Below are 52554 nucleotides of genomic sequence, written 5' to 3' on the forward strand. Positions count from 1 at the left end.
CGCTCAGGCCCAGCGCCAGCACGGCGCCGACCATGCCGCCGCCGTTGATTACCACATCATAATGGGTCATAACGCTGAGCTGTCGTGATTAATGCAAGGTGGGGCGTTTAGGGGCAGCCTGACCCTTGCCGAACTCTTCAAACGCCAGGGTGGCGCCCAGCTTCAGGTGTTCATACAGCACCACGAAGGCGGTTTCGCTTTCTTCGTCTTCCTGATCGAAGTCGCTGGCAACCTGGGTGATGCTGCTGATGTCCTGGATCATTTCCTGCAGTTCGGGTGAGGCCTTGTTCAGCTCCACTTGCACCACACCGAACCCGGCCAGAAAGGCGCCGGCCCACTCCATCATTGCATCCAGCCGCTCATCCAGCGGCTCGTCATCTTCTGGCATCAGCAGTTCGAATCGGCTCTGGCTGACCAGCTCGTCATAGACTCGGCTAAACAGCAGGTTGACCGCTTTTTTCAGCTCTGAGGGCAAACCAAAATCGTCGTTCAGCAAGGCATTGAAATGCTCCTGCCAGCGGGCGTCGTCCTTGGCCATGCCGCCGCAGATAAGACCGCAAATAACGCCATGTACTTCGGCGGCGGTCACCACCATATTGTGGTGTTCCAGCAAGGTGGTGAAGGCGTCGTAGTTGAGACGGGCGTTGTCGTTCATCATTTACTCTATTGGCAAAAAGGTGGCGGATATGGGGCAGATCCTAGCATTCTGACCACGCTCAGGCCAGCAACCCCTTGAAACTTCTGGTGCGCCGCTATATAGTCGCCAGAATTTCATAGCCTATTGCAATCAGCTATCTGAGGATCACATGACCACAGCGGCAATCGACATCGTTATTCTCGGGCGCCCTTACAAGGTGGCCTGTCCTGTTGGGCAGGAAGCGGCATTGCAACGGGCATCCGATATGCTCAATGAGCGGATCCACAAGTTCAAGCAGGGCGGTAAAGCAGGCTCCAATGAGCAAATCGCCATTATGCTGGCCCTGAACGTGTGCCATGAGCTTGAGCTTGAAAAAGACAAGAACTACCAATATGCTGATGCCATGGACAAACGCATCAAGATGCTTCAGCATACGATTGAAGACGCCCTGGCCAGCAAAGTAGGCTAGGTATAGGAGCGTTTAGATAAAAGTTTAGCTTTCCCTGGGGTGTCCGTCAGTCGGGTGGCGTCCCTGAGCCGATAATCACAGCACAGGAAAGCCGTGTTATTTACTATTGAGCATGCTCGGCCCGACCGAGAAGCCTGCGGTAGATACCGGATTTCCGCCTTGAACCAACGGGTTCAAGGACTAACACCTGCAACGGCACCCTGGGGATCCCCCTCTGTTATATAAGTTACATGACCTTGTGTCGCCTCGGCGCAGCGTCCTCCCTATCCGATATGCAAAATCCTGTTACAATCTTCACGAATAATTTTCGTGACAGGTAGCCATTGAATGACTGAACAACCCAAGAACCCGCTGCACGGCATCACCCTCAAGGATCTGCTGACCGAACTGGTCGAGCGTTATGGCTGGGAAGAGCTGGCCCGTCGGGTCAATATCAACTGTTTCAAGAAAGACCCCAGCATCAAATCCAGCCTGACCTTTCTACGCCGCACCCCTTGGGCACGTGCCGAAGTGGAAGAATTGTATGTTCGGCTGAAAAGCAGTCCCTGGAATCACTGAACAGCCGAGAGGAGTGAGGTGACTTCAATCCCATTAAGCCCCAGATCACCTTGTCGGATTTGAATCCAGAGGCAACACAGCCGCCTCCCACTACACGCTACGAGTACATCCATGTAAGCTCGGAAATGCCATCTGACCGCCATGGAAGGCGGGAATGCCGGAACGGCAGGAGCATTTTCCGGCCATGGCATTTCACGGTCGCGGGAGCCGTTCTCTGTTGCCTCTTTTTTGAACACCGAGTGGCCCGCATCTCACACTTCACGATGGATTTAATGAGCAGGAAGCAATATATGAGCGAAAGACATCATATAAGACAGCAGATACGACTGGCTCGTCGCCAGCTGACGACGGCAGAACAACAAGCGGCGTCCGAGGTGATCATCCAGCATGTGGCCGATGCCTCTCACCTGGCCCGAGCCGATAAGGTGGCGCTCTATCTCGCCAACGACGGCGAGCTGGATCCCCAGCCCCTGATCGACTGGTATTGGTCTCAGGGCACCCGGGTGTACCTGCCGGTGCTGCACCACTTCAGCCCCGGTCATCTGCTGTTTCTTCGCTACGATCCCGATACTGCGATGACGGCCAACCGCTTCGGTATTCCCGAGCCCAGGCTCGATATTCGCCTGTTGCTGCCAAAGCAGGAGCTGGACATCATCTATACCCCGCTGGTCGCCTTCGACTCCACTGGCAATCGCATCGGCATGGGCGGTGGTTTTTACGACCGCACCCTGGCCGCCTGGCGCCATGGTCTGGGACCGCGCCCTGTGGGTCTGGCCCACAATTGCCAGCAACTACCCGCCATTCCCACCGACAGCTGGGATATTCCCCTGCCGGAACTGATCACACCTGATCAACATTGGCGCTGGTAAAAGCCATCGGATTAAAAAATCGATCTTTTTGACTGTTATCTCAATCCCAGACAAAGGGCCCGCTCCGCCGACACGCCGTGAATACATCCATGTAGGCTCCGCCGCGCCATCCTTGGCGCGGAGGGTCGGCGGAGCAGATCCCTTTGTCCTCCCTGATGCCAAGGAGCTGCCTGTTAGCGTCGTCTACAGACAACTCGGTGATCGAGAAGAGACAACAGAGATCGACTACCACGACCGTGAAATGCCATGGACGGCATTTCCGAGCCTCAGGGATGAGTTTATGGCGTGTCGTGGGAGGTGGCTGTGTTGCCTCTGAACCCGGGTTAAAAAATGATCAGACCTTTATTCAAACTGGTATAAAGCCGCATGCAAGGCAAGTGTGCTTTGCTATAATGCGCACCACCTTTGTAGCAGACGGCCACGGGCAGCAGACCGCCGTAAGCAAGACAGCCCTGAGCGAGAGAAAGAAAGTAATGACACAAGATGAGATGAAAAAAGCCGCCGGTTGGGCAGCGCTGGATTACGTGACCCCGGGCACCATCGTCGGTGTGGGCACCGGTTCGACCGTGAACCACTTTATCGACGCCCTGGGCTCGGTGAAGGACAAGATAAAGGGTGCCGTCTCCAGCTCCGAAGCCTCTACCGTACGCCTGAAAGAGCTGGGCATTCCGGTGTTTGACCTCAACGACATCAGCGAGCTCAACGTCTATGTGGATGGCGCCGATGAAATCGACGGCAGCATGGCCATGATCAAGGGCGGCGGTGCGGCCCTGACCCGGGAAAAAATCGTCGCCGCCGTGGCCGATCGTTTCATCTGTATCGTCGATGGCACCAAAACCGTAGAGGTGATGGGCAGCTTCCCGCTGCCGGTAGAAGTGATCCCCATGGCGCGGGAATACGTGGCCCGCGAGCTGATCAAGCTCGGTGGAAAGCCTGTGTATCGGGAAGGTGTTATCACCGACAACGGCAACCATATTCTGGATGTACAGGGCCTGCAGATCACCGAGCCCAAGGCTCTGGAAGCCCGCATCAACGCCATCGTCGGCGTGGTCACCAATGGCCTGTTCGCCGAACGCGGCGCCGATGTGCTACTGATTGGCACCCCGAATGGCGTGGTCCGCAAAGGCGCCTGATCGCGTCTGGCTGCGTCCGCCCGGACGCAGCCGTTTATCAGTCAACCAGTGCCGCCGCCTTGATCAGGGCGTAGCATCCACTCCCCGCTGTCAGTTGCAATTGCCCGACCGAATAGGCGGACAACTGCGCCGGAATCTGCTGGCCTCCGGCAAGCTTCAGCATCAGTAACACCCTCCCCTCGGAATTCGGCGTCAGACTCTGCACCCTCGCCGGCAGCTGGTTGAGTATGGAAATATCGGGTACCGGTGTCAGGGCCACGCTGACGTCACTGGCCAGAATGCGCAACCGCGCCGGGCCGTCCCCGGCGGCATGCGAACCCGCCAGCCACAGCCGGCCGGCATCGCAGTCAAAGGGCCGACGACCATCGGCCAGGGTCTGTTCGAGCCGGCCTTCCAGAATGGCGGCGGCTTCATCATTCCTGAATAAGGGACTTCGGGGCCGGGCCAGGGCCTGCTGCAGGCTGTCGTTGTGGGTAATGCGCCCTCGCTCCATCAGCAGAACCCGGTCGGCCAGCCGCTCCACTTCTTCCGGCGCGTGAGTGACATAAAACACCGGCACCCGGGCCTGAGCCGATAACCGTTCGAGCAGGGGCAGTATTTCTCTTTTCGCTCGGGTATCGAGCGCCGACAGCGGCTCGTCCAGCAGCAGCAGCCGGGGGCTGGTGAGCAGGGCCCGGCCGATGGCTACCCGTTGGCGCTGACCGCCGGACAGCTCGGTCGCCCGCTGCCGCAACAGCGGCCCTAAACCCAGCCAGTCGATGATCTCGTCCCTGTCGTCCCTGCGCTGCGCCACCGGCAGTCGCCGCCAGCCATAATCGAGATTGCCCTGCACCGACAGGTGCGCAAAGAGGCTGGCCTCCTGAAAGACGTAGCCGAGCCGCCTTTTATGGGTTGGCATGAAAAAGCCGTCACTCTGCCAGCATTGGTCGTCGAGCCAAAAGTGGCCGGGACAGCGCTCCAGACCGGCCATGGCCCGCAACAGGGTGGTCTTGCCGCAACCGGAAGGGCCAAACAGGGCGGTGACGCCGGTGGCGGGCAGCTCGACGTCCACCTCCAGCCGGAAGTCTTTTCGTTGTACGGTAAAGGCCGCCTTGATGGTCATGGATGCACCACCGCAAAGCGCCGGTTGAGCGCATACACCAGCAGCAAGATGCTGAACGACAACACCAGCAAGATGCCCGACAGCAGGTGCGCGTCCCCGTATTGCAGGGTTTCGACATGATCATAGATGGCGATGGAAATCACCTGGGTCGCTCCCGGTATATTGCCGCCGATCATTAACACGACGCCAAACTCGCCCAGGGTATGGGCAAAGCCGAGCACCACCGCCGTTAAAAAACCATTACGGGCCAGCGGCAGCACCACGGTAAAAAACCGGTCGAGCGGTGAGGCCCGCAGGGTGGCAGCCACTTCCAGCGGTCGTCGGCCAATGCTGGCGAAGGCGCCCTGCAAGGGCTGCACCACAAAGGGCAGAGAATAAAAGGCCGAGCCGATCACCAGACCGGTAAAACTGAAGGCCAGGGTGCCGCCGCCCAGCGCTTGGGAGGTCATACCGAAGATGCCGTTCGGCCCCAGCGCCAGCAAGAGGTAAAAACCCAGCACCGTCGGCGGCAAGACCAGTGGTAGCGCCACCACCGCCTCCACCAGCGTCTTGAACCGGCAACGACTCTGGCTCAGCCACCAGGCCAGCGGCATGCCAATCAGCAGCAACACCAGCACGGTGACGGCCGCCAGGCGCAGGGTCAGCAGCAGGGCTGCCAGATCATCCGGAGACAGCAACATCCTTCTTCCTTCCGTCAATAAGGATTATCGGGCTGCGACCACGCCATAGCCGTAGGACTCGATCACTCTGGCAGCCGCCGGCGAGCGGAGATAGTCCAGCAGATGCCGGGCAGCTGTGCCCTCTTTCAGCAACACCGCCTGCTGCACTATGGGATCGTACAAGTATTCCGGAACCTGCCAGTAAGAGCCGTCGGCAAAGACGTCGTCTTTGAAAATCTGGGACTTGGCGACAAAACCCAGCTGGGCGTTCCGGCTGTAAACATACTGATAGGCCTGGCCGATGTTTTCGCCCCGTACCATCCTGGGTTGCACCGCCTCCCAACAGCCCAGCGTCTCCAGCACCTGCTGCGCGGCGCGGCCGTAGGGCGCGGTCCTCGGGTTGGCGATGGCGAGAAAATCAAAGTTCTGCGCTTTCAGTACCTGCAACGTTTCATCGACCACATCGGCGGTCGGACTCCACAGCACCAGTTTGCCCAAGGCATAGGTGAAACGGCTGTCGGCGATGGCGACCCCTTCTTCATCCAGCAGGGTCGGACGCTCTTCATCAGCCGCGAGAAAGACATCGAAAGGCGCCCCGTTCTTGATCTGGGCATAGAGCTTGCCGGTGGATCCGGAAGACACCAACACCTTGTGCCCGCTTTGCTCGCCGAAGTTTTTACCCAGCTGTTCCATCACATCTATGAAGTTGGTGGCCACCGCCACCCGAATTTCATCGGCAGCCAGCGGCGCGGAGCATCCCAGCAGAGCAAACAGCAGGGGCAAGTACGGTGTCTTCTTCATATCTTCATCCATCCACTGGCTATATAAAAAGATACATAATGACTGGCACTCTATCGCTGTATAAATAAAAACACAACGCTTCTTGTCTCTAGGTCACCCAGGAGTGACAGAGCCGCCGGGGATAATCATTTGAACACCGGCTCCGGCTTCGCCACAATGGCGCCAGTCGACTTAGAGGACTCCCGATGGAGCTGCAACTACTGCTGAACCTGCACAGCCAGGATAAACTGTTCGTTAATCCCCGGCGCATCCGCCTGCTGGAGCAGATCCGCGCCCAGGGCTCGATCAGCCAGGGCGCCAAAGCAGCCGGTATCAGCTACAAGTCAGCCTGGGATGCGGTCAGGGAGATCAACACACTGGCCGACCATCCAGTTGTCGAGAGCGAAACCGGTGGCAAGGGCGGCGGCGGCGCCCTGCTCACGCCCTATGGCGAAAGGCTGCTCAAGGTTTATCGCCTGCTGGAGCAGATAGAGCGCATGGCGGTAAATGCCCTGCAGGACGAGTCCACCTCCCTCGACAGCCTGTTGTCGGTAGTGGCCCGCTTCTCGCTGCAGACCAGTGCCCGCAACCAGTTTTTTACCCGGGTACTCTCACTGGATCCGACCGACCTCAGTCGCAAGGTTTGTTTACAGATGAACGGCGGCACCCAGCTCTATGCGGACATAACCGAACGCAGCAGCCATCGTCTGGGGCTGGCTCCCGGCAAGGAAGTACTGGCGCTGATCAAGGCACCCTGGGTGCAGCTTGAGCCGGAAAATACGGCGGTGGCCGACGACCGCGATAACCGCTTGCCGGGAATCATTACCGAGATAGTGCCGGGGGAAGAATTCGATGAATATGAACTTAAGCTGGATCAGGGCGAGCCGCTCTGTGCCCTGCTGTCAAAAACGGACAGCCACCGACTGCAATTAAACACCGGCGACCGGGTACAGGCCCGCTTCGCGCCCTCCCAAGTGATTCTGGCAACCCTGGGTTAAAAGGAAAGCTGTCAGCTTTAAGCGATCAGCCTGCTTGTATCGCTCAAAGAGGCAACAGGGTTGCCTCCTCCGACACGCTTCGGTGAAATGACACGAACTGTTTCAGCCTGCTGCGAACATTCACTGGATGTTCGGTCAGGCTGCAACCGTTCGTCACGGCGAGACAAGCTCGCCCCATGTAACGCTCAGCACATGCCATCTGACCGCCAGGGATGGCGGGAATGCCGGAACGGCAGGAGCATTTTTCGGCCATGGCATGTGACGGTCGGCTGAGGCAATCCCTGCAGCCTCTTCCATGATGAGGAGCTGTCGGCAGGTGGTGCCATCAGACGACTCCGCTGCCGGTGGAGGACAAAGGGAATCTGCTCAGACGACCATCTGACCGCCATGGACGGCGGGAATGCCTGGACGGCAGGAGCATTTCCCGGCCGCGCCAGGGATGGCGCGGCTGAGCCCCCAGGGAGGGGTTTACAGCGTGTCGGCAGAGTAGTGCCCTTTGCCCGATTTCCTGCTGCCATCAAAGCTGACGGCTTCCTTTACGCCAGCATGCGTCGGATCACGTAGTGCAGTATGCCGCCGTGCCGGTAATAGGTCAGTTCGTTACCGGTATCGATACGACAGCGCACCTTGATCTCCTGCGCCTTGCCGTCGTCCCCTTCTATCTTCACCACCAGCTCCTTGCCGGGCGTCAGGTCATTCAGACCCTTGATGCTGATCAACTCGTCGCCTTTCAACCCCAGGCTCTCGGCACTGTCGCCGATAAACTCCAGCGGAACCACGCCCATGCCAATCAGGTTGGAGCGGTGAATACGCTCGTAAGACTCGGCAATCACGGCGCGCACCCCCAGCAATAAAGTGCCCTTGGCCGCCCAGTCGCGGCTGGAGCCGGTGCCGTATTCCTTACCGGCCACCACCACCAGCGGCACCCCTTCTTCCTGATAACGCATGGCGGCGTCGTAAATCGACAGCTGCTCGCCACTGGGGTAATGCCGGGTTTCGCCACCCTCCACGTCTTCCAGCATTTGGTTACGAATGCGGATATTGGCAAAGGTGCCGCGCATCATCACCTCGTGGTTGCCGCGGCGAGAGCCGTAGGAGTTGAAGTCTTTACGCTCCACGCCCAGCGACTGCAGGTACTTGCCCGCCGGACTGTCGGCCTTGATACTGCCGGCCGGAGAAATATGGTCGGTGGTAACCGAGTCACCCATAATGGCCAGCAACCGGGCCTGAGCGATGTCTTCCACCGGCTCCGGCTCTTTGGCCATGGTCTGGAAAAACGGCGGATGCTGAATGTAACTGGAGTCTTGCTGCCAGTTGAAGGTGCTGCTGTCTTCCACTTCGATGGCCTGCCAGCGCTCATCACCATCGAATACCGCGGCGTATTCCTTATGGAACATCTCTCTGTTGACCAGCTCCACCGCCTCGGCAATAGCCTGCTGCGAAGGCCAGATATCTTTCAGATAAACCGGCTTGCCGTCTTTGCCGGTACCGAGCGGCTCGCGGGTCAGGTCGACATTCATGCTGCCGGCCAGGGCGTAAGCCACCACCAACGGCGGTGAGGCCAGCCAGTTGGACTTCACGAAGGGGTGAATTCGCCCTTCGAAGTTGCGGTTGCCCGACAGCACCGCCGCCACGGTCAGGTCGTGTTTTTTAATGGCCTGCTCGATGGGATCGGGCAAGGGGCCCGAGTTACCGATACAGGTGGTGCAGCCATAGCCGACCAGATAAAAGCCCAGCTGTTCCAGGTAGGTCATCAGGCCGGCTTTCTCAAGATAGTCGGTCACCACCTTGGAGCCCGGCGCCAGCGAGCTTTTGACCCAGGGCGCCCTCGTCAGGCCCTTCTCGGTCGCCGCCTTGGCCAGCAGCCCGGCGGCCATCAGCACGCTCGGGTTGGAGGTGTTGGTACAGGAGGTGATGGCAGCAATGACCACGGCGCCGTCTTTCAGCTTGTAACGGGTACTGTTCAGCGAAAATTCGGCTTCCAGCGACTGTCTGGCCGCCACCGCCGTTTGCCCGCCCTCGCCTTCCAGACAGTCTTTCTGATCCTGATCTACCCGGAGTTCACAACTCTGGCCGAATATCTCGGGTACCTTCGACAGTTCGACCCTGTCTTGCGGCCGTTTGGGCCCGGCCAGACAGGCTTCCACCTCGCCCATGTCCAGGCTGAGGGTATCGGTAAACATCGGCTCGTCGCCGGCATGTCGCCACAGCCCCTGCGCCTTGCTATAGGCTTCAACCAGTTCCACCTGCTCCTCACTGCGACCGGTGAGGGTCAGGTAGCGCAGGGTTTCTTCGTCTACCGGGAAGAAGCCGCAGGTGGCGCCGTATTCCGGTGCCATGTTGGCGATGGTGGCGCGGTCAGCCAGCGGCAAGGAGGCCAGACCGTCACCGTAGAATTCCACGAACTTGCCGACCACGCCTTTGTTACGCAGCATCTGCACCACCGTCAGCACCAGATCGGTGGCGGTAATGCCTTCTCGCAGCTTGCCGGTGAGCTTGAAGCCCACTACCTCGGGGATCAGCATCGACACCGGCTGGCCCAGCATGGCCGCCTCGGCCTCGATGCCGCCCACGCCCCAGCCGAGGATCCCCAGTGCGTTGATCATAGTGGTATGAGAGTCGGTACCGACCAGGGTATCAGGGCAGATGACCGTAGTGCCGTCCTGCTGTTGTTGCCAGACCGTCTGGCCCAGGTATTCCAGGTTGACCTGGTGACAGATGCCGGTGCCGGGCGGCACCACCCGGAAGTTGTCGAAGGTTTGCTGGCCCCAGCGCAAGAAGGCATAACGCTCACCGTTACGGGCCATCTCCATGTCCACGTTAGTGGCAAAGGCCTGCTCGCTGGCGAAGGCATCCACCATCACGGAGTGGTCGATCACCAGATCCACCGCCGACAGCGGGTTCACCTGCTCGGCCTTGCCGCCCAGCCGCCGTACCGCATCGCGCATGGCGGCCAAATCCACCACCGCCGGCACCCCGGTAAAGTCCTGCATCAGCACCCGTAACGGGCGAAAGGCAATTTCCCTATCAGACGCGCCCCGCTTCAGCCAGTCGGCCATGGCGGCAATATCATCCTTGGTTACTGTGTCGCCATCCAGGTTACGCAGCAGGTTTTCGGTCAGTACTTTCAACGATTTGGGCAGTCGAGCCAGTTCCTGGCTCTGAGGCAGTTTTTGCAGACAGTAATAAAGATAGGATTTCTGACCCAGGGTCAGCGTATCGGTAAAAGACGAAGTCAGACGGTCAGACATCATTCCTCCTTAGCGATGGAAGGGGCCGGTGCAAAGATCACCGGCACAGGCATGACTCTATTTAGACATAGACAGAGCCACAAAGGAAGAACATGCTCAAAAATCACCCAGCCAGACCGTTATTGGCGTAAAAACAGGCCAACACTGCTACGTTAAAGATATATTCGAATATTTTTGGCTTCAGCCCCGGTATTTCTTGTTGGCGCAATGCCGTTGGATAGCGTAGATAGAGGGCCTGAATTGTCTCCCCTGAATACCAACGGATAGAGAGCCGTGCCACACCCATGAAAATTGCCATTCTTTCACGCAATGCATCCCTGTATTCCACCCGCCGCCTGCGCGAAGCCGCCACGGCCCGGGGCCATGAGGTGCGCATCATCGATGCCCTCAAGTGCTACATGAACATCAACGACAACAAGCCCTCTATTCACTATCACGGTGAGGAACTCGAGCACTTCGATGCGATTATTCCGCGCATCGGTGCCAGCGTAACTTTCTACGGCACCGCCGTATTGCGCCAGTTCGAGATGATGAACGGTTATTCGCTGAACCACTCCGCCGCCATCAGCCGCTCCCGCGACAAGTTGCGCTCGCTGCAATTGCTGTCGGGCCAGGGCGTGGGCATGCCGGTAACCGGCTTCGCCTGCAAGCCCGACGATGTACCCGATCTGATCGACATGGTGGGCGGTGCACCGCTGGTCATCAAGCTGCTGGAAGGCACCCAGGGCATAGGGGTGGTACTGGCGGAAACCCGCAAGGCCGCCGAAAGTGTGCTCGAAGCCTTTATGGGCCTCAAGGCCAACATCATGGTACAGGAATTTATCGAAGAGGCCGGCGGCGCCGACATTCGCTGCTTCGTGCTGGGTGACAAGGTCATCGCCGCCATGAAGCGTCAGGCAAAGGAAGGTGAGTTTCGTTCCAACCTGCACCGGGGCGGCGCGGCGCAGCTGATCCGCATCAGCCCGGAAGAACGCAAGACCGCCATCGCGTCTGCCCGGGCCATGGGCCTGAGTGTGGCCGGGGTTGACCTGCTGCGTTCCAAGCGCGGTCCGCTGGTGATGGAGGTCAACTCATCGCCGGGCCTGCAGGGCATCGAGGTTGCGACCGGCAAAGACGTGGCGGACTTGATGATCCAGTACATCGAAAATAACGTCCATAAAAAGACCAAGACCCGGGAGCGAGGCTAATGGTCGTTCCTTTTCACATCGCCGGGGATCAGGTTGCCCCGGGCCAGCGCAAGGTACTGCAGCTGGCGCTGGCCCAGCTTTATACCCAATCGCCGCTGACGGTGCCGCTGGAAGTGGTGCACGGCAAGCATGCCGGCCCAGTGCTGTTGATCTGCGCCGCCATTCACGGCGACGAACTCAACGGCATCGAGATCGTCAATCAGGTATTGAGCCGGGTCAACCCGGCCCGGCTCAAAGGCACCCTGATCGCGGTCCCTGTGGTCAATGTGTTCGGTTTTATTCACAAGTCGCGCTATCTTCCGGACCGGCGGGATCTGAACCGCTGTTTCCCCGGCTCGGAAAAAGGCTCGCTCGGCTCACGGGTGGCGCATTTTTTCGTCGATGAAATCGTCAACAAGTGCTCGCACATCATCGACCTGCACACCGGCGCCATTCACCGCTCCAACCTGCCCCAGATCCGGGCCCAGCTGGACTGCGACATCACCCGTGAGATGTCCGAGAGCTTTGGCGCGCCGGTGATCCTGGACTCCAGCATCCGCGATGGTTCGCTGCGGGCAGTGGCAGAAAGCCGCGACATTCCGGTGATCCTGTACGAAGCCGGCGAGGCCCTGCGCTTCGACCCGGTGGCCATAAAGGCCGGTACCCGCGGCGTATTAAACGTAATGCGCACTCTCGGCATGCTGAAGCCCTCGGTGACTAAAGCCCGGATGAACCCGATGATCGCCAAATCCAGCGCCTGGATCCGTGCCGAGCAAGACGGTCTTTTACATCTCAAGGCCCGACTGGGTGACAGGGTGAGCAAGGGGGAATGCCTGGGTACCATTACCGCGCCGCTGGGAGCGGAGGTCTGTGAAGTGATAGCCCCCAAGGGAGGCATAGTGATTGGCTGTCTGACCATGCCCTTGGTTAACGAAGGGGATGCGGTCTACCATATTGCCAGCTTTGACGAGGTGAAACAGGCCGAGATAAGCGTGGAGCGTTTTGTGGACGAACTCGATATCCATCCGCAGACATTATAAAAAAAAGGGGCCCAGGCCCCTTTTTAATGGCTAATGCTTTAAATCAGTGCAAGATTCGGGCGCGAATGGTGCCCTCGATGCTCTTCAGCTTTTCCAGCGCCTGATCGCTTTGTGCCGTTTCCACTTCTATGACCACATAACCAATCCTGGGCGAGGTCTGCAGATACTGGGCCGCGATGTTGATATCTTCGGCGGCAAAGGCCTGCACTATCTGGCTCAGAATACCCGGCTTGTTGTGGTGAATATGCAACAGGCGGCTGGTATCGGGATGCTCGGGCAGAGACACCTCGGGGAAGTTGACCGCAGACAGGGTAGAGCCGTTATCGGAATATTTGATAAGCTTGCCGGCCACTTCATAACCGATATTTTCCTGGGCTTCCTGGGTGGATCCACCGATATGCGGCGTCAGGATCACGTTATCAAACTCACGCAAGGGTGACACGAACTCTTCGTCGTTGGACTTGGGCTCAACCGGGAACACATCGATGGCGGCTCCGGCAATGTGCTTGCTGGCAAGTGCTGCGGCCAGTGCATCGATATCCACGACGGTTCCGCGAGAGGCGTTGATCAGAATGGCGCCCGGCTTCATCATCGCCAGCTCTTCGGCACCCAGCATGTTCCTGGTCTGCGGGGTTTCCGGCACGTGCAATGACACCACGTCGGACATATTCAGCAGCTCTTGCAGGCTGGCTACCTGATTGGCGTTACCCAGTGACAGCTTGCTTTCGATATCATAATAAGACACCTGCATACCGATACCCTCGGCGATAATGCCAAGCTGAATACCGATATGGCCATAACCGATAATACCCAGGCGTTTACCACGGGCTTCAAAGGAATGATGGGCGGTTTTCTGCCATTCGCCGCGATGGGCCAGCGCATTACGTTCGGGAATACCACGCAGTAACAGCAGCAGTTCACCCAATACCAGTTCGGCCACGCTGCGGGTGTTGGAGAAGGGGGCATTGAATACCGGAATACCGCGAATTTCGGCGGCGCTCAGATTGACCTGATTGGTACCGATACAGAAACAGCCGATGGCGACCAGCTTGTCGGCGACGTCCAGTACCGCTTCTGTCAGTTGGGTCCGCGAGCGCAAACCGACGAAATGAACGTCTTTGATGCGTTCTTTCAGTTCATCTTCCGCCAGCGAGGTTTTCAGGTAGTCGATGTTGCTGTAACCCGCATTTTTGAAAGATTCAACGGTGCCCGGGTGTACCCCTTCCAGTAATAAAATTTTAATTTTTTCTTTATCTAAAGAATGGTTAGCCATTACCTGGTCCTTTATGACTGCTGCGTTAGTATCACCATAAAGTACCAAAAACATCGCCTTTAGGGAATTTATGTAACCAAAGTCACGTTTTTTTAAGTTATAAATTTTTTTTAATCTTCCCGCTGTAAATATGGCGATTCCATTCGCCTCCTCGGTGCCGTTCAGTCCAGATTGAATACCACTTGTACCCGGTCGGTAAACTGGATTTCATTCTGTACATAACTGGCATCCAGCGCTTCTTGCGAGGCCATTTTGTTCATCATGCCAAAATGCCGGGGGGGCACCGTCGACTCCTGAGGCTGATACTCGATGGCATAGACTCCACCCAGCTTGTGCCCGAATTCCCGAGCCAGTTCTTCCGCCAGATCCTTGGCATTGGCTACCGCCGCCAGCCGTGCTTCTCGATGTAATTCGTCTGCATTGCGCCGGCCGTAACTGACCTGCTGAATTGTCTGAATACCCTGTTCCAGTATCTTGTTCAGGGCCTGACTCAACAGATCCAGATCATACAATCGCACGCTGATCTGGCGTTCGGCCTGATAACCGACCAGCTTGGGGCCCTCGCCGTTCTTCGGATAAGTATAATCGGGACGGGTGATCACGTTGCCGCTGTCGATGTCCTTCTTGCCGATCCCAAGGTTCGCCAGGCTGCTGAACAGCGCCGCCACTTTGGTGTCCACTTCTTCTTTCGCCAGCCGGCTTTCCGGCTTGAGCGCGGTCACCGCCACCGACAGGGTCGCCATATCGGGAGCCACCCGTATTTCCGCCTGTCCCTGTGTCACCAGATGGGGATTATCGGGAACGGAGATGGCAAAGGTGGTAGAGCTGAACAGCAGAGGCAACAACGAAAGGCTACCCAGTGAAGAGATACGCATAATAAAGCCTCATGATAAGCAAGCGCCAAGGTCGCCCCGGATGGGGACAACCTGTTTAATCATGATGACTATACACCGCCAGCCAGTTGATCACATCGTCGATCAGCTCACCGTCGAGGTGCGCTGTGTCAGCCGAAGTCGCGACCAGTATCGGCTCCAACTGCTCGCTTTCGTAGAGAATGTCGTCCAGATCCAGCACCACCAGCTCGTCGGTGGCCATCGACTCGGCCGACTCCGGTAATATCAGAACATTCGATGGCAACGGCATTCCTTCTTCCATTCCTGGTGGATAGACAGCCAGAGAGACGCCCATCTCATCCAGAAGAATGATGTCCCCCGGAGCACCCGGCCCGGACAAGAACCACCGCTGCCCTTCGAAGTCGATGGTAAATGCCGCCACCGACTCCCCTTCGCCATCGAAGAGCTCAACCTGCTCCAGTGCATGGCCGCCGAGTGGCCAGGGTATACCGACACCGTCGTCGACCAGAATATCCTGGCCATCCCAACGATAGCTGACCCCCTGCAGTAGAACCGTGGTCACCTTGGCCATATTCACCTCTGTGTCTGTCAAGAAAAGGCGGTCGTCCCGCCCTTATGTCAGCTGTCTACCACCAGAGTCTGTTCAACCAGCATGGCGTTGATGAGGTCCGCACTGCTGGCCGCCCCGTACAGATCCAGCAGATCGACGTTTTCAAAACGGATTTGCTGGCTATCACCGCCACCGCCGCTCGGGGATACCTGCAGTAGGGTATCGCCGTTATCCATGCTAAATGTCAGATAATCGGAAATACTCCCGGATTCCTCACCGACCAGCAATGCCTTGAGATCGAGGATATCGATGCCTTTTGTAAAGTCCTTGATGATATTGACCGAACCGGCATCGGCCTCGGTAAAGCGGAAGGTATCGATCCCACTGCCACCGGTCAGAATGTTATCGCCCAGGCCGCCATTCAACACATCATTGCCTCCCCCGCCATTCAGGGTGTCGTTGCCTGCACCGCCCAGCAATACTTCATCGGCATCGGTGCCTGACAACGTAAAGCCCGATGCTTCCTTTCCGCTTCCCTCTATGGTGATATCGAATGCGGTACTGACCATATCGCCATCGCCATCGGCGGCATCGATACTGAAGCTGAGGTTGACATCATCAGGGAAGATTTCTTCGTATACGGTGATATCCAGCAGACGGTAATCACCTACTGACGACCCAAGCTGCAATTCATCAAAGCCGCTGGCTTCTATCGCCTCGGCAGACCCATGTGTATAGGTCATCGTCGAGCCGGCGACAGGATCCAGAATATTGAAAACCACCTTATCACCTTCGCCGGTACCGGCAGGAGGCGTCCAGGTCCCCGCCGAGACCAACAGCCCTGAACTGAATACCGCCCAGGTCAGTATATCGATGCTAGTGCTTTTGTTACTTAGCTTGTTAAGGGTAAAACTCGTGTTTGAAATATCCGAGCTAAACGCCACCTTCATCACATCGCTGCCATTGATGCGATTATCGTCTATGCCCATGCCGTTGTTGGATGAGTTGATCCCCTTTTCACCAGGACTTGGATGCAGCTCGGTGAAGGTTGCAGTAATACCGTTGATCGAGAGATCCAGGCTGGTGACCGGCCCGCCGGGGGTGAGCCCGGTCAAGGCCTTGGTTACCGCAATGACGGGGTCGGGATTGACCAGCTCGAAGTCATAGTTGCCATCCGGATGCAGGGTCAGAATAAAATAGATGTCCCCGCTGCCATCATTCAAGCTTGCGGTCAGCACCGAGGAACCGTCCGGATTGCTGACGGTTTTGTAAATCAATGCATCGCTGGGGGGCGTGCCAGACAACGTCTGTGAACCCAGTCCATCTGCACCGAAGGCAATGTCAACCATACCACTCAGGGTACCGGCGAAATTACCCATGACACCGTTCTGCACCACATTGACGACGGGTATGTCATCCACGATATTGATATCCAGCGAGGCGATATCGGTGGCGCCCTGAGTGTCACTGATAAACACCTGATAGTGTTCGCTCAGGCTGTCCTTGCCGGCACTATTATGCAACAGGGTGTTATCTTTCAGGGTATAGCTATAGCTGAAGGTCCTGCTAAGTTCGTCATATCCGGTGATCACCAGCAGGCGTCCCGCATCATCGACAATCACGACCTCTCCGTCACCGTTGCCCTTATAGGCGCCGTTCTGCAGGACCTTGACACCAGCTATCGTCAGATCCTTGACGGTTCCTTCCGCTTCATAACTGAATACCCCGGTTTTTACCAGTTGGTTCGGCTGGGGATCCGTCCCCAGAGGAAGATGCTGTTCATACAGGGTCTGCTCCCCTCCCGCTACATCCAGCCCCAGCAATCTGATGCTGGTATCTCCATCTATGATGGTGATCTCCAGCCTGGCAGCGCTGGTATCACCATCGCTGTCCACCATGTTATAGAAAAAGCTTTCCGTGGTGTCATTATCCACATTACCGGGGCCACTGTAACTGAAGCTGCCATCGCGGCCTATGGTCAGAATACCGCCAAGTTCGGTCAGGATATCGACCATGCCGGACTCGGGAACTGTGTAGGTAACAAGGAAAGTCCCATCGCCTCGATCGCTGACGGTGATACCTTCCTGATTCTCATAGGCAGAGGCATCGGAGACCAGAATGGCAACAGATATCACCCCACCCAGGCCATCCGCGCCGGCCACATCATTGAGCAATACATTACCGGTAAGCAAGGTGGGATTGGGCACCGTACCTTGCAGGGCATCGTCCAGTTCTTCAGGATCCATGATGATCAGCGTGGTATCGGTGCTGTTACCGACTTTATTGAGCTCGGCAACGGCAGATTCGGGGATACTGATACCCACGGCGATAACATCGATACCATTGTCGTCGACAAACGCTTGCCAACCGTCTGGGGCCGTACCGGCATTCGGGTAGCCATCGGACAGGAAATAGACCTTGTGCTCATAATCCGGCAAGCTGTTGAGTTGCTCGCCCAGGATAGTCTGTGCATCTCCCAACGGATCGGTGTAATTGGTCGTGCCGTTGGCGGTCAGCGAGTTGATATGGGCAATGGCTTCCTCGACCGACAGGTTATCCGCACTGTTTTTTACCCTGGAGCCGAAATCAATCACACTGATATTCAGATTATCGCCAATTTTCTGATAACTGTTGATCAGATTGATCAGGGCTTCCTTGGCCAGCTCAAGTCGGTTCGGGGAGCCAGCGACACCGGTATCTCCCGGAACACCGGGGCCATCGATGATCCACCCCATGCTGCCCGAGGTATCGATCACCAGTACCAGGTTATAGCTGGGCAAACCACTCTCGCTCACCTGATAACTGTCGTCCACAGCCACAGGGCCATCATCAAGCACATTGATGGTCAATCCCGCCGAAGCCTGATCACCATCGTCGTCGGTGACCCGAACATCAAACATATCCTTGAGAATGTCTTCATCGGCTATCTTGTCGGCAATGGGGTGATCGGTCGCGCCATTCAGATCGTATTGCCACCGATAAACACCATCAACCAGAGTCACCACCAAGGTGCCATACTGGCCGGCAACCGTCCCTCCCCCGGTAACATCAATCCAGTCGCCATTGGCCAGCCGAACCTCAATCTTCGCCAGATCGTCGGTACCTGTGTCGATATCAAAGTATCCGGTGGCCGATTCATTATTACTGGTTGCATTAGTTCCCCCGGGCAAGGCGCTTTCTTCAACAAAGGCGCCACCTTCAGGAAGCTGGGGTAAATTCCCCGGCGGGGTTAATGGCGGATCGATAATGACCACCAATTCCGGAATAGAGTCAGGCTCATCCTCCGGCAGCACCCGCAGCTGCGAGGCAAACGCCTCGGGTGCAAAACGTGTATCAAAACCCGCCTCAGAGATAACGGCATTCCCCTCTCTGTCCACCACCACGAAGCCAGCATTACCACTGCTGCCATCGAAGGTGGCTACCCGCGCCGCATTACCTGCGGCAGGAGCACCAAAGAGTTTGGTCGGGTCGAGTCCGGCCAGAATGACCGCCTGCATGGCTTCGGCATCCACCATGGCCACATCATCGGCGGGAGGGGTAGGTGACGTATCTGCTGACGAGGCGTCAGCGTAGACAATTCGGGAGTTGCTATCGGTCAGCAGCAGGGTGCCAGGCAGCAATACCTGTCCCGCACTGACGGGTTCTACGGTACCATCCTGGCCGATGATGAAGGCTTTCCCTTGCAGACTGACGATTTTAACAGCACTGTCGATTCGAGTGGTTTCCATGTCTTTGTATCCCTATTCGCCTTTTATTACCTTAAGGCTAGGGCCGAAAATCACTTAGATCCTGCTCAATATATAGGCAGCTAGCCGAAGGCCAGCCACCTGTTACATCGAAAAAATAGAACGATTAATCGAGTCGTCTGGGCGGACTGACAAAGCCCTGATAGGCATCCACATGCAGCGTTTTGAGAATATCGACCTGCCTGTCCGTTTCCACTCGAGTAGCGATGGTTACTGCGCCCATGTTATGCGCCGCGCGGCATACCGCCGCCAGAAAGGCATCGTCGTAACCCGGTTGTGCCACCTGGCTGGTGTAACCGTGATCCAGCTTGACGTAGTGAGGAGCCAGCCCTCCAATCTGGGTCAATAAATCGAAATGTCGACCGAAATGATCTATGCCCCAAGCCACCTTCAGGGAGGTCAGAGGCGCCGTCAGTGATTGCTTGCCAAAAGCAAAGGCACTTTCAGGCACGTCCAGAAACAGTCGGGAGCACACGCCGGTATGCCGGTCGAGTAGCAGGCTGAGTTCATGCCAGAATCCAGCCTGGTGGCAACTGTTCGAGGCAAGGTTCACCGCCAGTCGCAGTTCCGGCCGCTCCGTCAACAGCCTCAGCGCCCGCTGCACTATATGCAGGTCCAGTTTCACTCCCATATTGAACTGCTCTGCAACCGGCAGAAAATGGCCGGCACTGTGGATAGCACCGTCGTGGCGAATGCCGATATACAGCTCTTCATGATGCAGCTGCCCCTTGAAATCCAGCACCGACTGACTGCTCAACTCGAAGCGGTCTTCTGCCAACGCCTCTTCCAGTATCTTCTTCCAGGCCAACCGGCCTATCTTGTCTGCTTCCTGATGGTATTCGATCACCACGGCACCGGCTTCGTTCATGCGCGCCTTGTTCAAGGCATTATCGGCACTGGTCAGCAACAGACCGATATCGTCACCGGACTGCACCAAGACCCCTCCCACCACCGAGATATCCCGGCCATTCACCGGATCGATCACCAGATCGGCAATCAGGCGATTAATCTCGTCGCCCAGCAGTGCAAGCCGTTCGGCATCGGACTCCGGCACCAGCAGGGCATACTCGTAAGCGGAAATACGCGCCAGTGCATATTCGCCGAAGCGCCGGCAAAGCCGGCGCAGATGATCGGCAATGGCTCTCACCATCTGATCCCGGGCATCAAAGCCTTCATCCTGATATAGCTGCTCCAGCATATCGACCGCTATCAGCAAAACGGCGCCACCGGTACCATCGCCGATCCAGGACTGGCTCCGTGACACAAAATAGGCCCTGTTACCCAGTCCCGAAGTCTCATCCAGAAACGCCTTGTATCGAAGACGCTCCGCCTCATCGGCCTGCTCTCTGAACTGGACTTCCAGCTTGCCGGCCATGTTGTTGATGGCCGAGACCACTTCTCTGAGCTCGCGGGTGCCCGGCAGGGGGATTACCTTGCCAAAGTGATGCAGTTCAATTTCCCGCGCCTGAATTTCAATATCGTGCAACGGCTTCAGCAAATAACGCAATGCCAGTATCAGCAACCCCCACACCAGCAGAAAACAGACCACAAACCAGGCCGCCAGCCGGCTCATGCCCAGCCAGAGTTCGTGATACGCCTGCCCCGGATGCCCTTCAACATACAGTTTCCCCAGCTGTAACCAGCCAGAGGTCAGCACCGCTTCGTGCCGGGCACCGTCAAAGAGTCCCAGATCAACAAACCAGTCCGGCACGTCCCGGGGCTGAGCCTGATGTTCGCGGGTAATCTGCTGGCCGGCCGCCAGCAAGTCGAGTTGCACCTTACGATAAAAGCCCCCATCGAATACCGCATTGATCACCGACTCGGCGCCCAGGGTATCGCTGGTTTCCAAATAAGGTGTTAACGCCAACCCCAGCGAAGTGACGGTATTGATCACCGTGGTTTCCTGCTGTTGCGCCAGATAGCTTCGGGTTGAACTGAACTGCACCGAATAGGCCGTCATAAACAACAGGGCAAAGAGCAACAGCATGGTCACCAGAAGTTGCCGGTATAGAGTCATAGTTAGCCGTCCAAATTCATGCTGGGCCGCTGCAGTCGCTTGACATCGACACGGCCACGTAAATCATTCCAAAGAGACAGTCGTGATGCCTTGCCAGCCAGCTCGCCCTGACCTCGCTCACGCATCAGCCACAGATGTTGACCGTTAAAACTGTAAATAGGCTCAAGATCGCCGCGTTCCGTTGCCCGCCGAATGGTGCCGTCTAGATTATCCAGGATCAAAGGCACCGCGGACGCCGTCGGATAATAGGCAACCACCATATGAAACTGATTCAGTTCCAGCGCCTTGACGTACACCAGCCGCAGCTTGTCATCGTCAATGCCCAGCTCCCGCAACGAGAAATACTTGGCTACACTAAAGTCTTCACAATCACCGCCTCCCGCACCTAAAAATTCCAGTGGGGTCGCCCAGTAGTCGTTTTTGCCCCACAACTTGATATCGTCGATAAAATGCAGACGATTGAAGAAGATGTTGACCCGAGACAGGGTTTCTCTGTCGCTCCAGTCTGTAACCTGCCCCTCACGTACCAGTTGTCGCCAGCCACGAAGACGGTTCGCGGCCTTGTCACCATAAAACCGGTGTACCGCCTCGGCCATGTTTTCATCTTCATCCAGTAACGACTGGGCTGGCGCGCCAAGCACTATGCTCAGCACCGCCAGCCCACAGAGCCGGTGTAAAAATCGACCCATTATTTGTCGGAGTTTTCAACGCTATAGACATTCCAGCGCATTCTGGCTCCTTCCTTCATACTGGTCAGCGCTCCCACCACCCGTCGATTGGCGGCGGCAGATTGTTCATCTTCGCCCATCAGCAAGGGGGCGCTCTCACCATAACCGATGATCTCCAGGTGATTACCCTCAACCCCGGCTTTCATCAGGGCACGCCGCGCCGCTTCGGCCCGACGCTTGGACAGGGCCAGGTTATACTCGTCGCTGCCTACCTTGCTCGCATGCCCTTCCAGCAATAACTTAAGGTCGGGGTTTTGCTTCATGAAGGTCGCCATCTGGTTGATTTCATCCCGGTATTTGGGCGTGATCTCCGAGCGGTCGTGGGCAAACAGGATAATGATATCCTGCTGCAGCGCCTTATAGGCACTACCGCCACAGCCGCCGTTATCCACCTCCGAATTCGTGACCGAATCCAGACAGTTGTCCCTTGCGGTAATAACACCATCCCGATCGAGATCGCTCAGATCATAAGCCGCCACCGTTTCTCGCTCCGGCTCGGTCGTCAGGCTGGAACAGGCGGCCAACGGGAGTGTAAGAGCCAATAGAATCCATACTTTCATCATCTCTCTCCTTTTTATTTTTTAGCTTTTAGCTTTTGGCCTGCCACTGTTCCGGCTGAGTGAACCGCAGCGCCTCAAGCAGCTGCCCGGACGCATTCATGATGCGATACTCCGCCAGTAACTGATCGTACTCGGTGTCGATGTAGGAACGTCGGGCCTCGAACAACTCGTTTTCGGTGTTCAGGACGTCCAGCAGGGTCCGGCTGCCCAGTGAAAACTGCTTCTTATAGGCATCGACGGTATTGAAGCTGGCTTCCACATGTTTACGCAGAAAGTTTTTCTGCCGGCCAAGCGATTCATACGCAGCCCAAGCCAGGCGCATACCTTCTTCAACCTGACGATGTGCGTTCATGTGAATATCCTTGGCCTGCATCTCCAGTGCCGAGGTCGAGCGACTGCGTGCCACATCGGCACCGCCGTTAAACAGGTTGTAACGCATACGTACCATGGCGGTGAAGTCGTTATTATGACCACGAACACCGTCAATATCGTCATTCCAGCCGCTGTCCAGCTCCAGATTCACCTTGGGATAAAAACCGGATTTGGCGTCTTCATGCTGATAACGTGCCGCGTCCACATCAAGCGAGGCAGATGCCAGCGTTGGATGTTTTTCCTTGGCAATCACCAGCGCTTCATCCAGCGTGGGCGGAATGAAATTGGCATCCGTTTTGGGCTGGCGCAAATCACCCGGCATGTCATTCACTAGCGAGATAAACTGGCTTTGCGCATCCCGCAGATTGTTTTCGGCAGCCGTCATATTGGAATAGGCCCGCGCCACCCGCCCCTGAATCTGGGTAAAGTCGGCGGTAGAGCCCACTCCGGAATCGGTCCGGCGTTGAATATCGGATAAAATCTGTTCGTGCGTTTCCAGATTTCGGCGCGACAATTCGACAATTTCATCCTTACGTAGCACATCCAAATATACTTCCGCTACGCGCAGAGCGATATTTTCCGCATCGGAGAGCAGGGTATAACGCTGCGCATCCGCTTCGGCCTGAGTTCGGTGCACGTTGCTGGAAGTTTTGAAACCATCAAACAGTAACTGGCGCAATGAAAGGCCGGCCTCTTTGCGCGTCAGGGTCTTGTCGGCCCTGTCACTGCCGTCCCGGGTTCCCGGACTGTCGGTATATTCATAACCTATACCGGCATTGGCATCCAGGGTGGGCAAATAACCAGAAAATGCCTCATCCTGCTCGTATTGCCGGGACTGATAAAGGTGAAACGCTTCCTTCACCTTGGGGTGGGTTATCAGAGTCTGGGTCACCGCCTCTTCCAGAGTCTGGGCCTGTACCGGCAATACCAGAGCGGCACCGACCAGCACTGCAATCGTCGTTTTTTTCATTTGTATTTCTCCCTTCCAGATTCAACGCTCACGCAAAGCGCTCTGCCTTGCTCTTAATATGGGTTTGAGCAGGTAATCCAGTACCGTTTTTTTACCCGTTATGATATCGACCCCGGCCTGCATACCCGGAATAATCCGGAGCGGTGCCGTTTCTTGTCCCAGAAAACTTTCACTGGTACGAATGGTCGCCAGAAAAAAAGTATTGCCTTCTTCATCCTGGATAGAGTCGGCACTGATTTTCTCCACTTCACCGACCAAGCCACCATAGATAGTGAAATCATAGGCGGTAAACTTGACCATTGCCTCCAGTCCCGGGCGTAAAAAACCAATGTCTTTCGGCTCAATACGGGCTTCTACCAACAAAGTATCTTCCAACGGCACTATTTCGACCAGATCTACCCCCGGCTGCACTATGCCACCCACTGTATTTACATTAAGGGTTTTGATGGTGCCTTTGACCGGTGAGGTCACCGAGGTTCGCCGCACCCTGTCCTGCAGGCCAACCTCTCCCTGCTGCAACTGAGCCAGCCGGTTACGCCGCTCGTTCAGCTCTTTCTGAGCTTCGGAACGGAAGGTCAGGGCCACCTCCTTGCGCTTGAAGATGTTTTCCCGCAGGGAGGCGTCAAGCTTGGGCAACAGCAACCGGGTCGACTCCAGCTCCCCCTGCATCTCGTTCAGCTGCCGTTCTAGGCGCAGAATTTCAACCTGGGGCACTATGCCTTCCCGGGCCAGCGGACGGCTCATGTTCACTTCACGTGCGGCCAGCGAGACCCCCCGCTGCAGCGTACGCACCTTGGCATTGGTCTCGATGACTTCCTGCTCGCGCTGCTCTATCTGATTGCCGAAAATGGACAGCTGGTTTTTAACGAACCCCAGCCGTTCGCTGAACAGGGATCGCTGAAACTCGGGCTGCCCCGGATATTGCTCGCGAAAATCATCGGGAAACTCCAGGTCGACTTTTTCAACCTTTACCTGAGCCCGCCAGGCCAGACCCGGGTCTTCAAGAATATGAATCGAGTTTATCTCTGCCTTTAACCGCCGCACATCGCCCTGTAATGCCGCAATTTCCTGTTCCCTCTCCCGCAAATCCGATAAAAAACGGGTGTCATCGATCAGCAGCAACACCTGTCCCTTTTCAACCTGCTGCCCTTCACGGATATAAAGTTCCCGGACTATGCCCCCCTCCAGGTTGGACACCACCTGGATCTGGCTGGAAGGGATAACCTTGCCCATGCCAGAGGTGACTTCTTCCAGCTCGGCAAAATACGCCCATATCAAAGCCACCGTCACGAACAGCAGCATGCTCCACAGCAGGGCCTTGCCCGCTCTGGGGGTATTCAACAACACGGCGGCGGCGATGTCATTGGTATAATCGAGCAACTCTGGCGGCAATGTTTTTTTACCCATAACTGGCCTCCTTGCTACGTACCTTGCCAGACTTCAGCTGCTGCAATACCTGTGCCTTGGGCCCATCCGCCACTATTCGCCCTTGCTCCAGCACTATGACCCGGTCAACCACCTCCAGCATGGAGGTGCGATGGGTCACCAGCAGCAGGGTCTGTTCGGCCCTGAGCTTGAGCAGCTCCTGACGAATATACAGCTCGGAACGGTTATCCATGTTGGAGGTGGGCTCGTCCATCATCACCATCACCGGATCGTTGAGCATCGCCCGGGCGATGGCTACCGCCTGGCGCTGACCACCGGACAACTGGCGGCCGCCTTCGCCGACCTGCTTGTCCAGACCATCGGGATCCTGGTTAGTAAACAGGGTCACCCCCGCCCGCTGTGCCGCCGCCAGCACCTGACTTTCTTCCGCCAGCGGATTGGCAATCACTATGTTGTCTCGAATGGTGCCGAAGAACAGGTTTACATCCTGTGGCACACAACCGATATTGCGTCTCAGAGCCGCCGGTTGCAGCTGGCCGATGTCGATGCCATCAATACGAATAGCGCCGCCTGTCGGTTTATACAAACCCGCCACCAGCCGCTCCAGTGTCGTCTTGCCCGAGCCGATACGACCGATAACGGCCACCTTTTCTCCGGCCTTGATATGCAGGCTCAGGTTGCTCAGCACATCATGCTCGGAGCCCGGATAACGAAAGCACACCTGATCAAACTGAATATCGCCGCTGAATACCGGATGATGAATAAAGCGCCGTCCCGCTTCCTGTTCCTCGGGGGCAGCCATAATCTGCTCCAGAATCCCCATGGCGGAGCGGGCCTGGTTGTAGCGAGTCGACAACACCGATAGCTGCACCATGGGCGCTATGGCTCTGCCGCTCAGCATCACCGCCGCTATCAGTCCGCCCATCGACAAGTCACCGGCGGCAATCAGGTACACCCCCAGTACAATCAGGCTAACAGTGGTGAATTGCTGAGTGACACTGGCCAGGGTGGATACCGAGTTGGTCAGGCGACGAGTTTTCATGCCCCAGCTGGCAATATGGCTCACCGCCTGCTCCCAGCGGTGCTGAAAAGTTCCCTGAGCACCAAACAACTTGATGGTTTCCAGCCCCGCTATGCCTTCTACCAGGTTGGCATTTTTCTGGGATGCCAGCCGCGATCCTTCTTCTATGCTGCGTTTCAACGGCCGCTGGATCAGCACACTGAAGCCGATCAGCAACAAAATCGCGATAACCGGCACCCACACCATAGAACCGGCGAAAATCCAGATGATCAGCAAAAACAGGAAGGAAAACGGAATATCGACCAGTGCCGCCACCGTGGCCGAGGTTAGAAAGTCCCGGACCGACTCGAATTCCTGCAGATGCTTGGCGAAGGCACCGGTAGAAGGTGGCCGGGCCTCCATGCGCATCCCCATCACCTTGGAAAAGATCTGTGCAGATAACAATACATCCGATTTTTTGCCGGCCACATCGATAAAGTGACTGCGTAGCATGCGCAGCAGAAAATCGAACAAAAACACGATTCCGGCGCCGATCGCCAGCACCCACAAGGAGTCAAAAGAGAGGTTGGGCACTATCTTGTCGTACACGTTCATGGTGAACAGAGGCGTGACCAAGGCAAAGATGTTGATCAGCAAGGAGCCAATCAACACATCCCGGTAGATGGAAAAGGAGCGCCGCAGGGTACCCCAGAACCAGTGCCCATCATGACTGTCCAGTATCTTGGGGGATCGTTCATCGAAGCGAAATTTGGGTTTGGTAAAAATAACGTGACCGTTGTAACTGGCCGACAGTTTTTCAAACGACAACCATTGTTCACCTTCTCCCGACCCTGGCAGCATGACCCGACAGCGGGCCTGCTCGGTATCCGTCTCCAGCAGCACACCGGCGTCGCCTTCTTTCAACAACAGAATGCAGGGCAGCAACAAGTCCGAAATATCGTCGAGCGAATAGGCCGCATGATGGGCCGATAACTCGGCCCGTTCGGCCGCGCGAGAAAACAGCAGCGGCGTCAGCCTGGCTTCCGGCAGTGGCAACCCGGATATCAGGGCTTCCCCCTGCCAGGGGTGACCATAGAGTTTGGTCAGGAACACCAGGCAATGCAGCAAGGGATCCTGAACCGATTGTGAGTCCTGCATGAATGAAGATGCTCCCGTCAGTAGCGCATGGGTCTTATTCTAGTGAAGTTATGGTTACTGCGCAGAGATGAGTAAAAAAACAGCAGATTGATGACCGAACGACACCGTGCCGTACCTGTCGAGTATCAGGGGCAACGTGGAAAGGCGAGCAAAAAAATACCGGCACTGGGCCGGTATGATTTCAAACTTTAAAGGCTAATATTTACAATACGTTAACGGCATTCAGTTCTTTGAACGCCTGTTCCAGGCGGGCCATCATGCTGTTCTGGCCTTCGCGCAGCCAGACCCGCGGATCGTAGTATTTCTTGTTCGGCTTGTCGTCACCGTCCGGGTTTCCGATCTGACCCTGCAGGTAATCCTGTTTTGCTTTGTAATAATCCATCACACCGGCCCAGGTCGCCCACTGGGTATCGGTATCTATGTTCATCTTGATCACCCCGTAACCGATGGACTCCTTGATTTCTTCGGCAGAAGAGCCGGAGCCACCGTGGAACACGAAGTTCAGTGACTTGGCCGGCAGACCGAATTTTTCGGACACATACTTCTGGGAGTTATCCAGGATCTGCGGCGTCAGTTTGACGTTGCCCGGCTTGTATACGCCGTGCACGTTGCCGAAGGAGGCGGCGATGGTGAACTTGTCGCTGATAGCGCTCAGTTTTTCGTAGGCATAGGCCACGTCTTCCGGTTGGGTGTAAAGCAGCGAGCTGTCCATGCCGGTGTTGTCGACACCGTCCTCTTCACCACCGGTGCAGCCCAGCTCGATTTCCAGGGTCATGCCGATTTTGCTCATGCGCGCCAGGTATTGGCCGCAGATCTCGATGTTTTCTTCCAGGCTTTCTTCGGACAAGTCGATCATGTGCGAACTGAACAGCGGCTTGCCGGTCTCGGCAAAGTGCTTCTCGCCCGCGTCCAGCAGGCCGTCGATCCAGGGCAGCAGCTTCTTGGCCGCATGGTCGGTATGCAGAATAACCGGCACCCCGTAGGCTTCGGCCAGCGCATGCACATGACGAGCACCGGAAATGGCGCCCAGAATGGCGGCCTGGTGACCTTCCAGCTTCAGACCCTTACCGGCGAAGAAGGCGGCGCCGCCGTTGGAGAACTGGACCACCACCGGCGCCTTGACCTTGGCGGCGACTTCCATCACGGCGTTAACCGACTCTGTACCCACCACGTTCACCGCCGGCAGCGCGAATGCGTTGGCCTTGGCGATGGTAAATATCGTCTGCATATCGTCGCCGCTGACTACACCCGGCTTTACCACATCAAAAATTTTCTGGGACATTATCTTGCTCCTGTAGGAAAAGCATTCGGCCGGCAACCAGTGCCAGCTGATTTGAATCAGTAATACCGGTTAGCCCTTGGCTCTCTGCTCAAGCATGGCCACCGCCGGCAGTGTCTTGCCTTCCACAAACTCCAGGAAGGCGCCGCCACCGGTTGAGATATAGGAGATCTTGTCCTTGATTCCGAACAGGTCGATGGCCGCCAGAGTGTCGCCACCACCGGCGATGGAGAAGGCGTCGCTCTCGGCAATGGCCCTGGCCACAATGTCGGTGCCGCGACGGAAGTTTTCAAATTCGAACACGCCCACGGGGCCATTCCAGATGATGGTCTTGGCGTTTTTCAGGATCTCGGCCAGCTGTTCGGCAGACTCGTCACCCAGGTCGAGGATCTGCTCGTTGTCGGTCACTTCGGACACATCCTTGAGAGTGGCCGCTGCGGTTTCGGAAAACTCGGTGGCAGTGCGTACATCGGTGGGCAGCGGAATATCACACTTGGCCATCAGTCGCTTGGCTTCCGGGATCAGGTCCGCTTCATGCAGCGACTTGCCTACGTTGTGGCCGGCGGCGGCGACGAAGGTATTGGAAATTCCGCCCCCCACCACCAGCTGATCGGCGATGCCGGACAGAGATTCCAGCACGGTCAGCTTGGTGGAAACCTTGGAGCCACCTACTACCGCCACCAGCGGCCGGGCCGGGTTATCCAGCGCCTTGGCCAATGCTTCGAGCTCGGCAGATAACAAGGGGCCGGCACAGGCGATGGTGGCAAATTTGGCTACGCCATGAGTGGAGGCCTGGGCCCGATGGGCGGTGCCGAAGGCATCCATCACAAACACATCACAAAGGGCCGCATACTGACGAGACAGGGCCTCGTCATCTTTTTTCTCGCCTTTATTGAAGCGCACGTTTTCCAGCACCACCAGCTCGTTGGCGGCAAGCTCCACGCCGTTCAGATAATCTCTGGCCAGACGTACCGGCACAGACAGGGCGTGCTGCAGGTAATCTACCACCGGCTGCAGGGAGAACTCGTCGGCGTATTCACCTTCGGTGGGGCGGCCGAGGTGAGAAGTCACCATCACCTGGGCACCCTGAGCCAGTGCCGCTTCGATGGTCGGCAGCGAGGCCAGGATACGGGCGTCGGAGCTGACCTTGCCGTTTTTAACCGGCACGTTCAGATCGGCGCGGATCAGCACCCGCTTGCCAGACAAGTCGAGTTCGTTCATTTTGATGACAGACATAACGCGTCCTCTATATTGCAGTATTAGTGTTTTTTAATTCGTGTCGACCGGCTTGAGCCAGGCCAGACTGGTATCCAGCATCCGGTTGGCAAAGCCCCATTCGTTATCACACCACATCAGCATCTTGATCAGGTTGGCGTCACTGACCCGGGTTTGGGTGCCATCGATGATGGAAGAATGAGGATCATGATTGAAATCTACCGAGACCAGCGGCGCCTCGGTATAGCCGAGAATCCCCTTGAGCGGCCCGGCGGCGGCCTCGCGCAGCACCCGGTTGACCGCCTCGACCGTGGCCTTGTTGTCCACGATTACGCTCAAATCCATGGCGGTTACGTTAATAGTGGGTACTCGCACCGAAATGGCCTCGAACTTACCGGCAAAATGCGGAAGTATGCGTTCAACGCCCTTGGCCAGCTTGGTATCCACCGGAATGATGGACTGGCTGGCGGCGCGGGTGCGGCGCAGATCGGGATGATAGGCATCGATCACCTGCTGATCATTCATCGCCGAATGAATGGTGGTGATGTTACCGCACTTGATATTGAATACCCGGTGCAGGGTCTCGATCACCGGCACCACGCAGTTGGTGGTACAGGAGGCGTTGGAAACAATGGTCTCGTCACCGGTCAGTTGCTGATGATTGACGCCGTAGACGATGGTGGCGTCCAGATCGTTGTCGCCCGGATGGGAAAACAGCACCTTTTTGGCGCCCGCCTTCAGGTGCAGCCGGGCATCGGCCCGGCTGGACAATACGCCGGTGCATTCCAGCACCAGATCGACGCCCAGCTCGGCCCAGGGCAGCCGGGCAGGATCGGGCTCATGACATAAACGGATGATATCGTCTTCAATCTCGAAGGCACCCGGCAACAGCGTCACCTCCCGGCCGAAACGTCCGTGGCTGGAGTCGTAACGGGTCAGGTGAGCCATGGCCTCTGGCTCGGCCAGTTCGTTGATGGCGACGATCTTCATATACCGGTGCAGATCACGTTCGTAAAACGCCCGTAATACACTGCGTCCGATACGGCCGTAGCCGTTAATGGCGACTCGAATCATTTACTCTTGTTCCTGTGGGCATAAAGGCGATACCGGGCATTTCCCTTCCGGTACTGAAATCAGGCACAAGTCTAACGGGGATTGAAACCAAGGGGAATGGCTGGAGAAGTGATGGAGCCCTAAAAAGGAAAACCCCGGCTGCCAAGGCAGTCGGGGGAGTCATCAAAACAGGGGTTAATCAAACGCCTTCCAGCTCTATTTCTCGCTGGTCGGCCCGAACAGGGTCGTCGGCTTGATGCTGCAACCAGCGCAGCAACTGCGCCGGATAACAATCATCCGCCGCCGACATGCAAAGCGGTAACGACAGGTGGGGGGGCATCATCTGCGGCACATAATCCATGATCTTGTCCTCGCTGGTGAAACAAACCTCAAGTGACCCTAACATCTCCTGTTGACGGTTTTATGACTGTATAACATTCCACCAGCTTATGCGACTCGACTCAGTGCGGCAACAGCACGGGCTCCTCTACCTCGGTATCGGGCTGGGGTTCGGGCTCAGGTTCGGGTAAGTCCAGTTCCATCTGGCAGGCCTGCGCTTCGGCAATGGCCTCCTGTTCCATATGCGGAAACACCTCTTCCATCGGCACTTCCACAAACTCTTCGTTTCGAGGATCCAGCTCGACAATGATACCCGCCGTGTCCGCCGGGGTCTGAATATAGTGGGCCTGTTCCAGCACCGGCACCGAAGTGCTGCGCCACTGCCAGACCCATGTATAGGTTCCCAGCAGCAACGCCACCCCGGCACAACCATAGTAAAGCCCCTGGGCCCCGAGCCAGGTCATCATGCTGGAGCTGAACAGCGGCCCCAAGGTGCTGCCCAGACCGTAACTCAGCAACAAGGTTGTGCTGGCCGCGACAATATGGTGGGCCTCCATTCGGTCGTTGGTGATCGCCACCGCCACCGGATAGATAGCCGCCACCATGCCCATATAGAGTGAAGAAAAACCGATCAGAAACCAGAGGTTCAGATGCCCCATAAACACCACGCCCAAGGCGCTGCCAACAATCAGAGCATTGAGCCAGACCATGATTTTGCTGCGGTCTAGCCGGTCACATAACCGGCCTAGCGGCCAGGCAAACAGGATAAAGGTAAATACCGAGGCCGCCATGAAATAAGACAGCTGGTCTACCGGCAGGCCAACGTCAATGGCATAGACAGGAGCCATCGAATAGAAGCTGCTGATCAAGACCCCACTGCACAAGGCCGCCAACAGCCCCACCGGCGCATCCTTGATAATGGCTTTCACGCTGATGCGCTCGCTGTGCTCTATAGTCGGTGCTTCCACCCGACTCAGCGACAGTGGCACCAGCGCCGCGGTCAGCACGATGGCACCCAGGGTAAAGGGCACAAAGGCCACCGGATCGATCAGACCAATCAGCAACTGGCCGGCGGTCGCCGCAATGTAGGTACAAATCTGATAGGTAAAAAACAGCGTCGCCCGATATTCATTGGTGGCCACGGCACTGAACCAGCTTTCAATCACCACAAAACTGCCGGCTACCGCTATGCCCGCAAAGGCGCGTAACAGTGCCCAGACCCAGATACTGTCGGTCAACGGAAAGATCAGGGTGGAGCTGGCCAGGAAGGCACTGAACACGGCAAAGGCTCGAATATGCCCCACGCGCTTGATCACCCGGGGGCCATACAGGGAGCCGAGCACAAAGCCCACCGCGTAACACACCATAATGCTGCCGATCAGCGTCGGCTCAATGCCCCTGAGGCCCAGGTTGACCCCGAGCAGAGTCATGACAAAGGTGTTTCCCCCCATCAAGAGGAAGACGCTGAAAATCAGGGCAGAAAGGGAAATAACCAGACGTTTTATCATGAACGACCGCTGTGTGAATAAATGGATGAGATTGCCGTCAGGTTGACAGGAAACATAGGTGGTTAACACCCCGGATACACTTTTTTATCCGGCTTTGATCACGATTATAAGACATGAGCTCATGATTTTTTTAAGCGGCGAACAGGCAAAAAAATCCCCGGACCAGCCGGGGATTTTTTAACAGCAACTTTTTAGCTGCAACAGGGTAATTAGCCCTGAGCTTTCAGCTTGCGACGATAAGCGTGCAGCAGTGGCTCGGTATAACCGCTGGGCTGAGTAGCGCCCTCGAATACCAGGTCACAGGCGGCTTTGAAGGCGATGCCATCGAAGCCTGGTGCCATATTGCGATACTGCGAATCGGCGGCGTTCTGCTGATCGACGATGGCGGCCATGCGTTTCATGGACTCCATCACCTGATCGTTGGTCAGAATGCCGTGACGCAGCCAGTTGGCGATGTGCTGAGCGGAAATACGCAGGGTAGCGCGGTCTTCCATCAGGCCGACATCGTTGATGTCCGGCACCTTGGAACAGCCCACACCCTGATCAATCCAGCGCACAACATAACCGAGGATACCCTGGGCATTGTTATCCAGATCCTGCTGAATTTCTTCGGCAGTCAGCTTTTCCGGGTTGGCCAGCAGCGGAATGGTCAGCAGTTCGTCCAGGCTGGCCGCTTCGCGTGACTTCAGCTCATCCTGACGAGACTTCACATTCACCTGATGGTAATGCGTAGTATGCAGCACGGCGGCGGTCGGAGACGGAACCCAGGCGGTGTTGGCACCGGCCATGGGGTGAGCGATTTTCTGCTCCATCATATCGGCCATGTTGTCGGGAATCGCCCACATGCCTTTACCGATTTGTGCCTTGCCCTGCAGGCCGGCAGCCAGACCGATGTCTACGTTGTTGTTCTCGTAGGCGCCAATCCAGGCCTGCTGCTTCATATTACCTTTGCGCACAACCGGGCCGGCTTCCATGCTGGTGTGAATTTCATCACCAGTACGGTCCAGGAAGCCGGTGTTGATGAAGACCACACGCTCGCGGGCTTCATAGATACAGGCTTTCAGGTTGACACTGGTACGGCGCTCTTCGTCCATGATACCCACTTTCAGGGTATTCTTGGCCAGGCCCAGTACCTGCTCGACACGGGCGAACAGTTCACAGGCAAACGCGACTTCTTCCGGACCATGCATCTTGGGCTTGACGATGTACACGCTGCCGGTACGGGAATTCTTGAACTGGCCGTTGCCTTTCAGATCGTGAATGGCAATCAGGCAGGTCACCAGAGCATCGAGAATGCCTTCCGGTACTTCGTTGCCGTCTTTGTCCAGTACCGCTTCGTTGGTCATCAGGTGACCGACGTTACGGACGAACAGCAGGCTGCGGCCATGCAGGTCGAACTTTTCACCCTGAGGATTGAGGTATTCGCGATCCGGGTTCAGGCTGCGGACGATTTCTTTGTCGCCTTTCTGTACCTTCTGGGTCAGGGTGCCTTTCATCAGGCCCAGCCAGTTGCGATACACACCGACCTTGTCTTCGGCATCGACGGCAGCAACGGAGTCTTCGCAGTCCATGATGGTGGACAAGGCGGATTCCAGCAGCAGGTCTTTGATACCCGCCTTGTCGTCTTTACCTACCTGGTTGGAGCGGTCGAACTGCAGCTCGATGTGCAGGCCGTTATTACGCAGCAACACGGCAACCGGAGTGGAAGCGTCACCGTTATAACCGGCAAACTTGCTGGTGTCGGCCAGGGTAGTGACTTCACCGTTTTCCAGGGTGACCTGCAGCTGACCGTCAATCACCTGATAGGTGTTGGCATCGGCGTGACTGCCGTTGGCCAGAGGCGCGGCCTGATCCAGCAGGTTACGACCCCAGGCAACAACCTTGGCCGCACGACGCGGATTGAATGCCTTGGTTTTTTCGGCGCCATCGGCATCGGAGATGATATCGCTGCCGTACAGTGCATCGTACAGGCTGCCCCAACGTGCGTTGGCGGCATTCAGGCAGTAGCGGGCATTGTTGACCGGTACAACCAGCTGAGGGCCGGCCAGGGTCGCCAGTTCTGCATCAACGTTGGTGGTGGTGATGGCGAAGTCATCGACTGCCGGCAGCAGGTAGCCGATGTCGGTCAGGAACTGCTTGTAGGCTGCTGCATCAAAGGACTGGCCGGCATGAGCCTGATGCCATTCGTCGATTTGACGTTGCAGCTGTTCCCGTTTTTCCAGCAGGGCGCGGTTCTTCGGAGCCAGATCGTTGACGATCTGTTCCATGCCGGTCCAGAAAGCCGCTGGCTCAACGCCAGTACCGGGGATGATTTCATTTACTACCAGATCATGAAGAACGGTAGCGACTTGCAAAGTGCCGAGGTGAGTACGTTCCGTCATAGTTGCTTCTTCTATTCTAGTTGTCAGTAGTTATGTTTAAGACCGATCACTAACCCTAATCGCTTGGGAGCGATAGTTTACCTCGTGAAGGGAGCCAGAGGCAAAGTCGAATTGCAATGAGTGCTCACAGGATATTTACAAATTGTGTATAAAAAGTCATTTATTTTATAATATTGCATATAATTCAATGATATAAACACCAATAACAACCCGGTACAATTCGTACATATTTTCAGCACTCGACGCCAGCGTGCCACTGCCATCTCACTCGAAAAGCTCGCATTTTCCATGCAAAGAACAGACAAAAAACAGACAAAAAAACGCGCTATCGCGCGTTTTTAAGCAACTCAAGGCCACCTCGTCCGATCTGGCAATAAGTGTCGTTTATCGGTCCAGCATGCTGTGAATGTCTTCATCGCTGGTGTGGCGCACGTCTTTGCCCTTGACGAAATAGATGATGTATTCACAGATATGCTGTACCCGGTCCCCTACCCGCTCCAGCGAGCGCGCGCACCACAGCACGTTGAGCACATGAGGGATAGAACGCGGATCTTCCATCATGAAGGTCATCAGCTCGCGAATGATCGACTCATATTCCCGGTCGACCCTGGCATCTTCCTTGTGCACTTCTATCGCCGCTTCCACGTCCATGCGCGCGAAGGCATCCAGCGACTCGTGCAACATCTTGACGGTACGCCGGCCCATGTTCTCCATCGACACCAGCGGCGGCTGCTTCTTGTCGGCGTTATCCAGCAGCATCATGCCGATACGCTTGGCCACATCGCCAATGCGCTCCAGATCGGTGATGGTCTTGATGATCGCCAGTACCAGCCGCAAATCCGAGGCCGCCGGCTGGCGTTTGGCGATGATACGGGTGCAGTCTTCGTCTATCTGTACCTCGAGTCCGTTCACCTTGTGATCGTTCGCCACTATCAGCCGGGCCATCTCCAGATCCTGCTTGTGGATGGCGGTAATGGCATCGGTCAGCTGCTGCTCGACCAGACCGCCCATCACCAGCACCTGGTTCAGGACGCCTTCCAGCTCAGTATTAAACTGACCGGAAATATGTTTCTTGAGGTTGTGGTTGTCCATCATCGCTGTGCTCCTTAACCGTAGCGTCCGGTAATGTAATCTTCGGTCTTTTTCTTGGCCGGAGTCGTAAATAGGGTATTTGTGTCGGTGTACTCAATCAGCTCACCCATATACATGAAGGCGGTATGATCCGATACCCGTGCCGCCTGCTGCATGTTGTGGGTTACAATCACCACGGTGAACTGTTCCTTGAGGGTGCTGATCAGCTCTTCAATCACCAGCGTCGAGATCGGATCCAGCGCCGAGGTCGGCTCATCAAGCAGCAACACTTCCGGCTCGATGGCAATGGCACGGGCAATCACCAGTCGCTGCTGCTGACCGCCAGACAGACCAAAGGCGTTCTCGTGCAGTCGATCCTTGACCTCATCCCACAGCGCCGCCCCGCGCAATGAACGCTCTACCGCCTCATCCAGCCGACGACGGTCGTTGATGCCCTGCAACCGCAGGCCATAAACCACGTTCTCATAAATCGACTTGGGGAACGGATTGGGCCGCTGGAATACCATGCCTACCTGCCGACGTAGGGCCGCCACATCCACCCCTTTGCCGTAGATGTTCTGATCGTGCAGCAGAATTTCGCCTTCGATGCGGCAATTCTCCACCAGATCGTTCATCCGGTTGATGCAACGCAGCAGCGTCGATTTACCGCAGCCTGACGGACCGATAAAGGCGGTCACCTGGCCCTTGGCAATGTTCATGTCCACGTTGAACAGCGCCTGCTTTGCGCCATAGAACAGGTTGAGGTCACGGACCTTCAGCGCCGTCTGCTTGTCCGTCAATTTGCCGAGATCGAGGGTCGCATCCTGGCTCATGGTGGTTGCTACATTAATCATCTTATTACCTCAAAATGATGGGCTGTCCTGAACTTACTGATCAAGAGAGCGGAATTTTTCACGCAGGTGATTACGAATACCGATGGCGGTCAGGTTAAGACCGACGATCACCGTCACCAGCAGGAAGGAGGTCGCATATACCAGTGGTCGCGCCGCTTCCACGTTGGGGCTCTGAAAACCCACATCGTAGATATGAAAGCCTAGGTGCATGAATTTACGCTCTACATGCAGATAGGGGAAGTTACCGTCCACCGGCAGGCTGGGTGCCAGCTTCACCACGCCCACCAGCATCAGCGGTGCCACTTCGCCCGCAGCCCGGGCAATCGCCAGAATAAGACCGGTCATGATCGCCGGGCTGGCCATGGGGATCACGATGCGCCACAGGGTTTCCGCCTTGGTGGCCCCCAGTGCCAGCGAGCCCTGGCGTACTGCGCTCGGAATCCGCGACAAGCCTTCTTCGGTAGACACTATCACCACCGGCAGAGTCAGAATAGCCAGCGTCAGCGCCGACCACAGCACCCCGGGCGAGCCAAAGGTCGGTGTGGGCAGCGACTCGGGATAAAACAGCTGATCGAGCGAGCCCCCCACCATGTAAACGAAGAAGCCCAGACCGAACACCCCGTACACAATAGACGGCACCCCCGCCAGATTGATGACCGCGATGCGGATAATCTTGGTCAGGTTGTTCTTGCCCGCATACTCGTGCAGATAAATGGCCGCCACCACCCCCAGCGGGGTCACGATAATGGCCATCAGTATCACCATGAATACGGTGCCGAAGATGGCCGGGAACACGCCGCCCTCGGTATTGGCTTCGCGGGGTTCGCCACTGACAAACTTGCCGATTTGCGAAAACCAGTGCAGTACCTTGGCCACCGGACCCATGTCGTTGGGCCAGGTCACATCCAGCACATTACCCAGCGACAGCGTGACTTCCTGGCCACGCATGTCCCGCACCACCACATTATCGCGGCGGGCCTCTTCACGCAGGGCAAACAGCTGCTTTTCCAGCACCTGATAATCGGCTCTAAGCTGTTGCTCCTCGGCCTGAATCTCGGCCAGTGCCTCGTCGGTCGCTTCGCCATCCAATTCCAGTCGACGCTGCTTGAGGCGCAGCTTTTCCAGCTCGAAGTTGATGGTGCCAATCTCGCCCCGCTGCAGGGCTTTCATCTGGCTGTTCAGCTCGCTTACCCGCTCGATACGGCGCTTGAGCTGCTCGCGCACGTCGCCACCGACGGCATTGCCGCCTTCCTGTACCCGTTCGACATAACCGTAGAAGTTGCCGTGAGTGGAACGCTCCAGCACCGCCAGCTCGGTCGGCTCCTGACGGGAAACGATGTCGGTTTCCAGCAACCAGCGAAAATCGAGCTGCACAAATTCCCGGTTACCGGTCTTGACCAGATAACGAGTCAGGGTCTCGGAAGTCACGCCTTCCAGCGTTAGCCCCGCACCGCGTAACTGCGCCACCGGCACCACTTCCCGATCATGAATTTCACCGATAACGGTCTGGCGATCACCCGCCGGCGAGCTGACCTGCCATTCGTAGATGGCATGCGGCCAGAAAAACGTCAGGCCACGCCAGCCAATCAACAACAATAACCCCAGTACCGCCACCAGGCTGATACTGACAGCGCCACCGGTCATCCAGATCCAGGGCGCCCCCGATTTAAACCATTTCCTCATGAGTCGTCCCGCCCTTACATTGAACTGTATTTGTCACGCAGCCGCTGGCGAACAAACTCCGCGACCGTGTTGACCATGAAGGTGAAAACAAAAAGTACCAAGGCCGCCAGGAACAATACCCGGTAATGTGAGCTGTTGACCTCGGCTTCCGGCATTTCCACCGCGATATTGGCCGACAAGGTCCGCATGCCGTTAAAGATGCTGAAATCCATCACCGGCGTGTTACCGGTGGCCATCAGCACGATCATGGTTTCACCCACGGCCCGGCCCAGCCCCATCATCACCGCCGAAAAAATACCGGGGCTGGCGGTCAGCATCACCACCCGGGTCAGGGTCTGCCAGGTGGTAGCACCCAGCGCCAGCGAGCCGTTGGACAGGTGCCGGGGCACCGAGAACACCGCATCTTCGGCAATGGAAAAGATGGTCGGGATCACCGCAAAGCCCATTGCGATACCCACCACCAGCGAGTTGCGCTGGTCAAAATCGATACCCAGCTCGTTGGTGAGAAAGCTGCGGGCATTGCCGCCGAAAAACAGGGTTTCTACCATGGGGCTGAAGGCAAAGGACATCCAGCCCACCAGCACCACCAGCGGCAGCAACAATATGCATTGCCAGCCTTCGGGCACCGCATTACGAATGTTTTTGGGCAGGTGATGCCAGACAAAAGCCATCAGCAATATCGACACTGGCATCATCACCAGCAGGATCACCATGCCCGGCAAATGGTTTTCTATCAGCGGCGCCAGCCAGAGACCGGCCAGAAAGCCGAGGATCACTGTCGGCAGCGCCTCCATGATTTCCACCGTCGGCTTAACCACCTTGCGCAAACCAGAAGACATGAAGTAGGCGGTGTAAACGGCCCCGGCAATGGCGATGGGGACCGCAAACAACAGCGCATAGAAGGCCGCCTTGAGGGTACCGAAGGAGATGGGCACCAGGCTCAACTTGGACTCGAAGTCGCTGCTGCCGGAGGTGGACTGCCACACATATTGCGGCTCGGGATAGCCTTCGTACCACACCTTGGTCCACATGGCGCGCCAGGTCACTTCCGGGTGCTCGTTCTCCACATGGAAGGTGGACAGCTTGTCGCCATTGAGCAGCAGCAGCATGGAGTTACGGGGCGACATAGCCAGCGCCGAGACGCCATCACCCGCCAGCTTTTCGGAGAACAGACGAGAGCCGCCGGTGGTATGGAAGATATCCAGGCTGCCGTTGCTCGACGCCGTGACAAAGCCCTTGCGGTTCACCTCGGAGGTTATCTGAGCGATGGCGCCATTGGCCTCGAATTCACGGATGAAGGTAAATTCACGCTTGCCGTCGCGAGTCACCTCGAACCACTGGGACACCTTGCCGTTGTCGTTGGCCACCAGCAACGAGTTGCCGCCGGACAGCAGACTCAGGGAGCTGATATTGCCACCGGCGGCATTCATCGCCAGCACGTTACGCAGCCGTACCTTGTTGATATTACGCACGTCATAGATATAAACGTCGTTGTCGCTGCGCACAAACAGGAAGCGCAGGTTCGGGGTCAGCAACAACTGATCCACCTGCTCGGGCAAGCCCGGAATCGTCACCTGGGTGGCCTTGAGTTCAATTTCGCCGGTGATGAAGTTTTCCTTGCCGGCAAAACGGGTCAGGATCCCGATGCCGTCATCGGTGAGTGCTGCGGCCGCGAAATCGTCTCCGTTGCGCGCTATGGTGAGCTGACTCAGGGGACGCTGTTGCTCATCCAGCACCAGAGGCTGTTCGCCGAAGGGGAACTCCACTTCGGGCAGTATGGTGCGGACATTGTCCGGATAACTGACATTGAACTTGGGCGACAGCACCATCAGCCGACCATCGGCCAGACCATAGGCGACCATCTTGTCGGTAATGTTGCGGGCGACACTGGTCACCTCACCCTCGACCTTGAGGCTGTAAACCCGCTTGCCCTTTTCGGGCAAGGAATAGAAGTTCACTTCACCCCGATCGTTGAAGCGATACACCAGCTCGTTCTGCTCTTCAATACCCAGCAGTGCCGTCTTACCAATACCAATATCGGTAACAGTGTCGGACTCGACCAGGCTGAATTGTGGCCCTGGCTCGACCCGGGCATCGTCAAAAATCGGCTTCACCACATAGAGCAGGTAAAAGAAGATCAATAGCAGGGCCACCAGCACCAGAATGCCACCGGTGGTCACGCCTATATGCACCAGCCGGTCTTTAAACCAGCGTTTGCGGCTGCCCGACAGCGCCAGGGTTTGGGTTTCGGTCGACATCAGTCACCTCGATATATTTCCAGTTGCCCCTATTGTATGGCAAGTAAATGACAATTTTGTTACATCCATGAACCGTGAGCTGGATGCCGGTAAAATATGTTGGAACCATCTATCTTCAACTGGCAGCCATGTCTGTTTAAACATGTATTTTTACAAGGAGAAAACCCATGCAAACTCTGGTCGCCACCCTGATAGGTCCCGACAAGACCGGACTGGTCAAACAACTGGCCACGCTTATCAAACAACACCACGGCAGCTGGCAGGCCAGCGCCATGAGCGAACTGGCCGGTTACTTTGCCGGCATCGTCGAAATACGGGTGCCGGAGGAACACGGCGAGGCACTGGGTCAGGCGCTGCGTGCGCTGCCCGATTTTCAGGTACAGCTGGTAGAAGGAAGGCATCAACCCCTGCAGGGCCAGAAGCTGCAGCTGACCGTCACCGCCAACGACCGGCTGGGTATCATCGACGAGGTCACACAAGTGCTGAACCAACTCAATATCAGTGTGAAAACCCTCAAGACCGACAGCTACCCGGCGCCCACCACCGGCACCATGCTGTTTGAGGCCAACAGCACCCTGACCCTTCCCCATGGCCAGACCCTGAGCGATTTGCAGGCTCGGCTGGAAGCCCTCAGCGACGACTTGGTAGTCGACATCGATGTCGTGTGAGTTTCAATTATACCCATCTGGCTCGTTATCTGGTTAGAGTGCTCCAGAGGTAACACGGTAGCATCAAGGAGGACAAAGGGATCTGCTCCGCCGACCATCACATGACAGGGACGTCATGTGCTGAGCGTCACATGGATGTGCTTGAAGCGAGTCGGAGGAGCGGACCCTTTGTCCGGAGTCGATATAAAGACCTGTTTACTCCGCCGCCTGTTTGCGGGCGGCTTTTTTCTCTGCCCGGCGGCGCTTGAAGAAGGCGCTGAGCTGGGTGCCACAATCTTCGGCCAACAGGCCCGACTGCCAGGCCACCAGATGATTCAACCCGGGGGTGGCCAGTAGCTGCAACACCGAGTCTACTGCCCCGGTCTTGGCATCGGCGGCACCGTACACCAGCCGCTGAATGCGACTATGTACCATGGCGCCAGTGCACATCATGCAAGGCTCCAGGGTCACATAGAGGGTACAGTCCAGCAGCCGGTAATTGCCGATGGTCTGCCCGGCCTGACGCAGCGCCATGATTTCGGCATGGGCGGTGGCGTCATGGCTGCCGATGGACCTGTTCCAGCCCTCGCCGATACATTCGCCCTTGTACACCACCAGCGCCCCTACCGGCACCTCGTCTTCTGCCTCGGCCTTTGCCGCCAGCATCATGGCCCGGCGCATCCAGTATTCGTCTTGTTCGTTCATTACCGCCTCCGTTGGGACGCGTATTATGGCAAAAGACAAACCCGCTGCAAGCAAGGGTTGTCTGTGGATGCACATTGATCCAATCCGGCGAAGTCGGCCAAAGGGTCCGATTCGCCGACGTGGCCTGTTGGTGCCGTCTGCAGGCAACTCGGTGTTCAAGAATAGGCCTTAATATGATCAGATACTTAATGGAACTGGCATCACTGAGCAAGAAACCGGCAAACAAACCCGAATGAAGAAAAGAGACTTGCAGCGCCCAACCTGCCCCTATATAGTGAGCCCCGATTCGGCGTGTAGCGCAGCTTGGTAGCGCACTAGCATGGGGTGTTAGGGGTCGGAGGTTCGAATCCTCTCACGCCGACCAAATCAAATAAAAAACCCACCTTCTGGTGGGTTTTTTATTGCCTGCAATTTAACGCAAGAAAGAAGAGTCGCCTCACGACTGAAACCTCTTTCTCGCATGAGATTGTTAAATCTTGTTTTCCATCATAATTACCGATACCTGTTCGCCTCTGCGCTCAAGCTCGCGCTGTTCCAGACAGACAAACCCCATGCGTTCGAAAAAAGGCTGTGCGGTAATGCTGGCCTCGCAATAGAGTCGGCACAGACCGCGCGATGATGCCTCGGCTTTCAGTCGCTGCATCAGCGCCCGCCCCACACCCTCACCCTGATGGGCATGATGCACATAAAACAGATCGATGCGGCCATCGTCCCCCAGTTCGGCAAAGCCCAGCAGAAAATTGCCATCCATCGCCACCAGCGGGCGCGTGCGGATAAAACGACTGACCCAGCGCGGCTCGTCATATTCATCAGGCGCCCATACCGCCAGCTCGTTTGCACTGTAATCGACCTGGTTGATGCGGTGCACGGTCTCATGGAACAAACGCCAGATATTGCCTGTTTCACCGCTGCGGACCTTCCTGATTTCCATGCTGACTCCTGCCAATACCTGTGTATGCCTATACCTCTGCTCTCTCTATCTAGCCACAGTTACCTGAAATAAAAAAGCGGCATGATTGCCGCTTTACCATATTTATTGCCTATATCGACCGAATCACTCGAGTTTAGGTAGTCGTTTTCGCTGCCGAGGCAGTTTAAGCGACAGCATCGCCGCCAGCAGCAGCAAACCGGCAGAAAGCCATAAGCAGGCCACCAGGCCTGACTGCTGATAAACCCAGCCCGACAGCAGAGTGCCCAGCAGGCGTCCCATTGCGTTGGCCATGTAATAGAAGCCCACATCCAGTGATACCCCATCGTCGCTGGCATAGCTGACGATCAGGTAGCTGTGCAGCGAGGAATTGATGGCGAAAATCGCACCGAACAGCAGCAGGCCACCAATCAGGGTTTCATGGGGGTATAAATCGGACCCTACCCCCAGGGCGATCAAGGCTGGCACCAGGGTCAGCCCCATCGCCCAGACGAAGGCTGCATGGCCATCAGGCACCTGCCCCGCTCGCTTACCGGTAACATACGGCGCCAACGACTGCACCAGGCCGTAGCCGATCACCCACAACGCCAGAAAGCCGCCGACCCGCCAGTGATCCCAGCCAAACTCACTGGCCAGAAACACCGGCAAGGCCACCACAAACCAGACATCCCGGGCACCGAACAGACAAAGGCGCGCCGCTGACAACACGTTAATAGCCCGACTCTTGGAAAAGAGTTCGGTGAACTTCGGCTTGTTGCGGGCCCGGCCCAGATCCTTTTTCAGCATGATGACGCTGAACAACCACACCAATGCCAGCATGGATGCCATGGCCGCCACGGCGCCACCGAAGCCGAGCCACGCCAGCAGAACACCACCGAGGAAGAACCCCGCCCCTTTCAAGGCGTTCTTGGAGCCAGTGAGCAGCGCTACCCACTGGTAGAGGCTGCCTTCCGCCTGTTTGGGTACCAGGCTCTTGATGGCACTCTTGGCGCTCATCTTGTTGAGATCCTTGGCGATGCCCGACAGTGCCTGCGCCATCATCACCCAGGGCACCGTCAGCCAGCTTACCGGCACCAGCAGCAAGGCCAGCGCCACGACCTGCAAGCCCAACCCTATGTTCATGGTGCGATTAAGGCCCAGATGCGCGCCCAACCAACCGCCCACCAGATTGGTAATTACCCCGAAGCATTCATAAAACAGAAACAACAGGGCAATGTTCAGCGGACTGTAACCCAGGCCGTAAAAGTGCAGCACCACCAGCATGCGCAGGGCGCCGTCGGTAAGCGTAAAGGCCCAGTAGTTGCCGGTGATCAGCAAGTACTGGCGCAGCTCGGGAGATAGCCGTGACAGCATTAGCCAGCCAGGTCCCGCCGGCCTACCTTGAGCGCCAGCTCGGCGGTACGATTGGCATAACCCCACTCGTTGTCATACCAGGCGTAAAGTTTGAGCTGCGTGCCGTTCACCACCATGGTCGACAGGGCATCGATGATGCTGGAACGCGGGTCCGTCTTGTAATCCACCGACACCAGCGGGCGTTCTTCAAAGCCGAGAATGCCCTTGAGCTCACCGTCGGCGGCGGCCTTGAGCAGCGCATTGACCTCTACCTCCGTGGTGGCGTTTTCCAGCTCGAATACGCAGTCGGTGAGCGAGGCATTGGCCAACGGCACCCGCACCGCATGACCATTCAGCTTGCCCTTGAGCTCGGGGAAGATATGGGTGATGGCCGTGGCAGAGCCGGTGGTGGTGGGGATCAGGCTCTGGCCACAGGCCCGGGCCCGGCGCAGGTCTTTATGGGGCGCATCCAGTATGGTCTGGGTATTGGTAATATCGTGAATGGTGGTCATGGAGCCGTGCTTGATGCCAAGCCGCTCGTGAATCACCTTGACCACCGGCGCCAGACAGTTGGTGGTGCAGGAGGCGGCGGTAACGATGGTATGCAGCTCGGGATCATAAAGATGATCGTTCACCCCCATCACCACATTGAGTACGCCTTCTTCCTTTACCGGCGCCGTCACCACCACCCGCTTCACCCCCTGCTCCAGATAAGCCTGCAACAGAGACGTGGTTTTCATCTTGCCGGAAGCCTCGATAACCAGGTCACAGCCGGACCAGTCGGTCTCGTCGATGGTGCTGTTCTGGCTGCAGCGGATACGCCGATCGCCTATCACCATCTCGTCCCCTTCGGCTACCGCCTCATGGGCCCAGCGCCCGTGCACCGAGTCGAAAGTCAGCAGATGCGCCAGGGTAGCCGCGTCACCGGCCGGATCGTTGACTTGCACAAACTCCAGCTCGTCCCATTCCCAGGCCGCCCTGAGCGCCAACCGCCCCATGCGACCGAAGCCGTTAATGCCGACTCTAATACTCATTCCTGCTCTCCCTTGTTTAATGTTTTAGCCAGACATTCGCATATCGGCCAAAGGGCCCGCTCCGCCGACTCGTCGTGAATCCATCCATGGAGACTCAACCGCGCCATCCGTGGCGCGGCCGGGAAATGCTCCTGCCATCCAGGCATTCCCACCATCCATGGTGGTCAGATGGTCGGCTGAGCAGATCCCTTTGCCCTCTAAAAGTATTGATATCGCCTGATGGTACCGCCAACAGCCAACTCGGAACGTCAAAAAGAATATATGAAAAATCATATAAATAGAATGCAAAAAAAACCCCGGGTGGCCCCGGGGAATCTTCACTACGACGGTAGATGCATTGGCCGATTTAGTTCAGACCCAATTTTTTCAGGTCGGCGGCAATCACGGCGGCCGGTACCGGAACATAGCCGTCTTTATCGACGATTTCCTGACCCTGCTTGGACAGCATCAGCTTGACGAACTCGGCTTCCATCGGCCCCAGCGGCTGGTTGGGGTGCTTGTTGACGTAAACGTAGAGGAAGCGCGACAGCGGGTAGTCGCCACTGATGGCGTTATCGGCGTTGGCGGCAACGTAATCGGTAGAGCCGGCTTCGGCCAGCGGCACCGCACGTACGCTCGAGGTGCTGTAACCCAGGCCGGAATAACCGATGGCGTTCAGGGAGGAAGACACCGACTGCACCACAGAGGCGGAGCCGGGCTGCTCGTTGACGTTGTTCTTGAAGTCACCCTTGCACAAGGCTTCATCCTTGAAGTAACCGTAGGTACCGGAGACCGAGTTGCGACCATAGAGCTGGATGTCGCGCTTGCCCCAGTCACCGGTCAGACCGGTCTGGCCCCACTTGGTGATTTGCTCGTTGTTGCCGCAGCTCAGGGTGCTGGAGAAGATGGCATCCACCTGATCGATGCTCAGACCTTCGATGGGGTTGTCTTTATGCACGAATACCGCCAGGGCATCGATGGCGACACGTACCGGCGTCGGCTTGTAACCGTAACGCTTTTCGAAGGCTTCGACTTCGTTGCTCTTCATGGCGCGGCTCATGGGCCCGAACTGAGCGGTGCCTTCGGTCAAGGCGGCGGGTGCCGTTGAAGAGCCGGCGGCCTGAATCTGCACGTTGACGTTGGGATAGCTGCGCTTGAATTCTTCGGCCCACAGGGTTGCCATGTTGGCCAGGGTGTCAGAACCCACAGAAGACAGGTTGCCGGAAATACCGCTGACCTTCTCGTAATCCGGAAGGGAGCTGTCTACGGTAGCCAGCGCAGCCGTGGAAGCCAGTGCTGCGGTCAAACCAAGAGCTGTTACCAGTTTGTTCAGTTTCATCCTTAATCTCCAATCTGATTTCTGAGTTCGGTCTTTCAAGACGCGGTCAGTATTGCCGCCGGTGATGACAACTATATGAAGCCGAAGTGACACAATTATGACAACCAGACAGGAAAACCATCGCCGCAGTTTTCCGGCTCAGGCAATGGCCCGGCTGGGGTTGTCCTGCACCAACAACCGCTCGGGCAGAATAAAACTGAAACAGCTGCCCTCGCCGACCTTGCTGCTGATATCGAGATGGGAGTCGTGATGGCCCAGCGCATGCTTGACGATGGCCAACCCCAGCCCGGAACCTCCGGTCTGTCGGCTGCGCGCCTTGTCGACCCGATAGAAACGTTCGGTCAGGCGGGCAATATGCCCGGGCGCGATACCTTCACCGTTATCGGTGACCGCAAAGCGACCATTCTGGCCCACCCTACCCCACTCCACCGTGATGCGAGTGCCTGGTGGTGAGTGACGGACGGCGTTGTAGACCAGGTTGGAAAGGGCGCTGCGCAACTGCTCCTGATCACCCCGCACCTTGAGGCCGGCATCCACCAGAAAGCTGAACTCATGATGCTTGTCGGCGCTCAGAGCCAGCGCTTCCTGCTCCAGCATCGTCAGCATGGTCGGAATATCGACAATCTTGCTGGTATCTATGGTGGCCGAAGCTTCAATCCGGGTCAGAGTCATCAGCTGGTTCACCAGGGCATCCATACGCTGGGTCTGCTCCAGCATCACCTTCTGGGTTTTATGCCACCTTTCCTCGGAGGGCCGTTCTTCGAGCATTTCGAGATAGCCCTTGAGCACCGTCAGTGGCGTTCGCAACTCGTGGGACACGTTAGCCACAAACGACTTGCGCATCTGCTCCAGGCTTCTCAACCGGGTCACGTCACGTACCACCAGCATGGCCTGATCTTCGGTGTAGGGCATGATGCGACATTCGATCAGTTTTTCTTCGTTAATCGGCGAAGGCAGTTCAAGCGGCTCGAGAAACACCCCCCGCTCCATATAGGAGATAAACACAGGGGTACGGATCAGGTTGCCGATATGCTGGCCCGAATCTTCCGGCCAGCGAAACCCCAGCAGTTGCTGGGCCAGTTTGTTGCACCAGATGATGCTGCCGTCGCGGCGAAACACCACGGCCGCATCGGGCAGCGCTTCGGCGCCTTCCCGAAAACGACGTATCAGGTTGGCCAGTTCACGCCGCCGGGCCCGCTGGCGTTGCTGCAGACGGTAAATACCGTTGAAAATGGCTTCCCAACTGCCCTGACCTTGAGGCGGCGTCAGGCTGCGGTCACGCCACAGCCAGACTGCCAGCTTGTGCTGAAAACGGTAATGCCACAACAGATGCAATACCGTGCCTGCCAGCAGCCCCAGCGCAACCCTGTTCAGTAACAGGCCGAGCAGAAAAAAGGCCAGATAGTAGAAGATTAACCGCCACCATAAACCGTGGCTGGATTCTTGTGACTGCATACAGGCCTCATAGGCGCGTTGAGAAGCGATACCCAGCACCGCGTACCGTCTGGATCAACTTGTCGTGGCCCGACTCCGACACCGCCTTGCGCAGCCGCCGGATATGCACATCCACGGTTCTGTCTTCCACGTATACGTTGGTGCCCCACACATTATTGAGCAACTGCTCGCGGCTGTATACCCGCTCCTGATGGGTCATGAAAAAATGCAGCAGCTTGAATTCGGTGGGGCCCATGTCGAGTTGCAGGTGATTGGCACTGACACGGTGGCTCACCGGATCCAGCTTGAGACCCTGTACTTCAATGACGTCGTCCACCGCCGTCGGCGCCACCCGGCGCAATACCGCCTTCAGACGGGAGGTCAGTTCCTTGGGAGAGAAAGGCTTGGTAATGTAATCGTCGGCGCCCACATCCAGCCCCTTGATTTTGTCTTCTTCTTCGGCGCGGGCGGTGAGCATGATCACCGGGATCTGGCGGGTCAGTTCGTCCTGCTTGAGGTGCTTGATCAACTGAATACCGCTGCCGCCGGGCAGCATCCAGTCCAGCAGTATCAGTTCGGGATAGGGCTCCTTGATCATGGCCAGCGCCTGATCGTAATCTTCCGCCGAGTCGGTGGCAAAGCCCTTCTCCTCCAGCACAAAGCACAGCATCTCGCGGATGGCGGCTTCGTCTTCCACTACCAGTATTTTCCGGCTCATGTTCCAACTGTCCTTACAGATCTAGCGATGTGTATCGTCATTATTGACAGCAAGTGTGACAGTTTTATGAATTTATGACACCGCCATGTCAGCGAAGGGAACAACTGTCGTGCCGAAGCACACCGGCCCGATAGTTCATATGCAGTTCCGGCTGCCCCGTCGTCGGGTCCGTGCTTTCTGCGGTAATGGCAAAACCCTGTTGACGATAAAAATTAACGGCAATATCGTTTTCACAGAATACCTTGAGCAATAACCGCTGCCGCTGGCGTTTGGCCATGTCCAGCAGCGCCCTGCCGATGCCGTTTTGCTGACAGTCGGGCCGCACAAATAGCGCGGCCAGGTAGTCGTCCACCAGGGCCACAAAGCCCTGTACCTCGCCGTTTCTTTCGCAGACCCATATCTGTGCCAGGGGCAAATAGCGGGCCCGCATTTTTTCCTGCTGCTGCCACCAGAAGGCCGCCGGTATAAAATCATGAGCCTGTAACGACGCCAGCAGCCAGACATCCAGAATGGCATCGGTATCCTCGGGCGTGGCTTGTCGTATCATCACACTCTCTCCGACTTTCGTTTACCTGAGTGTATAGAGGCACCACCACATCGAATCGGCTTTAATCAGGCACTGTGAGCAGGATCGGCCTTTATTGGCCGGGAATGACTACCTGATCACAAAGCCGCTTTGCAGTACAATGCGTTTTTTCCGGCTCGTTACCGAGGACGCTATGTGGTTTAAGAACCTGCAGATTTATCGTTTTACCCGCCCTTTCGATGTCACCCTTGAAGATCTGGAAAAGCAGCTTGAAGCCCTGCCCTTCAGCCCCTGTGGCAGTCAGGAGCAGGCAAAATTCGGCTGGATCTCGCCGCTGGGCAAACAGGGCCATGCCCTGACCCACAGCGCCGACGACCAGATCCTGATTTGCGCCAAGAAAGAAGAAAAAATGCTGCCCGGCTCGGTCGTCAACGACATGGTGGCCGAAAAGGTGGAGGCGCTGGAAATCGAGCAAGGTCGCGCGCTGAAGAAAAAAGAAAAAGAATCGATAAAAGAAGAGATCATCGTCACCCTGCTGCCCCGCGCCTTCAGCCGATTTCAGCAGACCTATGCCTGGATCAACCCCAAGGCCGGCTTTATTGCCGTGGATGCCAGCTCCGCCAAGCGGGCAGAAGATCTTCTGGCCCTGCTGCGCAAGAGCATCGGATCCTTGCCGGTCGTCCCGCTGGCCATGACCACGCCGCCCGAGCTGACCCTGACCGACTGGCTGAAAGAAGGCGCCGCCCCGGCCGGCCTGGCGCTGGAAGACGAAGCCGAACTGCGCTCCGCCCTGGAGCACGGCGGTATTATCCGCGCCAAGCAGCAGGACTTGCTCAGTGAAGAAATCAAGGCCCATCTCGAGGCCGACAAGCTGGTCACCAAGTTGGCACTGAACTGGGCCGAGACCATCAGCTTCGTGCTGAGTGACGACATGAGCGTCAAGCGGCTGAAGTTTTCCGAAGAGCTGCGCGAGCAGAATGACGACGTCACCAGCGAAGACGTGGCCGCCCGCTTCGACGCCGACTTCGCCCTGGTCACCGGCGAGCTGTCTCGCTTTATTCCCGACTTGATCGAAGCCCTCGGCGGCGAAGAAAACAGATAACAGACAGCTGGAAGCCGTAAGCTTTAAGCTTTAATACCAAACAGAGTAAATAACTGATCTATTTGGTTGCTCTGCAAAGGTTGGACAAAGGGCCCGCTCCGCCGACACGCCGTGAATACCTCCATGTAGGCTCCGCCGCGCCATCCTTGGCGCGGAGGGTCGGCGGAGCAGATCCCTTTATCCTCCCTGATGCCAGGGAGTTGCCTGTTGGCATCGTCTACAGACAACTCGGTGCTTGAGAAGAGGCAACAGAGATCGACTACCACGACCGTGAAATGCCATGGACGGCATTTCCCGAGCCCTCAGGGATGAGTTTATGGCGTGTCGTGGGAGGCGGCTGTGTTGCCTCTGAGCTCGGGTTTAAAAATGATCAGATGTTTATTCAAATTGGTATAAGTTAAAACCACCCATAAAAAACCGGCGCCAAGATTAATCTTGGCGCCGGTTTTGTTTTAGCTTCCAGCTGATCGCTTACGGCTTAAAGCTCGCCGTTAGGCGTTGCCTTTCACCTTCATCTTGAGCTCGGCGGCGAAGTTCAGCATCCGCTCCAGCGGTATCATCGCCTTGATGCGGGTGTCTTCATCCACCTGTATCTCGTGGGTCTTGCCACCGTCACGCAGGGCATCGCGAATAGCCACCAGGCCGTTCATCGCCATCCAGGGGCAGTGGGCACAGCTGCGGCAGGTAGCACCGTTGCCACCGGTCGGCGCTTCGACCATCTCCTTGTCCGGACAGGCCTGCTGCATCTTGTAGAAGATACCCTTGTCGGTGGCCACAATCAGCTTCTGCTGCGGCAACGTCTGGGCCGCCTTGATCAGCTGACTGGTGGAGCCGACTGCATCGGCCAGCTCAATCACCGAGGCCGGTGATTCCGGGTGCACCAGCACGGCCGCATCCGGATTCTGCGCCTTCAGCTCTTTCAGGGCCTTGGCGCGAAACTCGTCGTGCACTATGCAGGCTGCCTGCCAGCGCAACATCTTGGCGCCGGTCTGCTTCTCGATATAGGCACCCAGGTGCTTGTCCGGTGCCCAGATGATCTTGTGCCCCTCGCTGTCCAGGTGCTCGACGATTTCCAGCGCTATGCTGGAGGTCACCACCCAGTCGGCCCGGGCTTTCACCGCCGCCGAGGTATTGGCGTACACCACTACGGTGTGATCCGGGTGCGAATCACAGAAGGCGGTGAACTCATCGGCCGGGCAACCCAGGTCGAGTGAACATTCGGCTTCCAGCGTGGGCATCAGCACGGTTTTTTCCGGGCTCAGGATCTTCGAGGTTTCCCCCATGAAGCGCACGCCGGCGACGATCAGGGTATCGGCCTGATGCTCCTTGCCGAAACGCGCCATTTCCAGCGAGTCGGACACGCAACCGCCGGTTTCCTCGGCCAATGCCTGGATCTCGGGGTCGGTATAGTAATGTGCCACCAGCACGGCGTTTCTGGCCTTGAGCAGGGCCTTGATTTCATCTTTCAGTACCAGCTGCTGATCAACTGTCAGCGGAGCCGGCTTGGCGGGAAAGGGGTAGTCAAACTCGAAAATATCGACAGCTTCAGTCATGTCCTGGTTCCAGTTGTTCCATCCGGATAACATCAATGGGGCATTATACAGTTACAGCGGCGTTAAACCCAAGTCGGGTACGGAATTAGCAGCGAACAGATAGGAATAACAGAAAAAACAGGGGGGTAACAACAAGAAGATGGTGGGTCGTGCGGGATTCGAACCTGCGACCAATTGATTAAAAGTCAACTGCTCTACCAACTGAGCTAACGACCCGACAATTCGATTTCAGAAGTGCGGTATAAACAAGATATGGTGGGTGATACTGGGCTCGAACCAGTGACCCCCTCCTTGTAAGGGAGGTGCTCTCCCAGCTGAGCTAATCACCCTGGGACTTGCG

At 56.8% G+C, this 52554-nt stretch carries 43 protein-coding genes, 3 tRNA genes and 1 other RNA gene; 11 read left to right on the forward strand and 36 right to left on the reverse strand.

The window, feature by feature from the left end:
* Positions 1-88 precede the first annotated feature (88 nt).
* Positions 89-655, reverse strand: a complete 567-nt coding sequence (locus tag UN63_RS09665; protein WP_104486555.1) for a UPF0149 family protein — start codon at positions 653-655, stop codon at positions 89-91.
* A 151-nt stretch (positions 656-806) separates the two neighbouring features.
* Here UN63_RS09665 and zapA point away from each other — a divergent pair, with 151 nt between their 5' ends.
* The 5 genes from zapA (at position 807) to rpiA (ending at position 3666) form a co-directional block, all read left to right on the forward strand.
* Positions 807-1106: a cell division protein ZapA gene (zapA, locus tag UN63_RS09670; protein WP_104486556.1), complete on the forward strand. Its 300-nt coding sequence runs from the start codon at positions 807-809 to the stop codon at positions 1104-1106.
* A gap of 28 nt (positions 1107-1134) precedes the next feature.
* Positions 1135-1317, forward strand: a non-coding RNA gene (ssrS, locus tag UN63_RS09675) — 6S RNA.
* Between the two features lie 116 nt (positions 1318-1433).
* Positions 1434-1664, forward strand: a complete 231-nt coding sequence (locus UN63_RS09680) for a VF530 family protein (protein ID WP_104486557.1) — start codon at positions 1434-1436, stop codon at positions 1662-1664.
* 290 nt (positions 1665-1954) lie between these two features.
* Positions 1955-2533: a 5-formyltetrahydrofolate cyclo-ligase gene (locus UN63_RS09685; protein ID WP_104486558.1), complete on the forward strand. Its 579-nt coding sequence runs from the start codon at positions 1955-1957 to the stop codon at positions 2531-2533.
* A 473-nt stretch (positions 2534-3006) separates the two neighbouring features.
* Complete coding sequence (rpiA, locus tag UN63_RS09690; protein WP_104486595.1) at positions 3007-3666, forward strand: ribose-5-phosphate isomerase RpiA; 660 nt, start codon at positions 3007-3009, stop codon at positions 3664-3666.
* Positions 3667-3703: 37 nt separating this feature from the next.
* Here rpiA and modC read toward each other — a convergent pair whose 3' ends face one another.
* From modC to modA, 3 genes are read right to left on the reverse strand one after another with little or no spacing between them, the layout of a single operon-like run.
* On the reverse strand, positions 3704-4768 hold the full coding sequence (gene modC / locus UN63_RS09695) for a molybdenum ABC transporter ATP-binding protein (protein WP_104486559.1): 1065 nt from the start codon (positions 4766-4768) through the stop codon (positions 3704-3706).
* A complete protein-coding gene (gene modB / locus UN63_RS09700; RefSeq protein ID WP_219821113.1) occupies positions 4765-5442 on the reverse strand; it encodes a molybdate ABC transporter permease subunit in 678 nt (225 codons plus the stop codon). Before modB ends, modC begins: the two co-directional genes overlap by 4 nt.
* 30 nt (positions 5443-5472) lie before the next feature.
* Positions 5473-6228: a molybdate ABC transporter substrate-binding protein gene (modA, locus tag UN63_RS09705; RefSeq protein ID WP_219821111.1), complete on the reverse strand. Its 756-nt coding sequence runs from the start codon at positions 6226-6228 to the stop codon at positions 5473-5475.
* Positions 6229-6413: 185 nt separating this feature from the next.
* Here modA and UN63_RS09710 point away from each other — a divergent pair, with 185 nt between their 5' ends.
* Positions 6414-7205 carry a TOBE domain-containing protein gene (locus tag UN63_RS09710; RefSeq protein WP_104486561.1) on the forward strand — a complete coding sequence of 264 codons (792 nt, stop codon included), beginning with the start codon at positions 6414-6416 and terminating at the stop codon, positions 7203-7205.
* A 536-nt stretch (positions 7206-7741) separates the two neighbouring features.
* Here the strand turns inward: UN63_RS09710 and acnA are convergent.
* Positions 7742-10456 carry an aconitate hydratase AcnA gene (gene acnA, locus UN63_RS09715; RefSeq protein WP_104486562.1) on the reverse strand — a complete coding sequence of 905 codons (2715 nt, stop codon included), beginning with the start codon at positions 10454-10456 and terminating at the stop codon, positions 7742-7744.
* A gap of 284 nt (positions 10457-10740) precedes the next feature.
* Between acnA and rimK the strand changes: the two genes are divergently transcribed.
* Positions 10741-11643 carry a 30S ribosomal protein S6--L-glutamate ligase gene (rimK, locus tag UN63_RS09720; RefSeq protein ID WP_104486563.1) on the forward strand — a complete coding sequence of 301 codons (903 nt, stop codon included), beginning with the start codon at positions 10741-10743 and terminating at the stop codon, positions 11641-11643.
* Positions 11643-12662 carry a succinylglutamate desuccinylase/aspartoacylase family protein gene (locus UN63_RS09725; protein WP_104486564.1) on the forward strand — a complete coding sequence of 340 codons (1020 nt, stop codon included), beginning with the start codon at positions 11643-11645 and terminating at the stop codon, positions 12660-12662. Before rimK ends, UN63_RS09725 begins: the two co-directional genes overlap by 1 nt.
* Before the next feature lie 43 nt (positions 12663-12705).
* Here UN63_RS09725 and serA read toward each other — a convergent pair whose 3' ends face one another.
* The 20 genes from serA to UN63_RS09825 all read right to left on the reverse strand — a co-directional run bounded on the left by serA (position 12706) and on the right by UN63_RS09825 (position 40917).
* The gene (gene serA / locus UN63_RS09730; RefSeq protein WP_104486565.1) at positions 12706-13935 is read right to left on the reverse strand and encodes a phosphoglycerate dehydrogenase; all 1230 of its coding nucleotides are present in this window, start codon (positions 13933-13935) and stop codon (positions 12706-12708) included.
* A 161-nt stretch (positions 13936-14096) separates the two neighbouring features.
* Entirely contained in the window at positions 14097-14810 is a 714-nt protein-coding gene (locus tag UN63_RS09735) for an SIMPL domain-containing protein (protein ID WP_104486566.1), read from the reverse strand.
* Positions 14811-14865: 55 nt separating this feature from the next.
* Positions 14866-15360 (reverse strand): hypothetical protein, encoded by a 495-nt coding sequence (locus tag UN63_RS09740; protein ID WP_104486567.1) that lies wholly within the window; start codon positions 15358-15360, stop codon positions 14866-14868.
* A gap of 47 nt (positions 15361-15407) precedes the next feature.
* Positions 15408-19067 carry a retention module-containing protein gene (locus tag UN63_RS09745; protein WP_104486568.1) on the reverse strand — a complete coding sequence of 1220 codons (3660 nt, stop codon included), beginning with the start codon at positions 19065-19067 and terminating at the stop codon, positions 15408-15410.
* Positions 19068-19191: 124 nt separating this feature from the next.
* Complete coding sequence (locus UN63_RS09750; RefSeq protein WP_104486569.1) at positions 19192-21102, reverse strand: EAL domain-containing protein; 1911 nt, start codon at positions 21100-21102, stop codon at positions 19192-19194.
* A gap of 2 nt (positions 21103-21104) precedes the next feature.
* Complete coding sequence (locus tag UN63_RS09755; protein WP_104486570.1) at positions 21105-21791, reverse strand: transglutaminase-like cysteine peptidase; 687 nt, start codon at positions 21789-21791, stop codon at positions 21105-21107.
* Positions 21791-22390 carry an OmpA family protein gene (locus tag UN63_RS09760; RefSeq protein WP_104486571.1) on the reverse strand — a complete coding sequence of 200 codons (600 nt, stop codon included), beginning with the start codon at positions 22388-22390 and terminating at the stop codon, positions 21791-21793. The genes UN63_RS09755 and UN63_RS09760 overlap by 1 nt, the downstream gene beginning before the upstream one ends.
* Positions 22391-22418: 28 nt before the next feature.
* Positions 22419-23732: a TolC family outer membrane protein gene (locus UN63_RS09765; RefSeq protein ID WP_104486572.1), complete on the reverse strand. Its 1314-nt coding sequence runs from the start codon at positions 23730-23732 to the stop codon at positions 22419-22421.
* A 21-nt stretch (positions 23733-23753) separates the two neighbouring features.
* Positions 23754-25139 (reverse strand): HlyD family type I secretion periplasmic adaptor subunit, encoded by a 1386-nt coding sequence (locus tag UN63_RS09770; RefSeq protein ID WP_104486573.1) that lies wholly within the window; start codon positions 25137-25139, stop codon positions 23754-23756.
* A complete protein-coding gene (locus tag UN63_RS09775; RefSeq protein ID WP_104486574.1) occupies positions 25132-27276 on the reverse strand; it encodes a type I secretion system permease/ATPase in 2145 nt (714 codons plus the stop codon). The genes UN63_RS09770 and UN63_RS09775 overlap by 8 nt, the downstream gene beginning before the upstream one ends.
* A gap of 202 nt (positions 27277-27478) precedes the next feature.
* Positions 27479-28558: a class II fructose-bisphosphate aldolase gene (gene fbaA, locus UN63_RS09780; RefSeq protein ID WP_104486575.1), complete on the reverse strand. Its 1080-nt coding sequence runs from the start codon at positions 28556-28558 to the stop codon at positions 27479-27481.
* A gap of 69 nt (positions 28559-28627) precedes the next feature.
* The gene (pgk, locus tag UN63_RS09785) at positions 28628-29791 is read right to left on the reverse strand and encodes a phosphoglycerate kinase (RefSeq protein WP_104486576.1); all 1164 of its coding nucleotides are present in this window, start codon (positions 29789-29791) and stop codon (positions 28628-28630) included.
* Between the two features lie 33 nt (positions 29792-29824).
* Complete coding sequence (gene epd / locus UN63_RS09790; RefSeq protein ID WP_104486577.1) at positions 29825-30844, reverse strand: erythrose-4-phosphate dehydrogenase; 1020 nt, start codon at positions 30842-30844, stop codon at positions 29825-29827.
* Positions 30845-31022: 178 nt separating this feature from the next.
* Positions 31023-31184 (reverse strand): hypothetical protein, encoded by a 162-nt coding sequence (locus tag UN63_RS17080; RefSeq protein ID WP_181068221.1) that lies wholly within the window; start codon positions 31182-31184, stop codon positions 31023-31025.
* Between the two features lie 100 nt (positions 31185-31284).
* Positions 31285-32670, reverse strand: coding sequence for an MFS transporter (locus UN63_RS09800; protein WP_104486579.1), 1386 nt, complete (start codon positions 32668-32670; stop codon positions 31285-31287).
* Between the two features lie 209 nt (positions 32671-32879).
* The gene (locus tag UN63_RS09805; protein WP_104486580.1) at positions 32880-35051 is read right to left on the reverse strand and encodes a malate synthase G; all 2172 of its coding nucleotides are present in this window, start codon (positions 35049-35051) and stop codon (positions 32880-32882) included.
* A 384-nt stretch (positions 35052-35435) separates the two neighbouring features.
* Entirely contained in the window at positions 35436-36143 is a 708-nt protein-coding gene (phoU, locus tag UN63_RS09810; protein WP_104486597.1) for a phosphate signaling complex protein PhoU, read from the reverse strand.
* A 14-nt stretch (positions 36144-36157) separates the two neighbouring features.
* Positions 36158-36976 carry a phosphate ABC transporter ATP-binding protein PstB gene (gene pstB / locus UN63_RS09815; protein WP_104486581.1) on the reverse strand — a complete coding sequence of 273 codons (819 nt, stop codon included), beginning with the start codon at positions 36974-36976 and terminating at the stop codon, positions 36158-36160.
* 33 nt (positions 36977-37009) lie between these two features.
* The gene (gene pstA, locus UN63_RS09820; protein ID WP_104486582.1) at positions 37010-38659 is read right to left on the reverse strand and encodes a phosphate ABC transporter permease PstA; all 1650 of its coding nucleotides are present in this window, start codon (positions 38657-38659) and stop codon (positions 37010-37012) included.
* A 14-nt stretch (positions 38660-38673) separates the two neighbouring features.
* The gene (locus UN63_RS09825) at positions 38674-40917 is read right to left on the reverse strand and encodes an ABC transporter permease subunit (protein WP_104486583.1); all 2244 of its coding nucleotides are present in this window, start codon (positions 40915-40917) and stop codon (positions 38674-38676) included.
* 167 nt (positions 40918-41084) lie between these two features.
* Here UN63_RS09825 and UN63_RS09830 point away from each other — a divergent pair, with 167 nt between their 5' ends.
* Positions 41085-41585: a glycine cleavage system transcriptional repressor gene (locus UN63_RS09830; RefSeq protein ID WP_104486584.1), complete on the forward strand. Its 501-nt coding sequence runs from the start codon at positions 41085-41087 to the stop codon at positions 41583-41585.
* 195 nt (positions 41586-41780) lie between these two features.
* Here UN63_RS09830 and tadA read toward each other — a convergent pair whose 3' ends face one another.
* Entirely contained in the window at positions 41781-42269 is a 489-nt protein-coding gene (tadA, locus tag UN63_RS09835) for a tRNA adenosine(34) deaminase TadA (RefSeq protein ID WP_104486585.1), read from the reverse strand.
* 287 nt (positions 42270-42556) lie between these two features.
* On the opposite strand from tadA, the gene UN63_RS09840 reads away from it, so the two are divergent.
* A tRNA-Pro gene (locus UN63_RS09840) sits at positions 42557-42633 on the forward strand.
* A 105-nt stretch (positions 42634-42738) separates the two neighbouring features.
* Here UN63_RS09840 and UN63_RS09845 read toward each other — a convergent pair.
* The 7 genes from UN63_RS09845 to UN63_RS09875 form a co-directional block, all read right to left on the reverse strand.
* Entirely contained in the window at positions 42739-43200 is a 462-nt protein-coding gene (locus UN63_RS09845; RefSeq protein WP_104486586.1) for a GNAT family N-acetyltransferase, read from the reverse strand.
* A gap of 123 nt (positions 43201-43323) precedes the next feature.
* Positions 43324-44550, reverse strand: coding sequence for an organoarsenical effux MFS transporter ArsJ (gene arsJ / locus UN63_RS09850; protein WP_104486587.1), 1227 nt, complete (start codon positions 44548-44550; stop codon positions 43324-43326).
* Entirely contained in the window at positions 44550-45563 is a 1014-nt protein-coding gene (locus tag UN63_RS09855; RefSeq protein WP_104486588.1) for an ArsJ-associated glyceraldehyde-3-phosphate dehydrogenase, read from the reverse strand. The genes arsJ and UN63_RS09855 overlap by 1 nt, the downstream gene beginning before the upstream one ends.
* A 346-nt stretch (positions 45564-45909) precedes the next feature.
* Positions 45910-46881 carry a PstS family phosphate ABC transporter substrate-binding protein gene (locus UN63_RS09860; protein ID WP_104486589.1) on the reverse strand — a complete coding sequence of 324 codons (972 nt, stop codon included), beginning with the start codon at positions 46879-46881 and terminating at the stop codon, positions 45910-45912.
* A 138-nt stretch (positions 46882-47019) separates the two neighbouring features.
* A complete protein-coding gene (gene phoR, locus UN63_RS09865; RefSeq protein WP_104486590.1) occupies positions 47020-48336 on the reverse strand; it encodes a phosphate regulon sensor histidine kinase PhoR in 1317 nt (438 codons plus the stop codon).
* A gap of 7 nt (positions 48337-48343) precedes the next feature.
* Entirely contained in the window at positions 48344-49033 is a 690-nt protein-coding gene (gene phoB, locus UN63_RS09870) for a phosphate regulon transcriptional regulator PhoB (protein WP_104486591.1), read from the reverse strand.
* Positions 49034-49121: 88 nt separating this feature from the next.
* Positions 49122-49580 (reverse strand): N-acetyltransferase, encoded by a 459-nt coding sequence (locus UN63_RS09875; RefSeq protein WP_104486592.1) that lies wholly within the window; start codon positions 49578-49580, stop codon positions 49122-49124.
* Between the two features lie 172 nt (positions 49581-49752).
* Here UN63_RS09875 and rdgC point away from each other — a divergent pair, with 172 nt between their 5' ends.
* Positions 49753-50661: a recombination-associated protein RdgC gene (rdgC, locus tag UN63_RS09880; RefSeq protein WP_104486593.1), complete on the forward strand. Its 909-nt coding sequence runs from the start codon at positions 49753-49755 to the stop codon at positions 50659-50661.
* A gap of 491 nt (positions 50662-51152) precedes the next feature.
* On the opposite strand, the gene nadA is transcribed toward rdgC, so the two are convergent.
* From nadA to UN63_RS09895, 3 genes are all read right to left on the reverse strand, one after another.
* Positions 51153-52214 carry a quinolinate synthase NadA gene (gene nadA, locus UN63_RS09885; RefSeq protein ID WP_104486594.1) on the reverse strand — a complete coding sequence of 354 codons (1062 nt, stop codon included), beginning with the start codon at positions 52212-52214 and terminating at the stop codon, positions 51153-51155.
* 140 nt (positions 52215-52354) lie between these two features.
* Positions 52355-52430: transfer RNA gene (locus UN63_RS09890), tRNA-Lys, on the reverse strand.
* A gap of 37 nt (positions 52431-52467) precedes the next feature.
* Positions 52468-52543, reverse strand: a tRNA-Val gene (locus UN63_RS09895).
* Positions 52544-52554: the final 11 nt, after the last annotated feature.

This window comes from Oceanisphaera arctica (assembly GCF_002936955.1).
Classification (GTDB): Bacteria; Pseudomonadota; Gammaproteobacteria; order Enterobacterales; family Aeromonadaceae; genus Oceanimonas; species Oceanimonas arctica.

Bases quoted from the DNA above. Each gene is read 5' to 3' on its own strand.
- UN63_RS09665 (WP_104486555.1), bottom strand. From the start codon at position 655: ATGAACGACAACGCCCGTCTCAACTACGACGCCTTCACCACCTTGCTG.
- zapA (WP_104486556.1), top strand. From the start codon at position 807: ATGACCACAGCGGCAATCGACATCGTTATTCTCGGGCGCCCTTACAAG.
- UN63_RS09680 (WP_104486557.1), top strand. From the start codon at position 1,434: ATGACTGAACAACCCAAGAACCCGCTGCACGGCATCACCCTCAAGGAT.
- UN63_RS09685 (WP_104486558.1), top strand. From the start codon at position 1,955: ATGAGCGAAAGACATCATATAAGACAGCAGATACGACTGGCTCGTCGC.
- rpiA (WP_104486595.1), top strand. From the start codon at position 3,007: ATGACACAAGATGAGATGAAAAAAGCCGCCGGTTGGGCAGCGCTGGAT.
- modC (WP_104486559.1), bottom strand. From the start codon at position 4,768: ATGACCATCAAGGCGGCCTTTACCGTACAACGAAAAGACTTCCGGCTG.
- modA (WP_219821111.1), bottom strand. From the start codon at position 6,228: ATGAAGAAGACACCGTACTTGCCCCTGCTGTTTGCTCTGCTGGGATGC.
- UN63_RS09710 (WP_104486561.1), top strand. From the start codon at position 6,414: ATGGAGCTGCAACTACTGCTGAACCTGCACAGCCAGGATAAACTGTTC.
- acnA (WP_104486562.1), bottom strand. From the start codon at position 10,456: ATGTCTGACCGTCTGACTTCGTCTTTTACCGATACGCTGACCCTGGGT.
- rimK (WP_104486563.1), top strand. From the start codon at position 10,741: ATGAAAATTGCCATTCTTTCACGCAATGCATCCCTGTATTCCACCCGC.
- UN63_RS09725 (WP_104486564.1), top strand. From the start codon at position 11,643: ATGGTCGTTCCTTTTCACATCGCCGGGGATCAGGTTGCCCCGGGCCAG.
- serA (WP_104486565.1), bottom strand. From the start codon at position 13,935: ATGGCTAACCATTCTTTAGATAAAGAAAAAATTAAAATTTTATTACTG.
- UN63_RS09735 (WP_104486566.1), bottom strand. From the start codon at position 14,810: ATGCGTATCTCTTCACTGGGTAGCCTTTCGTTGTTGCCTCTGCTGTTC.
- UN63_RS09740 (WP_104486567.1), bottom strand. From the start codon at position 15,360: ATGGCCAAGGTGACCACGGTTCTACTGCAGGGGGTCAGCTATCGTTGG.
- UN63_RS09745 (WP_104486568.1), bottom strand. From the start codon at position 19,067: ATGGAAACCACTCGAATCGACAGTGCTGTTAAAATCGTCAGTCTGCAA.
- UN63_RS09750 (WP_104486569.1), bottom strand. From the start codon at position 21,102: ATGACTCTATACCGGCAACTTCTGGTGACCATGCTGTTGCTCTTTGCC.
- UN63_RS09755 (WP_104486570.1), bottom strand. From the start codon at position 21,791: ATGGGTCGATTTTTACACCGGCTCTGTGGGCTGGCGGTGCTGAGCATA.
- UN63_RS09760 (WP_104486571.1), bottom strand. From the start codon at position 22,390: ATGAAAGTATGGATTCTATTGGCTCTTACACTCCCGTTGGCCGCCTGT.
- UN63_RS09765 (WP_104486572.1), bottom strand. From the start codon at position 23,732: ATGAAAAAAACGACGATTGCAGTGCTGGTCGGTGCCGCTCTGGTATTG.
- UN63_RS09770 (WP_104486573.1), bottom strand. From the start codon at position 25,139: ATGGGTAAAAAAACATTGCCGCCAGAGTTGCTCGATTATACCAATGAC.
- UN63_RS09775 (WP_104486574.1), bottom strand. From the start codon at position 27,276: ATGCAGGACTCACAATCGGTTCAGGATCCCTTGCTGCATTGCCTGGTG.
- fbaA (WP_104486575.1), bottom strand. From the start codon at position 28,558: ATGTCCCAGAAAATTTTTGATGTGGTAAAGCCGGGTGTAGTCAGCGGC.
- pgk (WP_104486576.1), bottom strand. From the start codon at position 29,791: ATGTCTGTCATCAAAATGAACGAACTCGACTTGTCTGGCAAGCGGGTG.
- epd (WP_104486577.1), bottom strand. From the start codon at position 30,844: ATGATTCGAGTCGCCATTAACGGCTACGGCCGTATCGGACGCAGTGTA.
- UN63_RS17080 (WP_181068221.1), bottom strand. From the start codon at position 31,184: ATGGATTATGTGCCGCAGATGATGCCCCCCCACCTGTCGTTACCGCTT.
- UN63_RS09800 (WP_104486579.1), bottom strand. From the start codon at position 32,670: ATGATAAAACGTCTGGTTATTTCCCTTTCTGCCCTGATTTTCAGCGTC.
- UN63_RS09805 (WP_104486580.1), bottom strand. From the start codon at position 35,051: ATGACGGAACGTACTCACCTCGGCACTTTGCAAGTCGCTACCGTTCTT.
- phoU (WP_104486597.1), bottom strand. From the start codon at position 36,143: ATGGACAACCACAACCTCAAGAAACATATTTCCGGTCAGTTTAATACT.
- pstB (WP_104486581.1), bottom strand. From the start codon at position 36,976: ATGATTAATGTAGCAACCACCATGAGCCAGGATGCGACCCTCGATCTC.
- pstA (WP_104486582.1), bottom strand. From the start codon at position 38,659: ATGAGGAAATGGTTTAAATCGGGGGCGCCCTGGATCTGGATGACCGGT.
- UN63_RS09825 (WP_104486583.1), bottom strand. From the start codon at position 40,917: ATGTCGACCGAAACCCAAACCCTGGCGCTGTCGGGCAGCCGCAAACGC.
- UN63_RS09830 (WP_104486584.1), top strand. From the start codon at position 41,085: ATGCAAACTCTGGTCGCCACCCTGATAGGTCCCGACAAGACCGGACTG.
- tadA (WP_104486585.1), bottom strand. From the start codon at position 42,269: ATGAACGAACAAGACGAATACTGGATGCGCCGGGCCATGATGCTGGCG.
- UN63_RS09845 (WP_104486586.1), bottom strand. From the start codon at position 43,200: ATGGAAATCAGGAAGGTCCGCAGCGGTGAAACAGGCAATATCTGGCGT.
- arsJ (WP_104486587.1), bottom strand. From the start codon at position 44,550: ATGCTGTCACGGCTATCTCCCGAGCTGCGCCAGTACTTGCTGATCACC.
- UN63_RS09855 (WP_104486588.1), bottom strand. From the start codon at position 45,563: ATGAGTATTAGAGTCGGCATTAACGGCTTCGGTCGCATGGGGCGGTTG.
- UN63_RS09860 (WP_104486589.1), bottom strand. From the start codon at position 46,881: ATGAAACTGAACAAACTGGTAACAGCTCTTGGTTTGACCGCAGCACTG.
- phoR (WP_104486590.1), bottom strand. From the start codon at position 48,336: ATGCAGTCACAAGAATCCAGCCACGGTTTATGGTGGCGGTTAATCTTC.
- phoB (WP_104486591.1), bottom strand. From the start codon at position 49,033: ATGAGCCGGAAAATACTGGTAGTGGAAGACGAAGCCGCCATCCGCGAG.
- UN63_RS09875 (WP_104486592.1), bottom strand. From the start codon at position 49,580: ATGATACGACAAGCCACGCCCGAGGATACCGATGCCATTCTGGATGTC.
- rdgC (WP_104486593.1), top strand. From the start codon at position 49,753: ATGTGGTTTAAGAACCTGCAGATTTATCGTTTTACCCGCCCTTTCGAT.
- nadA (WP_104486594.1), bottom strand. From the start codon at position 52,214: ATGACTGAAGCTGTCGATATTTTCGAGTTTGACTACCCCTTTCCCGCC.